Here is a 56,674-nt window from a genome sequence, read left to right as displayed (position 1 = left end):
GCCAGCGCGTTTGTGGAACCCACACTCTCATGCGCTTCAAGCCGGTAGTCGGCGACAGAGGCCGAGGGTGCAAGCGCAAACATTTCAGAAGAACGTCATCGCCGCGGCTTCCGCCAAACGGCCCAAAGGTCCGCCAAAAAACACGTAGAGGAGAACGAAGGCGCCCGAAAGGGTGAGCACAAAACGCAACTCGCCTGCCATGGACTGGAACGCGCCGACGGACTCGTCGAACCACATGATCTTGATGATGCGGAGGTAATAATAGGCCGCAACGACGGAGGAGAGGACGCCGATGATCGCGAGGGGAACCAGCCCGGCATTGATCGCCGCCAGGAACACGTACCACTTGGCCCAGAAACCCGCGAGCGGTGGGATGCCGGCCATCGAGAACATCAGGATGGTCATGACCGTCGCCATGACCGGATTGGTGGAGGCGATGCCCGCCAGATCCTCGATCTGTTCCACATTGGTATCGTTTCGCCGCATCGCCAGGATGAAGGCGAAGGTGCCGAGCGTCATCGCCAGATAGATCAGCATGTAAATGATGACGCCGCGGACGCCGGCCTGCGAATTGGCAGCAAGTCCCACCAGCGCAAAGCCCATATGGCCAATGGAAGAATAGGCCATCAGCCGCTTGATGTTGCGCTGGCCGATGGCGGCAAAGGAGCCGAGCAGCATCGAAGCGATCGAGATGAAGACCACGATCTGCTGCCAATCGATCGCGATCGGCTCGAATGCCTGCATCGTCACGCGGACGAGAAGAGCAATGGCAGCCATTTTGGGGGCAGCCGCGAAGAAGGCCGTTACCGGCGTTGGCGCGCCCTCATAGACGTCGGGCGTCCACATATGGAACGGCACCGCCGAGATTTTGAACGCAAGACCGGCGAGCACGAAGACCAGACCAAAGACGAGGCCAAGCTGCCGCTCACCGCCATTGGAAAGCGCCGTGGCGATCGCTTCAAAGCCCGTGTTGCCGGTGAAGCCGTAGACTAGGGAAACGCCGTAAAGCAGCATGCCTGAGGAAAGCGCGCCCAGGACGAAATATTTCAGGCCAGCTTCCGTTGCGCGCACGCTGTCGCGGTTGATCGCAGCGACCACATAAAGGGCGAGCGATTGCAGCTCGAGGCCAAGATAGAGCGAGATCATATCGTTGGCCGAGACCATGAGAAGCATGCCGAGCGTCGATAGCATGATCAGGACCGGATACTCGAACTTGTCGAACTTCTCGGCCTTGGCAAAGCCCACGGACATGATGAGCGTCACGACCGCGCCAACCAGAGTCAAGAGCTTCATGAAACGCGAGAAAGCGTCGCTGATGAAGGCGCCGCCGAATGCCTCGCCATCGGCGGGGAAGATGATGGTCCACGCGATGACGGCGAGGAAAAGCGCCACGGCAAGACCCGTGACGGTGTTGTTCGCCTTCTCATTCGAGAAGACGCCGATCATCAGCAGCACCATCGCGCCTACGGCAAGCGCCACCTCGGGAACCGCGAGGGCCAGGCTCGAAGCGAGATCAAAGGTCATTGCGAGGTCTTCCCGTTCAATTTAGCGCCGCTTGCGCGGATGAAAGCGATGCGCTGACATGGTCGAGCAGCGCGCTCACCGAAGCCGTGGTCGTATCGATCAGCGCGGAAGGATAGATGCCGAAGAAAATGACCAAGGCCATAAGCGGATAAAGGATCGTTTTCTCGCGCAGCGAAAGATCCGTAAGGCCTTTCAAGCTCTCCTTCGTCAGCGCACCGAAGATCACGCGCCGATAGAGCCACAGCGCATAGGCTGCCGAAAGGATCACGCCCGTAGTGGCGAAGAAAGCAACCCAGGTATTGACCCGGAAGGCCGCGAGCAAGGTCAGGAATTCGCCCACGAACCCGCTGGTGCCAGGCAGGCCCACATTCGCCATTGTGAAGAGCATGAACGCGACCGCATATTTCGGCATGTTGTTCACGAGGCCGCCATAGGCGGCGATCTCGCGGGTGTGCATGCGGTCATAGATCACGCCGACGCAGAGGAACAGCGCGCCCGAGACCAGACCGTGGGAGAGCATCTGGAAGATGGCTCCCTGCACGCCCTGCTCGTTCATGGTGAAGATGCCCATGGTCACGAAGCCCATATGGGCGACGGAGGAATAGGCAATAAGCTTCTTGATATCCTCCTGCATCATCGCCACCAGCGAAGTGTACACGATGGCGACGACCGAAAGCGTGAAGACGAAGGGCGCGAGATCCGCCGAGGCGACAGGGAACATGGGAAGCGAGAAACGCAGGAACCCGTAACCGCCCATCTTGAGGAGAATGCCGGCAAGGATGACCGAACCGGCCGTCGGCGCCTCCACGTGAGCGTCCGGCAGCCAGGTATGCACCGGCCACATGGGCATCTTCACCGCGAAGGAGGCGAAGAAGGCAGCCCATAGCCAATACTGCATCTGAACCGGGAAGGCGTGCGTCAACAGCGTCGGGATATCCGTCGTGCCGGCCTGCCAGAACATGGCCATCATGGCCAGCAGCATCAGCACGGAGCCCAAAAGCGTGTAGAGGAAGAACTTGAAGCTCGCATAGACGCGCCGCTTGCCGCCCCAGACGCCGATGATGATGAACATCGGGATGAGGCCCGCCTCGAAGAACACGTAGAAGAGCACGATGTCGAGCGCGCAGAAAACGCCGATCATCAGCGTTTCCAGGATCAAGAACGCGATCATGTATTCCTTGACGCGGTTCTCGATGGTTTCCCAGCTCGCCAGGATGCAGAAGGGCATCAGGAACGTCGTGAGGATGACGAACAGCATCGAGATGCCGTCAACGCCCATATGATAGGAGATGCCGGAGTCGAGCCACTCCCGCTTCTCCACCATCTGGAAGCCCGGATTCGAATAGTCGAACCCAATCCAGATGAAGAGGGACAGGATGAACGTGAAGACCGTCGTCAGCAGCGCAACATTGCGGATATTGCGGCGCGCGCTCTGCCCGTCATCCCTGATGAGCAGGATGAGGAAGGCACCGACCAGCGGCAGAAAGGTGACCGTGGAAAGAATGGGCCAATCGGTCATGGTTTAGAACGAGCTCCCAAGCATCATCCAGGTCACGAAGGCGGCGACGCCGATCAGCATCGCAAAGGCGTAGTGGTAGAGGTAGCCGGTCTGCAGCTTGACCACGCGATTGGCGACATCGACCACGCGGGCGGAAATGCCGTCCGGGCCCAGGCCATCGATGAACCAACCGTCGCCCTTCTTCCAGAGGAAGCGGCCGAGGCGCTTCGCCGGGCGCACGAACAGGAAATCGTAGGCCTCGTCGAAATACCACTTGTTGAGAAGGAAGGCATAAAGCCCGCGATGCCGCTCGGCGAGCCGCTTCGGGCTTTCCGGCGAGCGGATGTAGAACTGCCAGGCGATCAAGAGGCCGAGAAGCATGGCCACGAAGGGCGAGAACTTGACCCAAAGCGGCACGTGGTGGAACTCCTCGAGGATGTGGTTCTCCGGAAGCGTGAAAAGCGTGCCCTTCCAGAAATTCTCGTAGCCAGCGCCGATGAAGAAGCCTTGGAAGACGAGGCCGGCAAAGATCGCGCCGATGGCCAGCAGAAACAGAGGCACAAGCATCACATAGGGGGATTCGTGCACGTGGTGCATGACGTCGGCGGAAGCACGGGGCTTGCCGTGGAACGTCATGAAGATCAGCCGCCACGAATAGAAGCTCGTGAACACCGCCGCGACGACCAGGAGCACGAAGGCAATGGGCGCCACGGCATTGTGGCCCATGAACGAACCTTCGATGATAGCGTCCTTCGAGAAGAAGCCTGCGGTGCCGATGAGCGTGCCGGGGATGCCGACGCCGGTCAAAGCGAGGGTACCGATCACCATCATCCAATAGGTCTGCGGGATGAGCCTTCTCAGGCCGCCCATCTTGCGCATGTCCTGCTCGTCGGAAACGGCATGGATCACGGAGCCCGCGCCCAAGAAGAGCAGCGCCTTGAAGAAAGCGTGGGTGAAGAGGTGGAAGATCGCCGCGCTATAGAAGCCGGTCCCGAGCGCCACGAACATGTAGCCGAGCTGCGAGCAAGTCGAGTAGGCGATTACGCGCTTGATGTCGTTCTGCACGAGGCCGACGGTGGCTGCAAAGAACGCAGTGATGGCGCCGACCGCGGTCACTACCGTCAATGCGGTCGGCGACAGCTCGAAGATTGGCGAGAGACGCGCCACCATGAAGACGCCGGCGGTCACCATGGTCGCCGCATGGATGAGCGCTGAAACCGGCGTCGGGCCTTCCATGGCATCCGGGAGCCAGGTGTGGAGCGGCACCTGCGCCGACTTGCCCATCGCGCCCATGAAGAGGAGCAGGCAAACGATGGTCAAGGCTGCATGAGGATCGAGCGCGTAGCCGAGGAAGGTGAGCACCGGCTGCGCGGCTTCAGCGGCGCCCTCCGAGGGCATGAACGCGGCCGTGTTCGCGAAGATCGTGTCGAAATTGACCGAGCCGAAAAGAACGAAAATCCCGAAAATGCCGAGCAGGAAGCCGAAATCGCCCACACGGTTGACGATGAAGGCCTTCATGGCCGCCGCATTCGCGGAAGGTTTTTTGTACCAGAAGCCGATTAGAAGATAGGAGGCGAGGCCCACCCCTTCCCAGCCGAAGAACATCTGCACCAGATTGTCGGCGGTCACCAGCATCAGCATGGCAAAGGTGAAGAGCGACAGATAGGCGAAGAAGCGCGGTCTGTCCGGATCGTGGTGCATGTACCCGATCGAGTAGATATGAACCAGCGCCGAAACCGTGTTGACCACCACCAGCATCACGGCGGTGAGCGTATCTATCCTGAGCGCCCAGTCGACATCGAGCGCACCCGAGGAGATGAAGCGCAGGAGCGGGACGGTGAAAGCCTCGCCATCGCCCAACGCGACGGTGAAGAAGGCAATCCAAGAAAGCACGGCAGCGATCACCAGGAACCCGGAGGTGATCAGCTCCGACCCTCTTGCCCCGATGGAACGGCCGAACAGCCCAGCAATCAGGAATCCCGCAAGCGGAAGGAAAACAATCGCTTGATACATGATGTCCCTCTAGCCTCAGCCCTTCATCGTGTTGATGTCTTCCACCGCGATCGAGCCGCGGTTGCGGAAGAAGACCACCAGGATGGCAAGCCCGATTGCGGCCTCGGCCGCAGCGACGGTGAGCACGAACAGTGCAAAGACCTGCCCCACCAGATCGCCCAGCACCGCCGAGAAGGCGATGAAATTGAGGTTCACGGAAAGCAGGATGAGTTCGATCGACATCAGGATGATGATGACGTTCTTGCGATTGAGGAAAATGCCGAAGACGCCGAGCGTGAACAGGACGGCCGAAACGGTGAGATAGTGCGCAATACCGACTTCCATTGCTTCAAATTCCCTCGCCCGTTTCCACCTTGCGAATCTCGATTGCGGTCGCCGGTGTGCGTGCCACCTGGGCGGCAATGTTCTGCCGCTTCACATTGGGCTTGTGGCGGAGCGTCAAAACGATCGCCCCGATCATGGCGACGAGCAGGATCAGTCCCGCGACCTGGAAGAAGAAAAAGTAGTTCGTGTAAAGGATATCGCCCAAGGCGGCCGTGTTGTGCCGCTCGGCAAGTGCCGGTGCCGGCTGGGCGATGTCGGCGGCAATCTCCGGCGAAAAAGCATATCCGCCGAGCACCACGATCAACTCGACCGCAAGTATGATGCCGACTGTCGCGCCGATCGGCGCATATTGCAGCGCGCCCTGCTTCAGCTCGGCAAAATCGACGTCGAGCATCATGACGACGAAGAGGAAGAGCACGGCCACCGCGCCCACATAGACGATGAGGAGAATCATCGCCAGGAACTCGGCGCCTGCGAGCAGGAACAGTGCCGCCGCATTGAAAAAGGTCAGGATCAGATAAAGCACCGAGTGCACCGGATTGCGTGCGGAAATGACCATGAAGGCCGCCGCAACCCCGATGAAGGCGAAGAGATAAAAGAAGATCGCCTCGAGTCCTGTCAGCATCGATACCCTCGGTGTTTTTCCTGGCCACGGCTGCCCGCCGCGGCTTCATTCCGCCCCGATTGCCGGCCCTCTTAAAGGAGCGCCCCGCCCTCGTCTACTCCTGCAAGCCCCGCCTGCTCAGCGATATGGCGCATCAAGCGCGATGTTGCGCGCAAGCTCGCGCTCCCACCGGTCGCCATTCGCAAGCAGCTTTTCCTTGTCGTAATAGAGTTCCTCGCGCGTTTCCGTCGCGAACTCGAAATTCGGCCCTTCAACGATTGCATCCACCGGGCAAGCCTCCTGGCAGAAGCCGCAATAGATGCACTTCACCATATCGATGTCGTAGCGCACGGTGCGGCGCGTGCCATCGTTGCGGCGCGGGCCTGCCTCGATGGTGATGGCCTGCGCCGGGCAAATCGCCTCGCAAAGCTTGCATGCGATGCAGCGCTCTTCCCCGTTGGGGTAACGGCGTAGAGCGTGCTCGCCACGGAAGCGCGGCGAAAGAGGGCCCTTCTCATGCGGGTAGTTCAACGTCGCCTTCGGCGCGAAGAACTGCCGCATCGATAGGACCATCGCACCGAAAAATTCCTTCAGAAGAAGGGATTTCGCAGCTTGGGCAAGAGCCGACATCATAATTCTCCGGCAAATCGTGACAGGCGGCTACTCATGCCAGCCCCGTGAATTTCAGGAATGCGGCAGTCGCCACCACCATGAAGAGCGAGATCGGCAGGAACACCTTCCAACCGAGCCGCATCAGCTGGTCGTAACGGTAGCGCGGCACGAAAGCCTTCACCAAGGCGAACATGAAGAAGACGGCCACCACCTTGAGCACGAACCAGACAACGCCCGGCACCCACGTGAACGGCGCGAAGTCGAAGGGCGGCAGCCAGCCTCCGAGGAAGAGGATGGTGGTGAGCGCGCACATGAGCACGATGGCGACATACTCGCCAAGGAAGAAGAGCAGGAACGGCGTCGAGGAATACTCGATCATGTGGCCGGCGACGAGCTCCGACTCAGCTTCCACCAGGTCGAAGGGCGGGCGGTTCGTCTCGGCCAACGCCGAGATGAAGAAGATGATGAACATCGGGAACAGCGCCAGCCAGTGCCAATCGAGGAACGTATTGGGCAGGCCCACCATGGTTCCGATACCGTCACGCTGGGACAGAACGATATCCGTCAGGTTGAGCGAGCCGACGCACAGCAGCACGGTAACGATGACGAAGCCGATCGAGACTTCATAGGAGACCATCTGCGCGGCCGAGCGCAGCGCCCCCAGGAAGGGATATTTCGAGTTCGACGCCCAGCCGCCCATGATCACGCCATAGACTTCGAGCGAGGCGATGGCGAAGACGTAGAGAATGCCGACATTGATGTTGGCGATGGCCCAACCCTCGTTCACCGGGATGACGGCCCAGGCGGCGATCGCAAGTGCGGCAGCAACCAGCGGCGCCAGCAGGAACACGCCCTTATTGGCGCCGGAGGGGATGACCGGCTCCTTGAAGACGAATTTGAACAGATCCGCAAAGGCCTGGAACAGGCCCCAGGGACCGACCACGTTCGGACCGCGGCGAAGCTGCACGGCAGCCCAGATCTTGCGGTCGGCATAGAGGATATAAGCTACCCCAACGAGCAGGATGACGATAAGCGCCACCGACTTGAGGAGGATCAAGAGGCCGGGAAGAACGTAGAGCGTGACAAAGGATTCCATCGTTTCTCGTCCCTACTCGGCCGCCTGTTTGAGTTCGCCGCGTGCGAGCGCGGAGCATTCGGCCATAACGGCTGATGCCCGCGCGATCGGATTGGTGAGGTAGAAATCCGTGACCGTCGAAAGGAAGGGCATCGGATTGAGCTTGCCCGCCAGCGTCGCGAGCGCCAGAACCTGGTCCGCCGCCCCCGGCGCGATCGCATCGAGCGCCGCAAAATGCGGAAATTCGGCATAAAGTTTGGAGCGCAGCTGCTGAAGCGAATCGAAGGGCAGCTTGCGGCCGAGCACATCCGAAAGAGCGCGTAGTATCGCCCAGTCCTCGCGGGCATCGCCGGGGGCGAAGCCAGCCCGGTTGGTCATCTGCACACGGCCTTCGGTGTTCACATAGGTTGCCGATTTCTCTGTATAGGTCGCGCCGGGAAGGATCACATCGGCGCGGTGTGCGCCGGCATCGCCGTGGGTGCCGATATAGACCGTAAAGGCGTCACCGATCCTGCCCATGTCGATCTCGTCGGCTCCAAGCAGGAAGAGCACCTCCATCGTGCCCATCATCCCGGCTACGCTCTTGCCGCCCTTAGCGGGTACGAAACCGAGATCGAGCCCCCCCACGCGGGCAGCCGCCGTGTGGAGGACCGCAAAGCCGTTCCACTCCGGTGTGATTGCCTCGATATCGCGCGCAAGCTTGGCAGCGAGCCCCAAGACGGCAGCCCCATCCGGGCGTGCGAGAGCGCCTTGGCCGACAATGACCATCGGCCGCTTGGCGTTTTTCAGCACGGATAGGAAGCTTCCCCGCCCTTCGGCAAGCTCCGACAGCGTTTCCGGCCCGGTGCCGAGATGCGTGTAATCGTAGCGCAGCTCGCCGCCCTCGCCGATCACGCCAATGGGGAATTCGCCCATGCGCCAACGCTTGCGGATGCGTGCGTTGAGCACCGCCGCCTCGATGCGGGGATTGGAACCAATGATCAGCAGCGCGTCTGCCTGCTCTATGCCTTCGATCGTCGGGTTGAAGATATAGCTGGTCCGGCCCAGCTTGGGGTCGAGCGCCGTGCCGTCCTGGCGGCAGTCGATGTTGGGCGAGCCCAGCGACTGCATCAACAGCTTCAGCGCATACATCTCCTCGACGCTGGCGAGGTCACCAGCGATCGCACCGATCTTCTCAGGTGCTGCCTTTTTCACGGCCTTGGCAATAGCCTCGAAGGCCTCGCCCCAGGTGGCCGGCTGCAGGCGCTTGCCCTTACGTACATAAGGCCGGTCAAGGCGCTGCGTCCTCAAGCCATCCCACACGAAGCGGGTCTTGTCGGAAATCCACTCCTCGTTCACGGCATCGTTCACGACGGGCAGGATACGCATCACTTCGCGGCCCCGCGTATCGACGCGAATGGCCGAGCCCACCGCATCCATGACATCGACGGACTGCGTCTTGCCGAGCTCCCAAGGCCGCGCCTGGAATGCGTATGGCTTCGACGTCAGTGCCCCAACCGGGCAGAGATCGATCACGTTGCCCTGGAGCTCGGACGTCATCGCCCGCTCCAGATAAGTGGTGATCTCCATGTCCTCGCCGCGGCCGGTGGCGCCGAGCTCGGAGATGCCCGCCACTTCGGTCGTGAAGCGAACGCAGCGCGTGCAGTGGATGCAACGCGTCATGATCGTCTTCACCAAGGGGCCGATATACTTATCCTCCACGGCGCGCTTGTTCTCGTGAAAGCGGGAGGAGTCCACGCCATAGGCCATGGCCTGGTCCTGCAGATCGCACTCACCGCCCTGATCGCAGATCGGGCAGTCCAGCGGATGGTTGATGAGCAGGAACTCCATCACGCCTTCGCGCGCTTTCTTCACCATGGGGCTCTTGGTGAATACCTCCGGCAGCTCTCCATTCGGCCCAGGGCGCAGATCGCGCACGCCCATGGCACAGGAGGCCTGCGGCTTGGGCGGACCGCCCTTCACCTCGACGAGACACATGCGGCAATTGCCGGCGACGGAAAGCCGCTCGTGAAAGCAGAAGCGCGGGATCTCCGCCCCCGCCTCCTCGGCAGCCTGCAGCAGCGTGTAGTGATCGGGTACCTCGATCTCCGTGCCGTCGACTTTCAATCTTGCCATTATCGCCGTCCGCTAACTGCTTGCTTCTGAAAGCAAAACCCGTTTCCGCTCTTCCTACTCCGCAGCCACCAGCGCGGGCTCCGCGCGGTGCGCATTGCGGGTGAATTCGTCGATGCGCCGCTCTATCTCCGGCCGGAAATGCCGGATCAAGCCCTGGATCGGCCAGGCCGCGGCATCACCCAGCGCGCAGATCGTGTGGCCTTCCACCTGCTTCGTCACATCGAGCAGCATGTCGATCTCGTGCTTGCGGGCCTCGCCGCGCACCAGCCGCTCCATCACGCGCCACATCCAGCCCGTGCCCTCGCGACAGGGCGTGCACTGGCCGCAGCTCTCGTGCTTGTAGAAGTAGGAAAGCCGCGCGATGGCCTTAACGATATCCGTGGACTTGTCCATGACGATCACCGCCGCGGTGCCGAGGCCGGACTTCAGGTCGCGCAGCGAATCGAAATCCATCGGCGTGTCGATGATCTGCTCGGCCGGCACCAGCGGAACCGACGAGCCGCCTGGGATCACCGCCAGGAGATTGTCCCACCCGCCGCGTATCCCGCCGCAATGGCGCTCGATCAGCTCGCGGAAGGGGATCGACATCTCCTCTTCCACGGTGCAGGGATTGTTGACATGTCCGGAAATGCAGAAAAGCTTGGTGCCTGCGTTGTTCGGCCGGCCAAAGGAGGAGAACCATGCAGCGCCCCGGCGCAGGATCGTCGGCGCCACTGCGATGGATTCCACATTGTTCACCGTTGTCGGGCAGCCATAAAGGCCCATATTCGCCGGGAATGGAGGCTTTAGCCGCGGCTGGCCCTTCTTGCCCTCGAGACTTTCGAGCAGAGCCGTCTCCTCGCCGCAGATATAGGCGCCGGCTCCATGGTGAACGATGACGTCGAAGTCCCAACCATGGATATTGTTCTTGCCGAGAAGGCCGTGCGCGTAGCACTCGTCGATTGCCGCCTGCAGCGCTTCACGCTCGCGGATGAACTCGCCACGCACATAGATATAAGCCGCATGCGCGCCCATCGCGAAACCGGCAATGAGGCAGCCTTCCACGAGCGTATGAGGATCGTGCCGCAGGATGTCTCGATCCTTGCAGGTGCCCGGTTCCGACTCGTCCGCATTGACGACCAGATAGTGCGGCCTCTCGCCAGGTTCCTTCGGCATGAAGGACCATTTGAGGCCGGTCGGAAAGCCAGCACCGCCGCGCCCGCGCAGCCCGGAGGCCTTCATCTCGTTGATGATCCAGTCCCTGCCCTTCTCCAGGATGGCCTTCGTGCCGTCCCAATGGCCGCGCGCCATCGCGCCCTTAAGCGAGCGGTCGAACTGGCCGTATATGTTGGTGAAGATGCGGTCCTTGTCCTGAAGCATCTATCTCTCCTCAGCGCGGCTTCTTGCCGAACACGCGCTCGTACTCGGCCACGCCGCCCTTCGCGAGCGCCTTGGCCTGCTTTACCCAGTCCTCACGCTCGATACGGCCTCTGAATTTCAGATAGCTGTCCACCCATTCACGCTCGGCCTTCTTCCACGAGGCGATTTGCGCATAGGTGTAGATGCCGAGCTCGTGCAGGATGCCTTCGATCCGCGGACCGACGCCGGAAATCATCTTGAGATCGTCCGGCTGCGCCGGCCGCTCGATCCCCTGCGGGCGCGTCATCTTCAAAGGCTTGCCCGCCTGGAGCGCTGCGGCAGGCTCGGGCGATTCCGGCCCCACATCCATTCCGGGCGCGGCCTTCTGCTTCTTAAGTTCCGGGGCGCGCAGGGAGGGTTGCTCTTCGCTGGGCTTTTCGCTGTGACGGCGAGTACGGGAAGCAAACTCAGCTTCCTCTGCCACGCGGTCTGCCTGGACCGGGTTTTCCTTCGGTGCCCCGGCGCTCGCGCGCTCCTCGCCGTTGGAACGCGCCTTGACCGGCGAAGGCGACCTGATCGCGGCATCGGTCTCTACGGCATCCGTTTTGGGCTTGGCAGCGCGCGTGGGCGGCACATCAGCGCCCGTTGCAGCTGCCCTACTCCGCTTGGCGACCTTCTCCTCGCCCTGCGGAAATTTAAGAACGACGCTCTCATCCGTCAGCGACGTGAGACCCGACGCTGGCGCCGATGTGAGACGATCGATTTGCGTCCCCGGCTTGATGGTATCGCCCCTACCGGCCTCGAATGCATCGATGATCTCTTCCAGACGCTCCGGCGTCAGATCCTCGTAGGTGTCTTTGAAGATCATAATCATGGGCGCGTTCACGCAGGCGCCCTGACACTCGACCTCTTCCCAGGAAAGCGTGCCGCCCTCATTGATATGGAAGGGTTCGGGGTGAATCTTCTTCTTGCAGACCTCGATCAGATCGCCGGCCCCCCGCAACATGCAAGGCGTGGTGCCGCAGACCTGCACATGGGCGCGGGTGCCGACCGGTGCCAACTGGAACTGCGTGTAGAAGGTCGCGACCTCCAGCACGCGAATCAGCGGCATGTCGAGCATCCTGGCGACATATTCGATCGCCGGACGGGTCACCCAGCCTTCCTGCTCCTGCGCACGCATGAGAAGCGGGATCACCGCCGACTGCTGGCGGCCCGGAGGATATTTCCGGATGGTATGATGCGCCCAGACCTCGTTCTCCTTGGTGAAGGCAAAGCCCTGGGGCTGGACGGCTTCGTCTGCGAGACGGCGCACTGCCATTATCTGTCTACCTCACCAAACACGATATCGAGGGAGCCGAGCACGGCCGTGACGTCGGCCAGAAGATGGCCGCGGCACATATAGTCCATGGCCTGAAGATGGGCGAACCCCGGCGCCCGCAGCTTGCAGCGGTAAGGCTTGTTGGTGCCGTCGGCGACGAGATAGACGCCGAACTCGCCTTTGGGCGCCTCGACGGCCGCATAAACCTCGCCGGCCGGCACGTGATAGCCTTCCGTGTAGAGCTTGAAATGGTGGATGAGCGCTTCCATCGAACGCTTCATGGCGGCACGCTTTGGCGGAACGATCTTGCCGTCCTGGTTCGAAACGGGTCCGACGCGGTCCTTGCCGAGCAGACGCTCCACGCATTGCCGCATGATCTTGGCCGACTGGCGCATCTCCTCCATGCGGATCAGATAGCGGTCATAGCAGTCGCCGTTCTTGCCGACCGGAATATCGAAATCCATCTCCGGGTAGCACTCGTAGGGCTGGCTCTTGCGCAAGTCCCATGGCGCACCGGAACCGCGCACCATCACGCCCGAGAAACCCCAGGCCCATGCGTCCTCGAGCGAGATCACGCCGATATCGGCGTTGCGCTGCTTGAAGATGCGGTTTTCCGTCAGAAGCTCATCGAGATCATCGACCGTCTTCAGGAACGGGTCGATCCACTTGCCGATATCCTCCACCAGCTTCTCGGGCAAATCCTGGTGGACGCCGCCCGGGCGGAAATAGGCGGCGTGCATGCGCGCACCCGAGGCCCGCTCGTAGAAGACCATCAGCTTCTCGCGCTCTTCGAACCCCCACAATGGCGGGGTGAGCGCGCCGACGTCCATGGCCTGAGTCGTCACGTTCAGCAGGTGGTTCAGGATGCGGCCGATCTCTGAATAAAGCACGCGGATGAGCTGGCCGCGAATGGGCACGTCGATGCCTAAGAGCCGCTCCACCGCGAGCGCGAAGGCGTGCTCCTGGTTCATCGGCGCCACATAGTCGAGGCGGTCGAAATAGGGAATCGCCTGCAGGTAGGTCTTATGCTCGATCAGCTTCTCGGTGCCGCGATGCAAAAGCCCGATATGCGGATCGACACGCTCGACCACCTCGCCATCGAGTTCGAGCACCAGGCGCAAAACGCCGTGCGCAGCCGGATGCTGCGGGCCGAAATTGATATTGAAATTGCGGACCGATGTTTCAGGCACAGGCCACCTTCCCGATCACTGCTTGGCTTTCTCGTCCCCCGGCAGCACGTAATCCGTGCCTTCCCATGGGGAGAGAAAATCGAAATTGCGGAATTCCTGGCGCAGGTTCACCGGCTCGTAGATCACCCGCTTGGCCTCATCGTCGTAGCGGACCTCGACAAAGCCCGTCAGCGGGAAATCCTTGCGCAGGGGATGCCCTTCAAACCCATAGTCCGTGAGGATGCGGCGCAGGTCCGGATGATCCGAAAAGAGCACGCCGTAAAGATCATAGATCTCACGCTCGTACCAATTGGCGGCCGGGAACACCTCCACCGCGGAAGGGATCGGCGTATCCTCGTCTGTCGACACCTTGATCCGGATGCGCTGGTTTTGCCGCGGCGAGAGCAGGTGGTAGACCACTTCGAAGCGCTTCTCGCGCGCCGGATAATCCGCACCGGATATATCGATGAAGGCGAAGAATTGACACTGGACGTCGCTCTTAAGGAACGTCAGCACATCGAGGATGTCGCCCGGCTCGATGAAAAGGGTCAACTCGCCATAGGCCACGATCCAATCTTGAACGCGGCCGTCGAGCTTTTCCTTGATATAGCCAGCAAGGTCCTTCAGCGCTTCTTCACTCATGTCGTTTCCCTAGCGCTCGATGGTGCCGGTGCGGCGGATCTTCTTCTGCAGAAGAAGAATGCCGTAGAGCAGCGCTTCCGCGGTGGGCGGGCAGCCGGGAACATAGATGTCCACCGGAACGATGCGGTCGCAGCCCCGCACCACCGAATAGGAATAGTGGTAGTAGCCGCCGCCATTGGCGCAGGAGCCCATCGAGATGACGTAGCGCGGCTCGGGCATCTGGTCGTAAACCTTGCGCAGCGCCGGGGCCATCTTGTTGGTCAGCGTACCGGCCACGATCATCACGTCGGACTGACGGGGGCTCGCGCGCGGCGCGATACCGAAGCGCTCGGCGTCGTAGCGCGGCATGGAAGTGTGCATCATTTCCACGGCGCAGCAGGCAAGGCCGAAGGTCATCCACATGAGCGAGCCGGTGCGCGCCCAGGTGATCAGCGCCTCCGACGAGGTGACCAAAAAACCCTTGTCGGACAGCTCGTCATTGATGGCGCCGTAGAACGGATCATCCGCCCCGACCGGATTGCCCGTATTGGGGTCTATGATGCCGCGGGGCTTGGGCGCGACAAGGGTGTCGTTCAATCCCATTCCAGCGCTCCCTTCTTCCATTCATAGATGAAGCCGATGGTCAGCACGCCGAGGAAGATCATCATCGACCAGAAACCGAGCCAGCCGATTTCGCCGAAAGACACCGCCCAGGGGAACAGGAAGGCGACCTCGAGATCAAAGATGATGAAGAGGATCGCGACCAGGTAGAAGCGCACATCGAACTTCATGCGAGCGTCATCAAAGGCGTTGAAGCCGCATTCATAAGCCGACAGCTTTTCCGGATCCGGGTTCCTGTAGGCAATGATGAATGGGGTGACGATGAGCACGAGGCAGATTGCCAGCGCCACGCCCATGAAGATGATGACTGGTAGATATGAACTCAAAAGATCGTTCATTTTCCGACTTTCCGTTGCCCGACCAGCAGGCTCCGTACCGGGCACGTGCGACGCCGGCTTATAAGCAGCGCGGCAAGCCCTTGTTGCACCGCGGCGAGGGTTAGCGCAGCCGGTCCGGTGAAGCAAGTCAAACCTTGGCCCAAGTGAGGCCTTCGGTACCGCTGCAGGATTTTCTCAGGAATCCTCGCGCACCCCCGCATGCTGACCATGCCCGGCATTTAGGGAGGCTGAAAACACATTTGAAGTGCGGCGCCGCTGGCCCCGGCGAAAAATGTCAGGAGTCCAACCGCCATTCCACAAACCGGGTGGCGCGGGGGAAGCGGGGGCTCTACCTTCGCCCAAGCCAACAGGACATCCGAGCGAATGAAGCCACGTGAAAAGCTGACGATAAAAGAGGTGCGCCGGATCGCCCTTTGGGCGCAGGGTTTTGCCGACAGGCTGCCGACGGGCACCATAGAGCGGCGGCATCTCTCTCGCGTCCTCGGGCGCACCGGCATGTTCCAGATCGACTCCGTCAACGTGGCAGCGCGCGCGCATTATATGCCGCTCTTTTCCCGCCTCGGCCCCTACCCCGCCGACCTCATCGACCGCGCGGCTGCCCGGAAGCCGCGTGTGCTTTTCGAATACTGGGCGCATGAAGCCTCGCTCCTGCCTGTGGAAACCCAACCGCTCATGCGCTGGCGCATGGAACGTGCGCGGGAAGGCGTCGGCATTTACGGCGGGCTCGCACGCTTCGGCCGCGAGCAGCGGGAGTTCATCGAGCAGGTCTTTGCCGAGGTTGTGGAACGCGGGCCCTTGGCCGCCTCGGATATAGAAGGCCATAAGGGCACATCGGGCTGGTGGCAGTGGAGTGATGCGAAGCGCGCGCTCGAATGGCTTTTCTGGGCCGGTTTCATCACAACCCACTCGCGGCGCGCAAGCTTCGAGAGGCTTTATGACCTGCCCGAACGCGTCCTGCCAAGGTCAGTTCACGAGGCACCCACGCCTTCCCCCGAGAATGCCCAACGCAAGTTGATCGATATTTCCGCCCGGGCGCTGGGCGTTGCGACGGCGAGCGATCTACGTGACTATTTCCGCCTCTCGCCGCAAGATGCCTATCCGCGCATCGAGGAACTGGTCGAGGAAGGCACATTGCTGCCGGTCACCGTCAGCGGCTGGCCGCAGAAGGCCTATATGCATCGGGACGCTCGGTTGCCGCGCAAGATCGAGGCACGGGCGCTCCTCGCTCCCTTCGATCCACTCATCTGGGAGCGCTCGCGCACCGAACGGCTTTTCGACTTCCGCTACCGGATCGAGATCTACACGCCCGCGCACAAGCGGGTTTACGGCTATTACGTGTATCCTTTCCTCCTCGGCGAGAGCATCGTCGCCCGCGTCGATCTCAAGGCCGACCGCCAGAACGGCACGTTGCGCGTTCAAGCTGCCCACGCAGAAACTGGTGCGCCTTCCGAGACCGCGCCGGAGCTTTGGCGCTCGCTCAACGCGATGGCCGAATGGCTGGGACTGGAGAAGGTGGAGGTTTCCCGTAGCGGCAACTTCGCAGCGTCTTTGGCAAAAGCGGGAAATGTCGGCATGCGAGAGCCAGCGCCCGAAGAACAAGCGCTTCAGCCGGAAATGGACGAGGAAGCCTAGCTCGCCTGCGGCTGTTTGCCATCGCCGGAAGGCGCTTGGTCGAGCACCGCGGCCGTTTCCGGGTTACCGGCCCGGCCTGCCCGGCGGGGCTGGGTAAGCGGTGTCGGTACCGGCTGATTGCCGCGGAGAAGCTGCGAACCGGCATAAAGCCCGCCTGCGACTTGCAACTCCAGCCGCTCCGCGTCGCGCCGGCGCACATCCTCCATGATCTCGGCCGTGTCCATCTCCGGAACTCCGAGCTTTCTGAGCGTTGCCTGACCGAAGGCGAAGGCCGATTCGACCGTTTCGCGGATCTGGTAATCCACACCTGCCTTGATGAGACTTAAGGACGTTCCCCGATCGAACGCTCGGGCCAGCACTGGCACAAACGGAAATTCCGCCTTCACCAGTTCGGTGATGCGGATAGCCGTGTCCGGGTCGTTGACGCAGACGAGGACCGCCTGGGCATGTCCGACGCCCGCCGCATGCAAGATGTCGAGGCGCGTGCCGTCGCCATAATACACCTTGAAACCGAAGGTCGCCGCGGCCTGGATCATTTCGACATCCGTATCGATGGTCGAGACGTCAAAGCCGCGCGCTAGCAGCGGTTGGCTAACAATCTGGCCGAAGCGGCCGAAACCGATGATCAGCACATTGCCGGAAAGCCCATCGGGAGCCTCCACGCCTTCCATGGATGGGGCGGGTCGGGGCTGAAGACGACGCGCGACCATGCTGATGAAGGGCGTGAGCACCATCGAAATAATGACCGTCGAGGTGAAGATGGCGTTTGTCGGTGCATCGATGATCCCGACAGAGGCGGCTGCCGAATAGAGTACGAAGGCGAACTCGCCGCCTTGTGCCATCAGCGTGGCGCGTTCCACGGCCTCTTCATGTGTGGTTTTCAGAAGCCTCGCAACGGCATAAATACCCAATCCCTTCAGGATCATGAAGGCCGTGACCGCGAGCACGACCAGCCCGAGATTCCGAGCCACTACGCTCAGGTCGAGGGCCATGCCGACCCCCAGGAAGAAAAGACCGAGGAGGAGGCCTCGGAACGGCTCGATATCGGCCTCCAGCTGATGCCGGAACGAGCTTTCGGAAAGAAGCACGCCGGCAAGGAACGCACCCATCGCCATTGAGAGGCCGCCGAGTTGCATGGCGAGCGCGGCGCCAAGCACCACCAGCAATGCAGCGCCCGTCATCACCTCGCGGGCGCCGGCCTGGGCCAGGATGCCAAACATGGGATTGAGGAGAAAGCGCCCGGTCAGAACGAGGGCGCCAAGCACGCCGAGCGCAATTGCGATCTGCACAAGGCCCGAGCCGCCATCGGCGGATACCTGCCCGGGCGCGATGAAGGCGACAAAGGCAAGCAATGGCACGATCGCCATGTCCTCGAGCAGCAGGATCGCAACGATGCGCTGGCCCCTCGGCGTCGAAAGCTCTCCGCGCTCGTTGAGGATCTGGAACACGATTGCCGTCGAAGTTAGCACGAAGCCCATGCCGAACACGAAGGCGGCAGCGGCCGAATAGCCGAATGCGATGCCGGCACCGGTAAGCAGCACGCCGCAGGCGACGACCTGGAGCACCCCCAGGCCGAGGATCTCCCGCCTGAGGCTCCACAGGCGAGAAGGCTGCATCTCCAGCCCGATAATAAAAAGGAACATCACCACGCCGAGCTCGGCGACGCTGATGATGGAACCGGCGTCGGTGAACAGCCCGAGCCCGAACGGCCCGATCACGAGCCCGGCCGCCAGATAGCCGAGCACGGAATCGAGCCCGAAACGCTTGAAGAGCGGTACGGCCACCACGCCTGCCGTGAGCAGCACCACCACCGGAACGAGGTCAACCCCGTGTGCCGCTTCACCCGCCATGGATCGTTCCTCTTGCTTGAGGGATGCTGCCTTGTTTTAAGGCCTCACGGCCTTCCTGAAAACGGAGAAACGAGCGCGGCCTTCAGGCGAATTCCATGATGACGGCGTCGACGGCCAGGCTGTCGCCGGGTCCGGCGTTGATCGCCGCGATGGTGCAATCGCGTTCGGCGCGCAGCACATTTTCCATCTTCATGGCCTCGACCACGGCAAGCACCTCTCCCGCCTTCACCTCTTGCCCCTCCTTTACCGCAATGGAGACCACGAGGCCCGGCATGGGGCAAAGCAGCTTCTTGGATGTATCCGGCGTCGCGCGTTCCGGCATGAGCCGGTCAAGTTCGGCGACGCGCGGCGTCATCATTTTCGCCACGGAGGCCACACCCTGCCAGGAAAGCTCATAACCGTTCAGCACCGGACGAACCTGCACTGCGATTTCCCTTCGGCCGATGCGGCCTTCCCAGATCGGCTCACCCGGACGCCATGAAGAAGTGAGCGTGACAGGAGGGGCGCCCTCGATCGAGACGTCCAGTTCGGCCGGAATGGAGATCATTCCTTCCACCAGCGAGACCGGTACATAATCCTGATCGAGTTTTACCACCCAGTCACGCCGGAGATCGCCTGAATGCGGTCCCAGCCGTCCGGGCAAGCGGTCGAGCCGGTCGCGTCGGATCAGCTCGATGGCGAGCGCCACGGCGCAGAACACGGCGCGCTCGGTTTTCCCGGCCCGCGGGATCGAAAACCCCTCGGGATATTCCTCCGCGATGAAGGCCGTCGATAGCCGTCCTTCGCGCCAGCGAGGGTGGCGCATGAGCGCCGCGAGAAAAGGGATATTGTGTGCGATTCCATCGATAACGAACCGGTCGAGCGCCGCGGCCATCGCATCGATTGCGCCTGGGCGGTCCGGCGCGTGGGCGCAGAGCTTGGCGATCATCGGGTCATAAAACATCGAGATCTCCGACCCTTCGGCCACGCCGGTGTCGTTACGCACCACAATGCTGCCGTATCGGCCTTCCGCCGGCGGGCGGTAACGCGCAAGCCGGCCGATCGAGGGAAGGAAGTTGCGGGTCGGGTCCTCGGCATAAAGCCGGCTCTCGATCGCCCACCCTTCGAGCTTCACCTCTTCCTGGGTGATTTGCAGTCTTTCACCTGCCGCAATGCGAATCATCTGCTCGACGAGATCGATGCCGGTCACGAGCTCCGTCACCGGATGCTCCACCTGCAGCCTTGTGTTCATTTCCAGGAAATAGAAATTCCGATTGCGATCGACGATGAACTCCACCGTACCCGCGCTCTGGTAGTCCACAGCCTTGGCGAGCGCCACGGCCTGCGAACCCATGGCCTGACGCGTCGCCTCATCGAGGAAGGGTGACGGCGCCTCTTCAACGACCTTCTGGTTGCGTCGCTGGATCGAGCATTCGCGCTCGCCCAGATGGATGAAGTTGCCGAAGGCATCCGCCAGCACCTGGATTTCGATATGGCGCGGCTCCTCTATGAACTTCTCGATGAAGATGCGGTCGTCGCCGAAGGACGAGGCAGCCTCCGAGCGCGACCGCTCGAATCCCTCGCGGGCCTCCACGTCGTTTCCCGCGACGCGCATGCCTTTGCCGCCACCCCCGGCTGACGCCTTGATCATCACCGGATAGCCGATCTCGGCGGCGATCCTTGCCGCGTGCGCGGCATCTTTGATCAGGCCCATGAAACCGGGCACGGTGGACACGCCCGCCTGGGCCGCGATCTTCTTCGAGGTGATCTTATCGCCCATCGCGCGGATCGCCTTGGGCTTCGGACCAATGAAGACGATCCCCTCCGCCTCCAGTCTCTCACAGAAATCCGCGTTCTCCGAAAGAAAGCCATAACCCGGATGCACGGCCTCGGCGCCGGTCTCTTTGCAGGCGGCAATGATCCTGTCCGCCACGAGGTAGCTCTGGCTCGCAGGCGCCGGTCCGATCGCCACCGCCTCATCGGCCATCTCCACATGCACCGCGTCCGCATCAGCCTCCGAATAGATGGCGACCGTTGCGATCCCCATCCGGCGGGCGGTCTTGATCACCCGGCAGGCGATCTCGCCACGATTGGCAATGAGTATCTTCTTGAACATGCGGAGTTTCCCCTCCCGGACAATCCTTTCTATGGTTTCACAACACAGTCCTCAAGCGGGTGCGTTCGGTCGCACAATCGCCGTCGCTATTTCATTCGCGGCGCTCGCACCGTACATGGGGTCGATTCGATCCGTTCGGCTGCCCGGCAGGAGAACACGCGTGCCCACAATCTATGTCGATGCCGATGCCTGCCCCGTTAAAGAAGAGGTCACGCGCGTTGCCGCGCGCCACGGCTTGCCTGTCGTCTTTGTCTCGAATGGTGGACTGCGTCCCTCCCGAGATCCGATGATTCGCCATGTCGTGGTTCCCGGAAAGGCCGACGCGGCCGATGATTGGATCGTTGAAAATGCGTCTGCCGGCGATATCGCGGTCACCGCCGATGTTCCTCTCGCCGCAAGACTGGTCGAGAAGCACCTGCAGGTGCTTGGGCCGACAGGACGTTCCTTTACCCGAGAAAGCATTGGCATGGACGTCGCCATGCGGAACCTGAAGCAGGATCTGCGGGAGGCGGGTGAGATCAAGGGCTACAATCCCGGTTTCACCGCCAAGGATCGCAGCGCTTTTCTCCAGGCATTGGAAGCAGCGGCTCGCCGCGCCTTACGCCAAAGCTGAGGCATAAGGATCCCCCACAAAGAAGTGTTCCGACATTGCATGCAGGCAGGTGACAAAGCGATGCGGCTGCGCTAGGTATCGCCACGTCGCAGGAGAAATCCTGCCTGTCCGTGGGAGAGAGCAGCGACGCTGCCGCCGAAGGGGAAATCGCCCGAAATCTCTCAGGCAAAAGAACCGCGGACGGGTTAGACGCTCTGGAAAGTCGGGGATATTCCCCGCGCCGAAGGTGTAAGCGCTGCCGATAGGTCCGGTGCGCGAGTCTCTCAGGCTTCCGACAGAGGGGCACGGATGCGTTGCGCAAGCAGCGTCGGTGCAGCTTTGGAGGCCTGATGAGCGACCTGAAACATCTTCCACTCGAATCCCTGCATGAGGAAGCGGGCGCGCGCTTCGGCGCCTTCGCTGGCTGGCGCATGCCGCTTACCTATCCCGCAGGCGTGATGAAGGAGCATCTTCATACCCGGCAAGAGGCGGGCCTTTTCGATATCTCCCACATGCAGCTTTTTGCGATGGAAGGAAAAGATGCCGCCGCCTTCCTTTCCCGCGCTTGTCCGTTGGATGCGGCTGCGTTGCAGCCGGGCACGTCGAAATACACGATCCTCCTCAATGAGAATGCCGGCATCATCGACGATCTGATCGTCACCCGGCTCGGCCCGGACCGCTTCATGGTGGTGGCCAATGCCGGGAATGCCGCAAAGGATGAGGCTCATTTCCGCGCCATCGCAGGTGACTTCGATGTGGCGATCGAGGCTCTGGATCGCGTCCTTCTCGCCTTGCAAGGCCCGGAGGCAGAAAGCGTGCTGGTCGGCGCAGGCCTGGACCTTACCGACCTCACCTTCATGACCGCCGCGGAACCACGCGAAAACTGGTTCGCGGCGCGCTCCGGCTACACCGGCGAAGATGGATTCGAAATCGCGCTGCCTCCAGAGGAAGCGCGGAATTTTGCCGAGAAGCTTCTTGCGGACGACCGTGTCATGTGGATCGGCCTTGCTGCGCGCGACAGTCTTCGGCTGGAAGCTGGGCTTTGTTTGCACGGTCAGGACCTGGACGAGGACACCGACCCGGTAAGCGCAGCCATCCTTTGGGCCATTCCGAAGAAGCTGCGCGAAGCCGGAGACTTCGTCGGAGCGGACGCGTTGCGACGCATCATCGCCGAAGGTCCCCGCCACGTGCGCGTCGGCCTCAAGCCGGAAGGGCGCCAGCCTATCCGCGCCGGCGCCAAGCTCCTGAACGAAAAGGGCGAAATTGTAGGCCAGGTAACATCCGGCGGCTTCGGCCCGTCCGCCGGTTATCCCATCGCCATGGGCTATGTCGCCCCCGCCTACCGCGAGTCCGGCACGATGCTCGAGGCGCAGGTTCGCGAAAACCGGCTGCCGGTCGCCATTTACGCCCTTCCCTTCACGCCCCATCGCTACCGCAAAGGATAACAAGATGAGCAAGACCTATTTCACGTCCGACCACGAATGGCTCCGTGTTGAGGACGGCACGGCGACCGTGGGCATCACCGACTACGCCCAGGAACAGCTTGGTGACCTGGTGTTTGTCGAATTGCCGGAAGTGGGCAAGGCCCTCAAAAAAGGCGACACCGCCGTGGTCGTCGAATCCGTCAAGGCGGCCTCCGATGTCTACGCTCCTGTCGACGGTGAAGTGACGGAGGTGAACCAGGCGCTTTCCAGCGAGCCTGCCCTCGTCAACAGCTCAGCGATGGGTGACGGCTGGCTATGGAAGATGAAGCTTGCCGACGAAAGCGAGCTCGAAGGCCTGATGGACGAAGCCGCCTATAAGGCGAGCATCGCCTAGCCCCATATAGAAGAAATGGAGCAGATCGCCCTTATCTCCCGGTTCCCCATGAGGCGCATCTGCGAATAGGAAACATCTCATGACGTCTTCTACCGCCCCCTTTTCCGCCCGCCATATCGGCCCCCGTGCCGATGAAACCAAGGCGATGCTCGCATCGCTGGGGCTGCCCTCGCTGGAGACGCTGATCAGCCAGGCCGTGCCGAACTCGATTCGACTTGACCGCGCGCTCGACCTGCCGCCGCCGGCGAGCGAGGCCGAGGCGCTTGCCGAGCTGCAAGCGCATATGCGGGACAACAAGGTTCTGAAGAGCTTCATCGGCGCAGGCTATCATGGCTGCCACGTGCCGCCGGTCATCCAGCGCAATCTCTTTGAGAACCCGGCCTGGTACACGGCCTATACGCCGTACCAATCGGAGATCAGCCAGGGACGTCTGGAGATGCTCTTTCATTTCCAGACGCTGGTGACGGAATTGACGGGCCTTCCCGTCGCCTCCGCCTCCCTGTTGGACGAAGCCACTGCTGCGGCGGAGGCTGTCGGGATTGCCTGGCGCCACCATCGCAGCAGCCGCAACAGGCTGGTGATTGCGGGTGCCTTGAACCCGCAAACCCAGGATGTGGTGAAGACGCGTGCCGAGCCGCTCGGGATCGAGATCGCCGCCAATGGCCAGCTCGACAGCGATACGTTCGCTCTCGTCATTCCATGGGCGGACACCTATGGCGTCTATCATGATCATTCCGCCCTCATCCGCGAGGCGAAGACAAAGGACATCATCGTCATCTTCGTGGCCGATCCGCTGGGACTGCTCCTTAGCGAAACGCCGGCAAGCCTTGGCGCGGAGATCGCGGTGGGTTCGATGCAGCGTTTCGGTGTTCCCATGGGATTCGGCGGGCCACATGCTGCCTATTGCGCCGTCTCGGATCGGCTCACGCGCCTCATGCCGGGCCGTCTCGTCGGCCAATCCGTGGATGCCCATGGCCGTCCCGGTTACCGCCTCGCCCTGCAAACGCGCGAGCAGCATATCCGCCGCGATAAGGCGACTTCCAATATCTGCACCGCGCAGGCGCTGCTCGCCAATATGGCAGCAGCCTACGCCGTCTGGCACGGACCCGAGGGGCTGAAGGCCATCGCTACGCATGTTCACGGGCTTGCCGCCCGCCTCCATGCCGGGCTCAAAGCCGCCGGACTGAAGCTCGCAGGTGAGAAGATCTTCGACACGATCACGGTCAGTGTTCCGGGCAGGACCGAAGCCATCGCGGCGGAAGCCGAGAAGTCGGGTCGGCTGCTTCGCGTCATCGACGCGGATCGCATCGGCGTCGCCTTCGACGAGACCTCCACAGAAGCGGATCTTCAGGCGATCGCCTCCCTCTTCGGCATTTCCGTCCCATCCGAAGCTGCCACGCTCGCGGCGGCTGCGCCCCGCGGCCAACATTTCCTCACCCAGCCCGTGTTCCACGAACATCGTTCGGAAACGGAGATGATGCGCTTCCTGCGCAGGCTGGCCGACAAGGATCTGGCGCTCGACCGGGCCATGATCCCGCTCGGCTCCTGCACCATGAAGCTCAATGCGGCGGCGGAAATGATGCCGGTGAGCTGGCCCGAGGTGAACGGGCTACACCCCTTCGCGCCCGAGGAGCACACGGTGGGCTTCCGCCGCATGATCCACGAACTTGAGGGTTGGCTGGCGGAAATCACCGGCTTCCACGCCGTCTCGCTGCAGCCCAATGCGGGCAGTCAGGGCGAGTATGCCGGGCTGCTCGCCATCCGCCGCTATTTCCGCGAGCGTGGCGAAGGCCATCGCGATGTCTGCCTCATTCCTTCGTCAGCTCACGGCACCAATCCCGCCTCCGCCGCGATGGCGGGCATGAGGGTCGTGGTTGTCCGTTGCACGGATGATGGCGATATCGATGTGGAGGACCTCAAGGCGAAGGCCGCCGAGCATGCGACGCGGCTTGCCGCCCTGATGATCACCTATCCCTCTACCCATGGCGTGTTCGAGGAGGGTGTGCGCGACATGTGCGCGGTCATTCATGAGCATGGCGGGCAGGTCTATCTCGACGGAGCGAACCTGAACGCGCTGGTGGGCCTCGCGCGGCCCGGCGATCTGGGTGCCGACGTCTGCCACATGAACCTGCACAAGACGTTCTGCATTCCCCATGGCGGCGGAGGCCCCGGTATCGGCCCGATCGGCGTGAAGGAGCACCTGAAACCGTTCCTGCCCGGCCATGTGGAGCTCGGGTCCGGCGATGCGGTTGCGGCAGCCCCCTTCGGCAGCGCCTCGATCCTGCCCATCACCTGGATGTATATCCGCATGATGGGCGCCGCCGGCCTGAAACGTGCGACCGAGATGGCGATCCTCAACGCCAACTACATCGCCGAGCGGCTCAAGGCTCACTATCCGGTGCTCTACAAGGGCCGCAACGGGCGCGTCGCGCATGAATGCATCCTGGACACCCGCGTTCTCAAAGATCGCGCAGGGATCACGGTGGAAGACATTGCGAAGCGCCTCATCGACTACGGTTTCCATGCCCCCACCATGTCCTGGCCTGTGGCCGGGACACTCATGGTGGAACCAACGGAATCGGAGCCTAAGGGCGAGATAGACCGCTTCTGCGACGCGATGATCTCCATCGCCGAGGAAGCCCGGCGCGTGGAGAGGGGCGAGTGGCCGAAGGACGACAATCCGCTCGTCAACGCTCCCCATACGGCGGCTGAGTTAACGGCGGAAAATTGGACGCATCCCTATACCCGCACGGACGCAGCCTTCCCCTCGGGCAGCATGGACTGGGCAGCAAAATACTGGCCGCCGGTCTCCCGGGTCGACAATGTCGCCGGCGACCGTAACCTTGTCTGCGCCTGCCCACCCATCGAAGCGCTCGCCAGCTGATCGCCACCCGAAAGGTTAACAAATGCGGTGCACTCCGTTAAGGAATGCGCCGCATTATCGGGTTGGCTAACGGCGGTTCTTCCGATAAGAGCCGTTCACAACTACCGAACGGAACCGGAACGGGCCTTCGCTTTGCCATGAAATCCATGGCAAACTCGATGTGATTCGTGGGCGCGCATGGGGAAGAAGACTTTCGATGGACGATAGCAACGACCTCTTTGGAACGCTTGGCTCCTCCAGCGCTGAGCGGATCAAGCAGCCGGATCCCATCGCGGCGAGCAAGCCGCAGCGCGCCCCTTCCCAGGCGCGTGACGGGAGCGACAGCTACAGCGCGGCGGACATTGAGGTTCTGGAGGGCCTGGAGCCGGTGCGACGGCGCCCCGGCATGTATATTGGCGGCACGGACGACAAGGCCCTGCATCATCTCTTCGCCGAGGTGATCGACAACTCCATGGACGAAGCCGTGGCCGGCCACGCGACCTTCATCGAGGTCGATCTTTCCGAGGACGGCTTCCTCACGGTCACTGACAATGGCCGCGGCATTCCGATCGATCCGCACCCCAAGTTCAAGAACAAGTCCGCCCTTGAAGTGATCATGACGACGCTCCATTCGGGCGGCAAATTCGATTCCAAGGTCTACGAAACCTCGGGCGGCCTGCACGGCGTCGGCGTTTCGGTCGTCAACGCCTTGTCGGAATCGCTCGAAGTGGAGGTGGCGCGCGGGCGCCAGCTGTACCGCCAGCGTTTTTCGCGCGGGCACCCGCTGGGGCCGCTTGAAAATGTGGGGGAGGTTCACAACCGCCGCGGCACGCGCACGCGCTTTAAGCCCGACCCGCAGATTTTCGGCGCCGACGCCAAATTTGAGCCCGCCCGCCTCTACCGGATGACGCGCTCCAAGGCCTATCTCTTCGGCGGCGTCGAGATTCGCTGGAATTGTGCCCCCTCGCTCATCAAGGAAAAGGACGAGACCCCCGAAAAAGCTGTCTTCCATTTCCCGGGTGGCCTCAAAGATTACCTCGCCGCGAGCATCGACGGCGAGTTCCAGGTCACGAAGGAAGTTTTCGCCGGCAAGAGCGAGAAACAAGGCGGCCATGGTGCCGTGGAATGGGCGGTCACCTGGTATGGCGGCGACGCCTTCCTCAACTCCTACTGCAATACGATTCCAACGCCTGAGGGCGGCACTCATGAACAGGGCTTCCGTAACGCGCTTCTGAGGGGCCTGCGCGGCTATGCCGATCTTACCGGCAACAAGCGCGCCTCCATCGTCACAGCCGAGGATGTGATGATCTCGGCCGCCGGCATGCTCTCGGTCTTCGTGCGCGAACCGGAATTCGTCGGCCAGACGAAGGACAAGCTCGCCACCGCCGCTGCCATGCGGATCGTCGAGAACGCGGTCCGCGACCCGTTCGACCATTGGCTCGCCGACAATCCGGCCGAGGCCTCGAAGCTGCTGGACTGGGTGATCGCGCGCGCAGACGAGCGCTTAAAGCGCCGGCAGGAAAAAGAGGTGAGCCGCAAGTCCGCGGTGCGCAAGCTGCGCCTGCCCGGCAAACTCGCAGACTGCACGGTGGGCGCTGCAGCCGGTGCCGAGATCTTCATCGTCGAGGGAGATTCCGCCGGTGGCTCGGCCAAGCAGGCACGCGATCGCGCCACCCAGGCCGTCCTTCCCTTGCGCGGCAAGATCCTTAACGTCGCCAGCGCCGGATCGGGCAAGCTTGCCGCCAATCAGACGATCACCGACCTCATCCAGGCGCTCGGTTGCGGCACGCGTTCCAAATACCGGGAAGACGACCTACGCTACGAGCGCGTGATCATCATGACGGACGCCGACGTCGACGGCGCGCATATCGCTTCGCTGCTCATCACCTTCTTTTATCAGGAGATGCCGCAGCTCATCACGAACGGCCATCTCTTTCTGGCCGTGCCGCCCCTTTACCGCATCAGCCAGGGCGGCAAGACCATGTATGCCCGTGATGACGCGCATAAGGACGAACTCCTGCGAACGGAATTCACCGGCAGGGGCAAGGTCGAGATCGGCCGCTTCAAGGGCCTTGGCGAAATGATGCCGGCTCAGCTTAAGGAAACGACCATGGACCCGAAACATCGCACGCTTCTTCGCGTGGAGGTCCTTGATAGTCCTGAGGCCACCAACAGCGCAGTCGATGCCCTGATGGGAACGAAACCCGAGGCCCGTTTCCGCTTCATCCAGGAAAATGCGGAGTTCGTCGAAGATCTGGATATCTAGGGGGGGCGGTCGGGGTCAAAAACCGATAGCCAAGCGCCTGCACTGCTCTCCGAGGCCATCCCGTTCTTTATTGGCCCAGCGTCACGCCGCCACCAGCGTCAGAGCCTGCTGACGCGCGTTCTGCCGCATCGCATCGAGGTGGATACGGCGCAGCAGAGTGGTGAGCGCGGTACCGGTCGGGTCTTCCAGGGTTTTCGGATTGCCCTCCAGGGCTTTCAGCATGTGCCAGGAAGCCTCTTGAGGCCCTGCCGCGCGTTTTCCGTTTGCGACTTGGCGCCAGATCTTCAGCGCTGCAAGAATCGGCGCATGGGTAACCGGCTTGAGGCCGGCTTTGACGAGCAGTCCTGTCACGGCCCCGTCCCTTCCGCGCGAGAGGACCGAGCGCACGCGTGACTCGCTCAGGCCTGTAAGGGCTACGAGCGCCACCCCGAAAAAGTCGATCTTGCCGTAAGTCACAGCCCGTACGAGGAACCCGGATGTAAGATCTCCGCGCAGCCGCAGATGCTCCACCAGGGCTGCATGCTCCCGGGGCTCGGTGGCATCGATCAGGGTCAGCGATGCTTTCACGCAGGCCTCTCGCGTCAGTTTTTCCGCGCGTTCGGAACCCATGAGCGCCTGTACAAAACGGGCTGAGGAAAGAGCCTCTCCCACCTGAACGAGCAGAAGATGACGGCAGTCGGAAGGCAAGCGGCGGTCCGATGCAAGCGCGGCGCGAACGGCGGCGTGCGTGCCGTGCCGTTCGATCATGCGACGGAAGCTCAGCGCCGCGATCTGCGCGCCGCCGTTGCGCAGAAGCGCAAGGCAGGCCTTGGCCTCTCCCACTTCGGCTACCGCCGCCGAGAGCGCCATCGAGACCCAGGGTCGGGAGGCGATCAAAACCTGGATCCGCACCTCGCCCGTTGCCACCCAGTCGATAAGATCGATATCGGTAAGGAGAGGCGAGCGGACAAGCACGGGTGCGGCGACTTCAGGCTGATCGTTCGCAAGCGCGGCGATTACCTGTGGCGGGGCTACGTGACTGAGCGATAGAGCCTCTGCCAGGGCCAGCCGGACCTGGGGCGAAGGATCTTCCGCCAGAAGCGTCAATGCGGCTTCCGCAGCCGCGCGTTCCTCGAAGGGAAATTTTCTATGAAGATAGGCCCGCGCCAAGGCCGCCGCCGCAGGCGCGCGCTGTGACACCTTTGCCGTTGCGATCCAACGGAGGAAATATTGGATGACAGACACTACCGGTCTCCCCCTGAAGGCGCCAGATTAGACTCTGTTCGTTTAGAAATCGTTTACTATGATTACGGGTCAGAAATTGTTTACTGCGAGAACTTGCGGGCGGGAGACGCCCCGCTAAAATGCCCTGAACAAGGGGAGTGGATATGCCGGGCCTTTACCTTGAGGACTTTGAACCGGGACAAATCTTCCGCCATACGCTGCGAAAGACGATAACCGAGAGCGACAATGTCCTCTTCTCGGTGATGACATTGAACCCGCAGCCGCTTCACATCGATTTCGACTTCGCCGAAAAGACCGAATGGGGCAAGCCGCTCGTGAACTCACTCTTCACGCTGGGACTCATGATCGGCATTTCCGTTCATGATACTACACTTGGCACGCTGATTGCCAATCTCGGCATGACGGAAACTGTGTTTCCGAACCCCCTTTTCCACGGAGATACTTTTCGTGTGGAAACAGAAGTGAAGAGTGTGCGTGTATCCCGCTCCAAGCCCGACCGCGGAATCGTTGAGTTCGAGCATCGCGGTTTCAATCAGCACGACATCTTGGTGGCCCGCTGCTTGCGGCAAGCGATGGTCGTGAAAAGGCCCTCCTGATGCGCTCGCTCCTTTTCGTGCCGGCGGATTCCGAACGCAAGCTGGAAAAGGCGCTCCGGTCAGGAGCCGACATTTTGATCCTGGATTTGGAAGATTCGGTCGCGCTGTCCCAAAAGGAGGAGGCGCGCCGTATCGCGGTCCATTTCCTTCGGAAGGAAGCGATTCCGGCGCGGGTCTATGTGCGGGTGAACGCGCTTGCCACCGGGCTTACGGATGAGGATCTCGCAGCAGTGATGCCGGCACGGCCTGCCGGAATCATGCTGCCCAAGGCAGAAGGCGGCCAGGATGTCGCCCTTCTCTCGGCCAAGCTTCGGGTGCATGAGGCGGAACACGGCATTAAGGATGGGGCAACATCCATCCTCCCTATCGTCACCGAGACGGCGAAAGCTGTTTTCGCGGCTCACACGATTGCCGGTGCGAGCAACCGGCTATGCGGCCTTACCTGGGGCGCCGAGGACCTCTCCGCTGAGATCGGAGCACGGGTCACCCGGGATGACGCAGGCGGCTACACAGGTGTTTTCGCGCTTGCGCGCTCCATCACCCTGCTTGCAGCTGCCTCTGCGGGTGTGCCGGCAATCGATACCGTTTTCCCGGCATTCCGGGACATGGAAGGCTTTGCGCGCGACTGCCGGGACGCAGAGCGCGACGGCTTCACAGGCAAAATGGCGATTCATCCTTCCCAGGTGCCCATCATCAATGCCGCCTTCACACCTTCGGAGGAGGCGATCGACCACTCCCGCCGGGTGGTCGCCGCCTTCGCCGATGCAGGAGCCCGAGGGGTGGCCAGCGTCGACGGAGAGATGGTCGACCGGCCTCACCTCATCCGCGCCGAACGCATCCTGGAACGCGCGCGCCTTGCAGGATTGGATCAGGGGAATGGGCGGTGAGACGGTAGGGCAACATGTGCGCTATCGTTCCCCTACCCATTATCTTCAAGATCTTTCCCCTGCTGCCTTCATGCCTTCCTGCGGCCACGGCCCTTCGTAATCACTGACGAGGCTCGCCACTTCGGGTCTGCGGCGATCCGGGGTTCCCCCGGGATGGGTCCCGATATGCACGAAGCCAACCGCCCGCTCATATGGAGCCAGCCCGAGAATGCGCCGGCCCTCCTCCACGTCCGAGTACCAGTTGGTTATGATGTTGGTGTGATAGCCAAGCGCATTGGCGGCGATCATGAGGTTCATGGCCACCATGCCTCCCGAAAGGAACATCTCCCATTGCGGGATCTTGATGCTCTCCTTGGGGCTCGACACAACGCCGATGACGAGCGGCGCACGCGAGAAACGCGTCAGTTCCTGCTGCCGGCGCGCTTCGTTCAATGACCCTTCGCGCTCTTCCGCAAGCTCGGCCAGCATCTGCCCCACCCGCTCACGCGCCTCGCCGCGATAGAGGATGAAGCGCCATGGCGCGAGTTGTCCGTGATCGGGCACGCGGGTGGCGGCCCGCAGGATGATCTCGAGTTCACCTTCCGACGGCGCAGGTTGAGCGAGCTCGTGGATGGGCGCGGAACGGCGGGCGAGCAAAAGATCGATTACTGCATTGCTCAAGAATATTCTCCTGTCGTGGAAAGATCGGCCGAATGGCCCTTGTTGGCTGGGCGAGGCGGAGCTCGCATGGCTATAGCCTTGAAATTGCCACTGGCTTGGGCTTCATGGCAAGAATGCGGTTGGTGGCGATACGAATCATCCTGATGTCTTTGCTTACGGCCGGGGTTTCTGTAAACCCCGCCTTGGCCCGGGATGACGACGATCAGCTATCGCCCGGCCTTACCGAATATGCCGCTCCTCAGACGCAGTCTCCCCTTGATCAGGCCAAAGCTTCGCAACTGGTGCTGGCAGCTCAACTGAAGGAGGATACGCCGGAGATCCCCGAGGGGTTGATATGGCGGATCTTCGCGCCGGAACCAGGACCGGATGGAAAATTGCCGCTTGTGGCAACGGCCAAGGGCGGCACCCGCGCCTTTACACTGGCCCCCGGAAGCTATCTCGTCCACGCTGCCTATGGCCGGGCGGGGGCAACGAAGAGAATTACCGTCGCGGGTGCATCGAAGCGCGAGAGCTTGGTACTCGATGCCGGCGGCCTCAAGCTCGATGCAGTGCTCCCCGGAGATATCCGCATACCGGAGAAGCAGCTCCGCTTTTCCATCTATGAAGCCGACGCCGACGCCACTGGCGAACGCCCCCTGATCGTACCCAATGTACGGCCGAACGCGATCATAAGGCTCAATGCCGGCACCTATCACGTCGTCTCCAACTACGGCCCGATCGCCGTCATCCGCTCCGACATCCGTGTCGAGGCCGGTCAGTTGACCGAAGCAACGGTGGAACACAGGGCGGCCGAGGTGACCCTGAAGCTGGTACGTGAGTCCGGAGGCGAGGCTATAGCAGACACGGCATGGTCGATCCTGACCGAGTCCGGAGAGATCGTGCTCGATACGGTCGGCGCCTATGCCACGATCGTTCTGCCCGAAGGCGAATACACGATCGTGGCGAAGAACCGGGACCGCATCTATCAGCGCGACTTCACGGTGGCGGCCGGTCAGAAACAGGATGTCGAGCTTCTGCCGGGCGACCTGGTTCCTCCCGATGCGGCATTTCCAGACTAGGTGAAGAGGCAGCGCCGGCCGAAGCCAGCGCCGCCAAAGTTATGCCTTTGCACGCCGGATATCCGGCGGCGTGGCCTCTTCGGCAAGTTGTGCGATTGCTTGCGCCAAGGGAAGCGAGCTTTGGTCGCGGCTGCCAAGGCGGCGGATATTCACACTGCCCTCCTCCGCCTCGCGCTTGCCGCAGACGAGAATGACGGGCACTTTCGCAAGACTGTGCTCGCGCACCTTGTAATTGATCTTCTCGTTGCGCAGGTCCGTCTCCGCCGAAAGCCCTGCGGCTTTCAGTTGCTCGGCCACCTGCCTGGCATAATCGTCCGCGTCGGAGGTGATCGTCGCTACCACCACCTGCAGCGGCGCGAACCAGAGCGGGAAATGCCCCGCATAGTTCTCGATCAGGATGCCGAGGAAGCGCTCCATCGAGCCGCAGATGGCGCGATGGATCATCACCGGCTGCTTCTTCTCCGAATCCTTGTCGATATAAAATGCGTTGAACCGCTCAGGAAGGTTGAAGTCCACCTGCGTGGTGCCGCATTGCCACTGGCGGCCGATCGCGTCCTTCAGCACATAATCGAATTTCGGTCCGTAGAATGCACCGTCACCGGGATTGATCGCTGTCTTGATGCGATTGTCCGACTGCTGGATGCGCTTGAGCACGCCGCTCATGATCTCCTCGGCATGATCCCAAAGCGCATCGGAGCCGACGCGCTTCTCCGGCCTGGTGGAGAAGTAGACCGTGATCTCCTCGAAGCCGAAATCGGCATAGGTAGAGAGGATCAGGTCATTGATCTTGAGGCATTCCTCGGCGAGCTGCTCCTCCGTGCAGAAGATATGCGCGTCGTCCTGGGTGAATCCCCGAACGCGCATCAGCCCGTGCAGAGCGCCCGACGGCTCGTAGCGATGCACCACGCCGAATTCGGCCAGGCGGATCGGCAGGTCCCGATAGGATTTAAGCCCATGCTTGAAGATCTGGACATGGCCGGGGCAATTCATCGGCTTCAAGGCGAAGACGCGTTTGTCCTCCGCCTCCTCGTCGGCACACTCGACCTTGAACATGTTCTCCTTATACCAGTCCCAGTGACCCGAGGTCTGCCACAGGGAATGGTCCAGCACCTGCGGTGCATTCACCTCCTGGTACACGCCGTCGAGCCGGCGACGCATGTAGGAGACAAGGTTCTGGAACATGCGCCAGCCTTTGGCGTGCCAGAAGACGACGCCCGGCCCTTCCTCCTGGAAGTGGAACAGATCCATCTCGCGGCCGAGCCGGCGGTGGTCGCGCTTTTCGGCCTCTTCCAGCATGTTGAGATAGTCATCGAGCTGCTGCTGGTCCGTCCATGCCGTACCGTAGATGCGGGTGAGCATGGCGTTGTTGGCGTCGCCGCGCCAATACGCACCGGCTACCTTCATCAGCTTGAAGGCCTTGCCGATTTGCCCGGTGGAGACCATGTGCGGCCCGCGGCAGAGGTCGAACCAATCGCCCTGGAAATAGATCTTGACGTCCTGGTCCTCAGAAATCGCATCGATCAGCTCGACCTTGTAGGTCTCGCCCTTCTCGGCGAACACCTTCTTCGCCTTGTCGCGTGACCAGACCTCTTTCCTGAAACGCTCGTTGCGGTCGATGATCTCCCGCATCTTCTTCTCGATAACGGGCAGATCCTCGGGCGTGAAAGGCTCGTTCCGCGCAAAGTCGTAGTAGAAGCCGTTTTCGATCACCGGGCCGATGGTCACCTGAGTACCCGGCCAAAGCTCCTGGACGGCCTCAGCCAGAACATGCGCTGCGTCGTGGCGGATGAGTTCCAGCGCGCGTGGGTCTTCACGCGTGATGATCTCGATCTTGCCGCCGCGTTCCACAGGATCGGAAAGATCGCGTATGGAACCATCCAGAGCATAGGCCACGGCCTTTTTGGCCAGTGACTTCGAGATGGATTCTGCAATATCGGCACCGGTCGTCGCCGCATCGAAATTGCGGACGGAGCCATCGGGAAATGTCAGGGAAACGGCCTCAGCCATGGAAAAATCTCCTTATCCAGTCCCGCCAACGAACGCGGGTGGTGACAGACGATCAAGGCTGCGCATCTAGCGGGTACGAAGCGCTGCGGCAAGTCCCCGGAGCAACTAAGGCGTCAATCGCCAGAAGCGCCAGGGCGCCCACCATTGGTGGCGCGGGCTCAAGGTCTCCGGCACGAGGTCAATGCCGTGGGTTCCGCCCGGTCCGCATCGGACCACGCGGAACAGCCCCATCCAACCGCCTTTCCAGAGACCATGCCGGGCGATCGCCTCATAGGCATATTCCGAGCAGGTCGGAAAATGCCGGCAGGAATTGCCGATGAATCCGGACAGTGTAAGCTGGTAGAAGCGAACGAAGGCGGTGCCGAAAACCCGCCCGGGCGTTTTCGGCCATTGTCCCTGCCAGTTGCGCGAGCCCGTCACTTTTCGCCCAAGAGCCTGCGAATGCGCTCCGCCAATGCTGGAATATCGCCACGAGCTCTGCGCCAAACAACCAGCCAATTGACCGATCCGTACCCATGGGACAGGCGATTGCGCATTCGAAGGCTTCCCCGAGTTAGAGATCCGGATGAGCATCGGCGAGTTCCGGATGCTAGCTGAGAATCCGTCCTGCGGCTTCGCCGTTCGCCTCTATGCAAATTCCCGGGCGTCCGGACGTCGACTCACTCCCAACAGCGCCTCAAGCTCCATTTGCAAGGGCTTCCGTCGGGCGCAATGTCTTCTCTCCTAGGCAGCCTCGCCTGCCTCCTTGCGCTCGATCTGGTCGATGCAGTCGACCACCGCATCGAAGGTGAGCATGGTGGAGGCATGGCGCGCTTTGTAATCGCGCACCGGCTCCAGATATTTAAGGTCGGCAAAGCGCCCTTCCGGGGGCGGACCGTTCTCCTTAAGCATACGCCGCATTTCCTCGCGCACGACCCGCAGCTCCTCGGCACTGGCGCCGATAACATGGCGGGCCATAACCGAAGAAGACGCCTGGCCCAGGGCGCAGGCACGAACCTCATGGGCGAAATCCGTCACCACGCCGTCTGTCATTTTCAGATCGACCGTGACCGTCGACCCGCAAAGCTTGGAATGGGCCGTGGCAGTAGCATCGGGGTCGGCCAGCCTGCCAACCCGGCTGATATTGCCGGCAAAGCCAAGAATTTTCGCGTTATAGACGTCGTCGATCATGGAATTTCAGCCTGCGGCGCGAACCAAGAACAGGATGTCGCGCATATGACTTTCATTTACGCCGTTACAAAACTATATAGTGAGGGTACACGGCGAAGGGCAAGATATTGTAACGCCTCGCCGGTGCCGCATGCCGCTTTCGGGCGGGACTGAGTTCCCAACAACCCGCGAAGGCAGTGTCCGTTCAACTCGCTCCTGCCAGAGACAGGGGCTACGGGAGACGCCTTAAACATGGACGCGATCATCCGGAGCTTCCCGCCCCGTTCCGACCAGACCGCCCTGCCGGCGGAACAATCGTCTTTTCTCGACAAGCCGGTCACCGATCGCCCGAACCGCGAGGAGGCCGAGGCTGCCGTGCGCACGCTGTTGCGTTGGGCGGGCGACGATCCGGACCGGGAGGGGCTTAAGGAGACCCCCGCGCGCGTGGTGAAGGCCTATCAGGAGCTCTTCGGCGGCTACGATCTTTGCCCTGCCGAAGAACTCGGGCGCACCTTCGAGGAAGTCGCCGGTTATGACGATATGGTGTTGATCCGGGACATCCCGTTCCATTCCCATTGCGAGCACCACATGGTGCCGATCGTCGGCAAGGCGCATGTGGCCTATCTGCCGGATGGGAGAGTGGTGGGCCTTTCCAAGATCGCCCGGGTGGTCGACATATTCGCCCGCCGGCTGCAAACGCAGGAAACGATGACGGCCCAGATCGCCGGCACAATCCAGGATGTGCTCCAGCCGCTCGGCGTTGCCGTTATGATTGAGGCGGAGCATATGTGCATGGCTATGCGGGGCATCCGCAAGCAGGGCTCCACCACACTCACCACGACCTTTACTGGGACCTTCAAGACGCGGCCTGAAGAGCAGATGCGCTTCATCACCATGGTCCGAGATCCCCGCAACGGCTGACCCGATGCAAGAATTCCGTTTTGCGCCACCTTCCGCCGATAAAACCGAGCTGGAGGAAGGGAAACTCTTCACACCACGTTTCGATGCGAATGGGCTCATAACGGCGGTCGTTACCGATGCGGATGACGGCACGCTTCTCATGGTAGCCCATATGAATGCCGAGGCGCTGTCCAAGACTCTCCAGACCGGCATAGCCCATTACTGGTCTCGCTCCCGTTCAACCCTCTGGAAAAAGGGCGAAACCTCTGGAAACGAACAGCATGTGGTGGCCATCAGCACCGACTGCGACCAGGATGCGGTCCTGCTCAAGGTGCATGTCGCCGGCCAAGGTGCAACCTGCCATACCGGCCGACGTTCCTGCTTCTATCGGGATGTGAAGGTTGAAGGCGGCCGCCCAATTCTGACCGAAAACGGGTGAAATCCTCGCTTTCGGGTGAGCGGAGCCTCCTATTTCGGGCCTTTGCCTTCCCACATTCATGAATTTATTACGGAACCTGGGCATTATTGTCCGGGGGCTCAGGAGATTGTGATGCTCGATTGGGGACCGCTCCGCGGAAAATCCGACGGCAATGACAATAATGCCGTAAAGCCTCCGGCCCAGCCATTGGCCAATGGCGGTCAGGGCCCGGGTATTGCGCTGGCCCTTGGCGGAGGAGCTGCCCGCGGCTGGGCTCATATCGGCGTGCTGCGCGCGCTGGATGAAGCCGGCGTACACATTTCGATGATCGCCGGAACGTCCATCGGAGCGCTTGTCGGCGGCTGCTATCTTGCCGGCAAGCTGGATCAGCTGGAAGATTTCGCGCGGTCTCTGACCCGTCGCCGCATCCTTGGACTTCTGGATCTCAATTTCGGTGGCAGCGGCCTTTTTGGCGGCATGAAGCTCAACCAGAGAATGCAGGAGCATCTCAACGGGCTCACTTTCGAGGACTTGCCGAAGCCTTTCGTATGCGTCGCAGCGGAAATCCGCACTGGGCACGAGATCTGGCTTTACAGCGGCTCCTTGATCCTTGCCATGCGCGCCTCCTATGCGCTTCCCGGTGTCTTTGAGCCGGTGGTGTGCAACGGCCGGGTCCTGATCGACGGCGCGCTGGTCAATCCCGTGCCGGTCACGGTGTGCCGGTCTTATGAGCAGCCGCTCGTCGTCGCGGTGAACCTTCATTATGACGTGTTCGGCCGGGCTGCCGTCATCCGCCACAGCGCCGACCTGCCTGAAAAGGAAGGTAAACCGCTGGACGGCGAGAAAGCACCTTTGGTGGTCGAAAAGGGGCCCGAACGGCACGATGTCCGGCTCGGCATTACCGGCGTCATGGTCGAGGCGTTCAACATTATCCAGGACCGCATTTCCCGCGCCCGCATGGCCGGCGACCCGCCAGATCTGTCGCTCCAGCCAAAGCTCGGTCATATCGGGCTGACGGAATTTTATCGTGCGGACGAGGCGATCAAGGTCGGGTACGAGACCACCAAGGCCCAATTGCCTGAACTGCAGCGCATGCTGACCGTATTGAGCTAATCCTTCGCCGCATCCGTGATGCGGAACTGCACCGAGCGGCTGCCATTCCAATGGTTCACGGCGAGCGAGCCCGCCACGTGGACGGACGCTCCCCGGTTTGCAAAGAGGAAATTCCCCACATCCGTCTCGGCGGCACGGAAAGCGATGGCCTGCAGCCTCGCGCCTGACAGCGACCTCAGATCCGCGCGGATATGACCGTTGCCGACCGGCTTGGCATCCACCAGGCGGTGACGCGGCAAAGCCAGAACCGGAGCCGGATGGCCGGAGCCGTAGGGTCCGGCCGCTTCCAAGGTCTCCAAGAGGTCCAGGGTTGCGCCATCCGCCGACAGGGCGGCATCAATCTTGAGGCTTTCGCTCTGGCGTAAAAGCGAGACGGCGCTCGCCGCCTTTTCCTCGAAAAAGGCGCGCAAGGCCCCGAGCTTCTTCCGCTCGATGGTTATTCCGGCCGCCATGGCATGTCCGCCACCCTTGACGAGCAGGCCCTCGGATACGGCATCCCTAACGAGGCGGCCAAGGTCGAAACCCGCAATAGAACGTCCGGAACCTGTGCCCAGGCCATTCGTGTCGAAGGCAATAGCGAAGGTTGGTCGGCGCGCATGGTCCTTGAGCCGCGACGCGATCAGCCCCACAATTCCCGGGTGCCATTTGTCGCTCGCCGTGACCAACACCGCCGGGCCGTCTCCGCTCATCAGTTCCGCGTCGGCCTCCGCCCGCGCTTCGGCCAGCATGGCCGTCTCCATCGCCTGGCGCTCCTGGTTGAGACGGTCGAGGGTCGCAGCAATGGACTCCGCCTCGCCCGGCTCGACGGTTGCCAGAAGAAGGCTGCCGAGCGCGGCATTGCCGATCCGCCCGCCGGCATTGATGCGCGGCCCAAGAAGGAAGCCGAGGTGATGGCAGTTGAGGGGTTCGCCTATGCGCGCCACCCTGGCGAGAGCGGAAAGGCCCGGCGTCCTCATCTGTCGCGCGGCAAGCAAGCCCTTTGCCACGAAAGCACGGTTCACGCCCACCAGCGGCACCACATCGCAGACGGTTGCGAGCGCCACCAGATCGAGCATGGAGAGAAGATCCGGAGGGGGCGTATTGCGCAGTTCGGTCCGCAGAATGCGCGTGGTCTGCACCAGCGCCAAAAAGACGACTCCGGCTGCGCAGAGATGCCCCTGCCCCGAAAGATCATCCTCCCGGTTCGGGTTCACGATGGCGACAGCAACCGGCAACTCGCCACCCACCTGATGGTGGTCGAGCACCACGACATCGCCTCCCATCTCGTTGGCGGCCGCAATGGAGGGGGCGCTGTTTGTGCCGCAGTCCACCGTCACGATAAGCTTGGCGCCTCGGCGCACGAGCTCACGCATGGCTTCTGGATTGGGGCCGTACCCTTCGAACAGCCGGTCGGGAATATAAATTTCCGCGGCCACGCCATAATGGGCGAGAAAGCGCTTCAGGATGGCGGACGATACCGCGCCATCGACGTCATAATCGCCGAAGATAGCCACGGGCTCGCGGGCAATCACCGCATCGGCGATCCGGCGGGCCGCCTTCTCCATATCCGTGAGCCTGGCAGGATCAGGCAGCAGGTCGCGAATCGAGGGTGTGAGGAACCGAGCGGCCTCTTCCAGCCCGACGCCACGCCCGGCAAGCACGCGCGCCACTATCTCAGGGACGCCATGGCTCTGGGCAATCCCGAGCGCAATGTTCTCACCGCGCGGGTCGAGCCGGTGTTCCCAGCTCACCCCGCGCGCCGACTGCTTTACGCCCAGAAAATACCGCCTCTCGCTGCTCAACCCGGTCTCCGTCTTTCGTCGGACGATAGACCTTTGAGCGGCGGAATTGGGAAAAATTCAGAACTTTTCCAAATCTTGATGCCGCGCCTTGATCTCGCGCACGGTGCGAGAGGAGGAGCGCATGACAATCGTGTGGGTCTGGATGGAATCGCGGGCGAACTTCACGCCGGAAAGGAGATTGCCATCCGTGACGCCGGTCGCAGCAAAGAGCACGTCGCCGCTTGCCATTTCCTCCATGCGGTAGACTTTGTTGGGATCGGAGATTCCCATCTTGGCGGCGCGCGCCACCTTCTCCTCCGTATTGAGCTGTAGGCGGCCTTGCATCTGGCCACCGATACAGCGCAGCGCAGCTGCCGCCAGAACGCCCTCCGGCGCACCACCAATGCCGAGATAGATGTCGATGCCGGTATTGTCCGGGTCGGTGGTGTGGATGACGCCCGCCACGTCGCCGTCGCCGATGAGCCGGATGGCGGCACCTGTGGCGCGAACTTCTTCGATCAGGCGCGCGTGCCGCGGCCGATCGAGAATGCAGGCGGTGATCTCGGAAACCGGCACGCCCTTGGCTTTGGCAAGATTCTCCACATTCTCGGCCGCAGACGCATCCAGGTTCACGATCCCTTCCGGGTAGCCCGGACCGACCGCGATCTTCTCCATATAGACGTCCGGCGCGTAGAGCAGGCTGCCGCGTTCGGCGATCGCGATCACGGCGAGCGAGTTTGGAAGGTTCTTGGCACAAATCGTCGTGCCTTCCAGCGGATCGAGCGCGATGTCCACCTCCGGCCCCTCGCCGACCCCGACTTCCTCACCGATATAAAGCATCGGGGCTTCGTCGCGCTCTCCTTCGCCAATCACCACCGTGCCTTGAATGGGCAGGCGATTCAGTTCGGAGCGCATCGCGTCCACGGCCGCCTGGTCGGCAGCCTTCTCGTCGCCCCGGCCCCGCAGCCTGGCTGCCGCCACCGCCGCCCTCTCAGTCACGCGGACCAGCTCGAGGGTCAAGATTCGGTCTAGGCCGGCATGGGGGCTTTTCGGCATGAAGGTCATCCCTGTTCTCCCGGAAATGAGCGCGGAAGCCGCCCGCGCGAGACAATTATCGGCTGTTGTGACAAAGACACGGAAGGACGGCAAGGCCCTCTCCGCCCCACCTAGCAACATGAATCGATTGAATAATTGTGACAGGCCGATTTGGTTGCAGAAGGCCAGTGTCACCCTGGCCATTTATGCGGGGTTGCGCTGAGCCAATGTTTAAGAAGGTTTGAACCAACGCGCCGCCATTTGACCATAAGCAGCTCTCCATGCGGAGATTTCATTTAGTTTCCTATACTTACAAATGGAGACAATGGTGGTGCCACGGAGTTGCCCCGAAAAAGCCCAACTCTTTTCATCCGCAGGCGATCTGATACATAATTGTGGCTTCCCAAGACGGAGGCCGCAATGAATCCTCTGCTCCAGAAATTCGTTTCACGCTTGATCCAGACCGGATCGCTCACAATCACCGATGCAGACGGACGCATGCACCGGTTTGGTGACGGCTCCGGCGAGCCCGTTCACATCGTCATCCGCTCACATGGTGCGGAACGAGCCATCGCGCTCGATCCCATGCTTGCCGTTCCTGAAGCATACATGGACGGCGAGGTGGATTTTATTGAAGGCGACATTCTAGCGCTGTTGAAGGTCGCCTACGAAAATTTTGATCGCGGCGGCCCACAGGCGCTTGCGATGAAAGTCGGCGAAGGCGTCCGCTATCTTTTCCGCCGTCTGCATCAGTACAATCCGGCGGGCCGGTCGAAGCGCAACGTCCAGCGCCATTACGACCTCTCGGGCGAGATGTACAAACTCTTCCTCGATGAGGACATGCAGTATTCCTGCGCCTACTATCCGGACCCCAGCATTCCGCTGGAGGAGGCGCAGCGTCTGAAGAAGCGCCACATCATGGCGAAGCTGGCGCTGAAGCCCGGTCAGAAGGTGCTCGATATCGGCTCGGGTTGGGGCGGCCTCGGTCTCGACATTGCGCGCAGTTTCGACGCCAATGTGCTCGGCATCACGCTATCGGAAGAGCAGCATGCGGTCGCGCAACGGCGCGCACGCGAATCCGGTCTTGCCGAGAAGGCGCGCTTCGAAATCGTGGACTACCGCGCGCTCACCGGACCCTTCGACCGGATCGTGTCCGTCGGCATGTTCGAGCATGTGGGGGTCAATCACTACCGCACTTTCTTCAATAAATGCGCTCAGCTTCTGGCCGATGACGGCGTGATGCTGCTGCATACGATCGGCCGCACTTCCGGCCCTTCGGTGACGAACGCCTTCATCCGCAAATACATTTTCCCGGGCGGCTATATCCCCGCCCTGTCGGAGGTCGTTCCGGCGATCGAGAAGGCTGGGCTCATCATCACGGATATAGAGATCCTGAGACTCCACTATGCGGAGACGCTGAAGGCATGGCGCGAGCGCTTCATGGCCAATCGCGCAAGGGCGGTTGAGATCTATGACGAGCGCTTTGCGCGCATGTGGGAGTTCTATCTCGCTGGCTCCGAAGCATCCTTCCGCTGGCAGGATATGGTCAACTTCCAGATCCAGATCACGAAGCGGCGCGACGCTTTGCCGGTGACCCGCGACTACATGCTCGAGGTAGAGCGGCGCTTGAACGCTCTCGACAACGGGACCGCGATTCCCGACGCCGCCGAATAGGAATATCATCCAGAAACGAATCAAGTCACAGTCAAGCTGTAAGAGGGCTTTACGGCCCTCGACAGCGATTCGTTTTGTGGGTGGTGTGGATATCGTGCTCTACGATCCGATTGTCGCCTTGTCTGACCAAATCAGGGAGCACCCTTACTTACATCACCGCTCCCGAGAGGTTATGACCATGCTCAAGGGGGGCGCCGGACCATTCGCAGTTTCCGGCCGCCATTCATAAGATGGAAGTCAGATGGCCGACGCAGTCCGCAAATTGAATCCGGCGGAGACGCCGCTTTACAGGGAACCACCGAACAATATCGAGGCTGAACAGGCTCTCCTCGGTGCGATCCTGGTCAACAACGACGCCTTCTATCGGGTGTCGGATTTTCTCAAGCCAAACCACTTCTACGAACCGCTGCACAGGCGAATATACGAGGTGGCGGCCGAGTTCATCCGGATGGGCAAGATCGCCAGTCCGATCACGATCAAGACCTTCCTGCCAGCCGAGGAAAAGGTCGGCGAGCTGACGGTAGCGCAATATCTGGCACGGCTGGCTGCCGAGGCCGTCACCATCATCAATGCCGCCGATTACGGGCGCGCCATCTACGATCTCGCCGTCCGCCGAGCGCTGATCACGGTCGGCGAGGACATGGTCAACATCGCCTATGACGCCCCTGTCGACATGGCTCCGCAGTCCCAAATCGAGGATGCGGAACGGCGCCTCTTCGAGCTTGCCGAGACGGGACGCTATGACGGCGGGTTCGAGAGTTTCGGCGACGCCACGAAGACGGCCATCGACATGGCCAATGCCGCCTTCATGCGCGATGGCGGCCTTTCCGGAATTTCCACTGGCCTGCGCGATCTCGACAAGCGCATGGGTGGCCTGCAACCCTCGGACCTGATCATCCTTGCCGGGCGTCCAGGTATGGGCAAGACCTCGCTTGCCACGAATATTGCCTTCAACATCGCAGCCGCCTACGAGCCGGCCCAGCAGGCGGATGGCAGCTTCAAGGCCGCCAATGGCGGGGTGGTGGGTTTCTTCTCGCTCGAAATGTCTTCCGAGCAGCTCGCCACGCGTATCATTTCCGAGCAGACCGAGATCCCCTCCTCCAAGATCCGCCGGGGCGAGATCACCGAGGCGGAGTTCGAGAAACTTGTCGGTTGCGCCCAGATGATGCAGAAGATACCGCTCTTCATCGACGCGACCGGCGGCATCTCGATCGCCCAGCTCGCCGCACGGTCGAGGCGGCTCAAGCGCCAGCGCGGGCTCGACGTCCTCGTTATCGACTATGTGCAGCTCATGCAGGGCTCTTCAGCCAAGGCACAGCAGAACCGCGTGCAGGAGATCACCGAGATCACCACCGGTCTCAAGGCGCTTGCCAAGGAACTCGGGGTTCCGATCATCGCGCTGTCCCAGCTCTCGCGCCAGGTGGAAAGCCGCGACGACAAACGCCCGCAGCTCTCGGACCTGCGCGAATCGGGCTCCATCGAGCAGGATGCCGACGTGGTCCTGTTCGTTTATCGCGAGGAATATTATCTCAAGAACAAGGAGCCCAAGCCGGGCACCGAAGAGTATTTGAGATGGGAAGCCGACATGAACGAGGTCCGCGGCAAAGCTGAGGTCATCATCGCCAAGCAGCGTCACGGCCCGACGGGAACGGTACCGCTCGGCTTCCAGGGCGAATTCACGCGTTTCTTCGATCTGGCCGAGGAATCACACTTGCCGGAACGGTTCGAGTAGCAGTGCCCGTTCCATCAAATACGACCGACAACGGCCCCCCATCGCATCTGGCAGGCGGACGGTTGACGGTCGATCTTTCTGCACTGGCGGCAAACTACCGGCTTTTGTCCCAACGGTCTGCCCCGGCTCAGGCCGCAGCCGTCCTCAAGGCGGATGCTTATGGGTTGGGGATAAAGCCTGTGGCCTCGGCGCTCTGGGCAGCGGGGTGCCGGCGCTTCTTCGTTGCACTTCCGCTTGAAGGGCTCCAATTGCGGTCGGTTCTTCCGCAGGCCGAGATCTTCGTGCTTACCGGGCTCTTTTCCGTGGAATCGGCCGCCGCCTACCGCGAAGCGCGGTTGATCCCCGTCCTGAATTCCCAGAGCGATCTTTCCATATGGGAAGCCCATGGCTGGGACGACGAGCGCTCACGGCCCTGCGCCATCCACGTGGACACCGGCATGAACCGGCTCGGGCTCACGCCGGAACGCGCGCGCTCGCTTGCGGAGGAGAATGCGCTGACAGGCGCGCTTACGCCGATCCTTCTGATGAGCCACCTGGCCTGTGCGGACGCGCCAGACCATTCGCTGAATCGCCAGCAGCTTGAATCATTTCAGGCGGTTCGCGCGCTTTTTCCACAAAGTGAATCAAGTCTCTGCAATTCGGCAGGCATCTTTCTGGGCGGTGATTTCCTCGGCGACCTCACGCGGCCCGGAATCGCCCTTTATGGCGGGGCGCCGGTGAGCGGGATCGGCAATCCGATGCAGGTCGTCGTGACAGCGGAAACGCGGATCGTGCAGGTTCGTCACGTGCGCGCCGGTCAGACCGTGAGCTATGGGGCGGCTCCGGTCGTACGGGACAGCGTCGTTGCGGTCTGCGCAACGGGATATGCGGATGGATATCACCGTTCTGGCTCGGGCGGTGGCGTGCCGCTCAGAAGCGCCGTCCCAAACGGCGCGCAGGGTTTCGTTCATGGCCACCGAGTGCCGGTGCTCGGCCGCGTCACGATGGATCTTACCCTGTTTGACATCACCTCGCTCGGCCCCAACGCCGTTGCCATAGGCGATTACATCGAGCTCATCGGGCCCAACATGCCGATCGACGAAGTGGCCGAGGCCGCCGGGACCATCGCCTACGAACTCCTGACTTCGCTAGGGCGAAGATATTGCCGGGAATATGTAGGAGGCACTGTATGAACCCGATGCCTCCAGCCTCCGGCGGAGTTGAGATTTAATGGCCAAGCCCCGCTTTCAGTTCGTCTGTCAGAATTGCGGCACCGTCCATGCCCGCTGGGCGGGAAAATGTGATGGCTGCGGCGAGTGGAACACGCTTGTCGAGGAAGGCACCGTAAGCGGCATCGGGGCGGGCCCGCAGGCTCTCAGGAAGGCGCGACCTGGAAGACCCGTCGCGCTCACCACGCTTTCCGGCGACATAGAGGATGCGCCGCGGATCGTTACCGGCATCGGCGAACTCGACCGCGCGACCGGGGGAGGTTTCGTGCGCGGGTCCGCCCTCCTTGTGGGCGGAGATCCGGGAATCGGCAAATCCACTCTCCTGACCCAAGCGGCCGCGGCGCTTGCCGGCGGAGGGCACCGGATCGTCTATGTCTCCGGCGAGGAGGCGGTGGCGCAGATCCGGTTGCGGGCGCAGCGGCTCGGCGTGGCCGGATCCGCGGTGGAACTCGCGGCTGAAACCAATGTGGAGAACATCCTCGCCACGATCGAGGATGGAAAGCGGCCTGACCTCGTCATCCTCGATTCCATCCAGACGCTCTGGACCGATATGGTGGAATCCGCCCCCGGCACCGTCACTCAGGTACGCGCTTCCGCCCAGGCCATGATTCGCTATGCCAAATCCACCGGCGCGGCCATCGTTCTGGTCGGTCACGTCACCAAGGAAGGGCAGATCGCCGGCCCCCGCGTGGTCGAGCACATGGTAGATGGCGTGCTCTATTTCGAAGGCGAAGGCGGCCATCACTACCGCATCCTGCGCACCGTCAAGAACCGCTTCGGCCCAACCGATGAAATCGGTGTCTTCGAGATGGGCGATAAAGGCCTCCGGGAGGTGCCGAATCCGTCGGAGCTCTTCCTCGGGGAGCGCAGCGCCGCAGCACCGGGCGCGGCCGTTTTCGCCGGCATCGAAGGGACGCGGCCCGTTCTTGTGGAAATCCAGGCGCTCGTCGCCCCGTCCCCGCTCGGTACACCGCGCCGGGCGATCGTCGGTTGGGACGGGCCGCGGCTTTCCATGGTGCTTGCCGTGCTCGAAGCCCATTGCGGGGTGCGCTTCTCTACCCACGACGTCTATCTGAATGTGGCCGGCGGATATCGAATATCAGAGCCTGCGGCCGATCTGGCTGTGGCAGCTGCCCTCGTATCCTCCCTCACCGGGCTTGCTCTGCCCCCCGATTGCGTCTATTTCGGCGAAATCAGTCTCTCGGGCGCGGTCCGGCCCGTCGCGCACGCGGCGAGCCGGCTCAAAGAGGCCGAAAAGTTGGGATTCACGCAAGCCGTCATGCCACCTGCGAATGAGGAGCTGGCCGGCGGAATTGCAGCCAACGCGTTCAAGCCCGAGGGACTGGCGGATCTCGTTGCCCGTATAGCGGGGTCGCGGGTACGGGAGTGAAGAATGGCCTTGTGCCGTGGCAGGATGAAAGGAAAGATCCTGCCGTGAAGAAAAACTGGGGTGCAGATGCCAATCACGCTGCTTGACGGCATTCTCGTGGGCTTCACGCTGGTCTCGGCGATGCTGGCCATGGTGCGCGGCTTCTCGCGCGAAGTCCTTTCGATCGCGTCCTGGGTGCTTGCGGCGATTGCCGCCTATTTCCTTTACCCGGTCGTGCTGCCCTATGTGACGCCTTATATAAACAACGCGACACTGGCACTCGCTGCCTCGGCGGCCGCGGTTTTCTTCGTGGCGCTTATCATCGTCACGATCATTACGATGAAAATCGCGGATTTTATCGTCGATTCTCGTATCGGAGCTCTCGATCGGACACTCGGTTTCCTCTATGGTGCCGCGCGCGGCATCCTGGTGGTGGCCGTGGCTCTCCTGTTCCTCAATTGGCTGCTGGGATCGAACCCGCCCGCATGGATAACGGAAGCCAAATCCCGGCCTCTCCTGGAGGGAGTAGGAAACTGGTTGCAAAGCCTATTGCCCGAGGACCCGGAGACCACGATATTCGATCGTCTGTCGCCGAATGCGGCCGAGCCGAATGCAGCGCCTGAGGCGGGCTCGCCTGAACCGGGTGCGGCAGACGGAGCTGAAACAAGCAATTGACGGCTGCCGATGGCCGCCGGACGAACCAACTGAAACAGGGCGGCCAGTGATGGCGGAAAGCAAGAATTTGCCTCTCATGGGCGAAGCGGACGATCATTTTCACGACGAATGCGGCGTGTTCGGCATTTTCGGCCGCCAGGATGCGGCGGCTATCGTCACGCTCGGCCTCCATGCCCTGCAGCATCGAGGCCAAGAGGCTGCCGGTATCGTGTCTTTCGACGGCACCCAGTTCCACGTCGAGCGTCATATCGGCCTCATCGGCGATACCTTCACAAAGCCCGCAGTCCTCGAGCGGCTCAAAGGTTCGCGGGCGATCGGACACACGCGTTATTCGACCACCGGCGGCTCGGGACTGCGCAATGTGCAGCCCTTTTTCGCAGAACTCGCCGATGGCGGACTTGCGCTTGCCCACAATGGCAACATTACCAATGCGATGACGGTGCAGCGCCGCCTGCAGACACAAGGCGCCATCTTCTCATCCACTTCGGACACCGAGACAATCCTCCACCTGGTGGCCACCAGCAAGGAAACCAACCTCAACGCCCGATTCATCGATACCGTCCGTCAGCTTGAAGGCGCCTTTTCCCTGGTGGCGCTCACATCGAAGAAGATGATCGGCTGCCGCGACCCGCTCGGCATCCGCCCGCTGGTATTGGGCGATCTCGACGGCGCCTATATCCTGGCTTCAGAGACCTGCGCTCTCGATATCATCGGTGCACGCTTCGTGCGCGACCTGCAGGCAGGCGAAATGGTCGTGGTAACGGAACAGGGGATCGAAAGCTTTTTCCCCTTCGAGCCGGTGCGCCAGCGCTTCTGCATCTTCGAATATGTCTATTTCGCCCGCCCCGATTCCTCCGTGGAGGGGCAGAATGTCTATGAAGTGCGCAAGCGTATCGGCGCGGAACTCGCTCGGGAAAACCCGGTCGAGGCGGATCTCGTGGTGCCGGTGCCGGATTCCGGTACGCCAGCTGCAATCGGCTTTTCCCAGGAAGCCGGCATCCCGTTCGAGCTCGGCATTATCCGCAACCATTATGTGGGCCGCACCTTCATCCAGCCTACGGATGCCATCCGGCACATGGGCGTAAAGCTCAAGCACAACGCCAACCGGCGCTCTATCGAAGGCAAGCGCGTCGTGTTGGTCGACGATTCGATCGTGCGCGGCACGACAAGCCAGAAGATCGTCCAGATGGTCCGCGACGCCGGCGCCAAGGAAGTGCACATGCGCATCGCCTCGCCGCCCACCCGTGCCTCCTGCTTCTATGGCGTCGACACGCCTCAAACAGCCAAGCTGCTTGCCTCCCGCATGTCCATCGAGGAGATGGCCGATTTCATTCGGGTCGATTCGTTGGGCTTTCTCTCGATCGATGGCCTCTACAGAGCCGTCGGCGAGGCGGCACGGAACAATGAGGCCCCGCAATTCTGCGACGCCTGCTTCACGACCGAATATCCGACGCAGCTTACCGATCAGCACGGAACGGACAATGTCCGCCAGCTCTCGCTGCTTGCCTCGGGCGGGCAATAGTCTCGTCAGTCGGTGACGAGCTTAAGCCCGACAATGCCGGCCACGATCAGGCCGATGCAGGCGAGCCGGATCATGTCGGCGGATTCGCCGAAAAGGAAGATCCCGAGGATGACTGTTCCGGTGGTGCCCACGCCCGTCCAGATCGCATAGGCGGTGCCGAGCGGCAGGGTGCGCAATGCGACGCCAAGCAGGCCGAGGCTGACGATCATGGAAATGATCGTGAGGACCGTTGGCCAGAGCCGCGTGAAACCTTCGGTATATTTCAGTCCGACCGCCCATCCCACCTCGAAAAGGCCGGCGGTGAACAACGCAAACCAGGCCATGCTGATCTCCACAAAAAGGCGATGAGGTCGTCCTCATCCGGATAGGGAAAAGCGCAAGGCCGTCCTTGCGCGAGCCGATATACGTCCGCTTGCGACCAATCGCAACGGGGATGGGAAGCGGGTTTCACCCCGGCGCGATTCGTACTAATACCGGCGCGGCACCCACGAGAAGGAACATCCAATGCCCAGTTCGACCGATCTCTCAGGCCGTATAGCCCTTGTGACCGGCGCTTCGCGTGGGATCGGCTATTTCCTTGCGAAGGGACTTGCAGCTGCAGGAGCGCATGTGATTGCGGTCGCACGAACCGTGGGTGGTCTCGAGGAGCTTGACGACGAGATAAAGGCGCTTGGCGGACAAGCGACGCTGGTACCCCTCGATCTTACCGACATGGCGGGCATCGACCGGCTGGGCGGCGCAATCCACGAACGCTGGGGCAAGCTAGACGTGCTGGTCGCAAATGCCGGCATACTGGGCGTGATCTCCCCGATCGGGCATGTGGAAGCGAAAACCTTCGAAAAGGTGATGGCTATCAACGTAACTGCCACCTGGCGCCTCATCCGCTCGGTGGACCCGCTGCTCCGGGCTTCCGACGCCGGTCGCGCGATTGTGATGTCCTCGGGTGCGGCGCATTCCGCACGCGCTTTCTGGAGCCCCTACGCGGCTTCAAAGGCCGCCGTGGAGGCGCTGGCCCGCTCTTGGGCGGACGAGACGCGGAATATGCCGCTGCGCGTCAATGCCGTAAATCCGGGGGCCACGCGCACCGCAATGCGAGCCCAGGCCATGCCGGGCGAGGATCCGAACACACTGCCGCATCCGCAGGAAGTCGCCGAGAAGATCCTGCCGCTTGCAAGCCCGTCGCTTACGGAAACCGGGCTCATCTATGATGTGCGGCTTGGCCGTTTCACGCATTACCGGATGCCTGATTAGCGCCGGAGACGGATTGACCTTGTCACTCCTTCCGCTACCCTGCAGCGCAAACGGCTATAAGAAGCCGTCTGGGGACCCTATTGCATTGGCGACGTTATATACCGCCTCATAGTTTATGTTGATGCTTCAATCCTTTTGGAGGACGCCGGTGAAGAGAACTGAGCAATGCTGACGGCCGTCGCAGTTCTGTGCGTGATTCTCGCCGTGTGGCTGGCTATCGCTGCCTTTCTCATGGTGCGGCTCGGGCTCAATCTGCATCAGGCCATGCTCTACGTGCCTCTGAAGGTCTTCTTTCGCATCAGGGATGTGCCGATCCGCCAAGCGCGAGAGGCTGAGCCGCCGGTCATTTATGCCATATGGCATAGGTCGCGGCTGGAGCCGGCCTTGATGCTGTCGCTTCTTCCCAGTGATACGCTGCACATTCTCGATGAGGAATCGGCACGTAGCTTATGGCTCGATCCCTGGCGGGCGCTCGCTCGCACGATTGCCTTCAACGCACATCATGTTTTTGTCAGCCGCAGGCTGGTGCGCCGGCTCAAAGGGCGGGGACGCCTCGCGGTTTACCTGCCGGACGACGAAGCTCCCGACCCGAAGGCCTTCCGCCTGTTTCGCGCAATCGCCCGTATCGCGACCAATGCGGAAGCCCGGATCGTGCCGATCCACGTGGAAGGCGCCGAACGCTCTCCCTTTTCCCTGACCCGGGCGATGAGGCGCCGGCTGGCGCCCAGATTCAACATCACGGCTCTTGAGCCGCTTACGATTGCACAGATGGTGGCATTGGCAGGCGCGGAGAAGCCGCTTGGGGCAAATGCCTTCTTCGACCGGATGCTTGCCGTGCGGCGCCAGGATACGCCGCGGGAACAAGCGCACGAGCCGGCCTGATCCCTGCGTTCGATTGCAAAGGGAGCTCAGACCGGGCTCAGGCGAAAATTCTCAATCAACCTCGTAGCCGGCGGTTTCCTTGCTCATCTTCTCCTCAAGTGTCGCGCGGCGCGAATAGGCGCGCACGCTCCAGATCAGAGACAGGAGATAGATCATGGCTGAAACGGCCATGGTGAGCCAAGTGTAACTGGCAAGCAGGAGCGCGTAGGAGACGACGCCCAGCATGATCGGGATGGCGTGCTCCCGGCGAACGCGGCTCCCGGATCCCTTTCCGGAATAAACGGGCAGGCGGCTCACCATCAGGAAGGCGATGAGAAGCGTATAGGCGCAGGCGGCCAGGGCCACAGGTCGGCTCGCTTCCAGGCCCAGAAAGCCGAGGTAAATGGGCAGCATCACCAGAACCGCGCCGGCCGGAGCGGGAACCCCCACGAAATAATCCGTTTGCCATGCAGGGCGGTTCGGATCATCGAGCATCACATTGAAACGCGCCAGCCTCAGGCCGCAGGCAATCGCGAAAAGAAGGGCGGCGATCCATCCGATGGCCCCTGCCCTGTCGAGCAGGTAGGCATAGAGCACCAATCCGGGGGCAACGCCGAAATTGACGATGTCCGCGAGCGAATCCATCTGTTCGCCGAATTTCGATGAGGCCTTCAGCACGCGCGCCACGCGCCCGTCGACCGCATCGAGGAAGGCGGCAAACAGGACCATCGCGACCGCCAGCTCCATCCGGTGCTCAAACGCAAGGCGAATGCCCGACAGGCCAGCGCAAATAGCAAGCACTGTGATCAGGTTGGGAACCATCATGCGCAGCGGGATCTCGCGGATGCGCGGACCACCCCCGCCATGAGGCTCGAAAGGAGCGAAGGGACCAGGCATCTAGGAGACCCGCACAAGAGGCGGGGGCGCCTCGCTGCCGAACTCCGCGATTACCGTCTCCCCACCGACGGAGACCTGCCCTACCGCCACGCGGGGACGCGCTTCCCTGGGCAGATAGACATCAACGCGCGATCCGAAGCGGATCAGTCCGAAGCGCTCGCCGACGGAAATCTCGCTTGGCGCCTCCGCCCAGCAGACGATGCGGCGCGCCACGAGACCCGCGATCTGCACCGCCACCACCGGACCATGAGAGGTCTCGATCACAAGGCTGTTTCGCTCATTGTCCATGCTTGCCTTGTCGAGGTCGGCGTTGAGGAACTTGCCCGGCCGGTGCTCGATCAACGAGATGCGGCCGCGCACCGGCGCGCGATTGATATGACAGGAAAAGACGTTCATGAAAACGGAGATACGCGTGAATTCTCCGGATAATCCGAGTTCAGGCGGCGGGATCGCAGGGCCCACCGAGGAGACGACCCCGTCGGCTGGCGCGATCACCAACCTGTCGTCAACCGGGGTAATGCGCGGCGGGTCGCGAAAAAAATAGGCGCACCAGGCGGTCAGCAGCAAGCCGATCCAAAACAGCGGCTCCCATACCAGCCCCAGGACAATCGAGCCGATGGCGAAACCGGCGATGAAGCGGTAGCCCTCGCGATGAATGGGCACGAGTGTGCTTCGGATGGTGTCGGCCAGGCTCATATTCAACCATTTCCAATAAGACGGGACCGGGTTTCCTAACGAAAAGAAGGCTCCGCTGCAACGCAAGGGGAAGAAAATCGCACAATGTTTCAAATTAAAATAAATTGTGATGACCCCTGCCCGAACTCACGCCCTGTCGGCTTCCGGCGCGCGCTCTACCTGCCTTTATGGAAGCCAGTGATAGGGAGGAGTCCATGAAACACCAAAGCCCACAAGAATTGGCTGCAGCTGCAACCACCTTCTCGGTGCCGCCACAACCCAGGCTGTCACGCCGCGAGCGCATCGAGCGCTGGGCAGAGCTCTTGGAGCGACACGACGGGGGTCTTAATGCTCTAAGGCGGGTCGAGTACCTTTCGCCCGAAGAACGCAGAGCCTACAGGGGTGCCAATACGCCGCTTACAGTCGCGTTCGAGGACCCCGTTCTGCGCGAAGAGGGCCTCAAAAGCGACCGGCTCGGTGACACGATGGAATTCTTCGAGCTGAGTGACCACGACGCGCACCTGCTATTGTGCGACTGCCGTTATCAGGGAAGCATGACCGGGCCGCTCGTGGCTCGTCGCCTGCGTCAGCATGCAGACAGAAAGGAACGTCGATCCAAGTTCCTGAATGCCGTCGGTCGCCTGTTCGGGCTTCGCTGAACAACCTTCGAGGGCAAAATTTTAGTGGGCCGCTGAAAAGCGGCCCTCTTCTATTCTCTGGTCGAGAGGCGTTCCAGCAATTTGGCGTAATGATTGCGCGCCCTAATCAGGACGCTGCGGTATTGAAACGTGCCGTGGTCCCGGAAGCCTTCCGGGAAAATGGCTAAGCACCTGCCTCCTTGAGGAGCTTCAGATCATCCTCTGACAGGGTAAGCCTCGCACCGCGAACCAAGGTTTCGAGTTGGCTCACCGAGGTCGCGGAGGCGATCGGAGCAGCAACACCGCGCTGCGCATTGATCCAAGCGAGCGCGATCTCGGCATGAGCCGCGCCCGTGCTTTCGGCCACCTTGTCCATCGCGGCCAAAATGCGCGTTCCCTTGGCGTCGAGATATTTCGCTACGCCTTTGCCGCGCGGGCTTTTGCCGAAATCCGCCTCCGAGCGGTATTTGCCGGTCAAGAAACCAGCGGCGAGCGAATAATAGGGAATGAGGCTTAAGCCTTCCCGCAGCACGAGCTCCTGTATCGCGCCTTCAAACTTGTCGCGCGTATAGAGATTGTATTCGTTCTGAAGGGTCTCGTAGCGCGGCAGCGCCTTTTCCCTCGAGACCGTAAGCGCCTCGGAAAGCAGGTCGGCATCGTAATTGGAAGCGCCGGTATAGCGGACCTTTCCGGCCTTGATCAGGCGGTCATAGGCCGACAGCGTCTCCTCGTGCGTCACGGTGGGATCCGGCCAGTGGCTTTGATAAAGATCGATATAATCCGTCTGCAGGCGCTTGAGAGAAGCTTCCACTTCCTGCTCGATCCACTTCGCCGAAAGGTCCTTCTTGCCCTGGCCCATATCCGAGCCGACCTTGGTGAAGATATGAACCTTGTCGCGGTTACCGCGCTCCTTCAGCCAACGACCGATGATCTTCTCGCTTTCGCTGTCATTCCCGGGAACCCAGCGTGAATAGGAATCGGCCGTATCGATCGCCGAGAAGCCTTCCGCCACGAAAGCGTCGAAAATGGCGAAGGATGTCTTCTCGTCCGCAGTCCAGCCAACCACGTTGGTTCCGAGCACCAAAGGCGCGATCTCAATCTCGCTCTGTCCAAGTCGGCGAAGTGTCATCTCGTTTCCTTCATCAGCGGATGGTCATTAGTATTCTCATCAATAAGCTGGGGCCTTGCGCACAATCACGCCCATGTCATCGGTTTCGCGGGCACGGCGCAGCCGCTCCTCGGCTTCGTTGGCCTCGCGTTGGCGCGCCCACATGTCTGCGTAAAGTCCGCCTTCATCCAAAAGCGCCCGATGCGTACCGCGCTCGGCGATTCGGCCGTCCTTCAGCACGATGATTTCGTCGGCGCCGATGACGGTCGAAAGGCGGTGAGCGATAACGAGCGTCGTGCGCCCTCGGCTCACCAGGTCGAGCGCGGCCTGGATTTCCTGTTCCGTATGGGTATCCAGCGCCGAAGTCGCCTCATCCAGGATCAGGATCGGCGGCGCCTTCAGGATCGTGCGGGCGATTGCGACGCGCTGCTTCTCCCCGCCCGAGAGTTTCAAGCCGCGCTCGCCCACCATGCTCTCGTAGCCATCCGGCAGGCTTTCCACGAAGCCGCTGATCTGGGCCAGTTCGGCAGCACGGCGAACTTCCTCTTCCGTGGCGTCGGTACGGCCGTAGCGGATGTTGTAGGCAATGGTGTCATTGAAGAGAACCGTGTCCTGCGGCACCATGCCGATCGCGGCGCGCAGGCTCTTCTGGGTCACCTCGCGTATGTCCTGTCCATCGATCAGGATCGTTCCCTGCTGGACATCGTAGAACCGGAAAAGCAGGCGAGAGATCGTCGACTTGCCCGCCCCGGAGGGCCCAACGACCGCTACGGTCTTTCCCGCAGGGATATCGAAGCTGATGCCCTTCAGGATCGGCCGGTTCGCATCATAGGCGAAGACGACATTGTCGAACTGCACACGGCCTTCCGTGACGCGGAGAGGCACGGCACCCGGTTTGTCCTTCACCTCCGGCGGCACGTCGAGCAGGTCGAACATCTGCTCGATATCGGTCAATCCCTGCCGGATCTCGCGATACATGAACCCGATGAAGTTAAGCGGCACGGAAAGCTGCATCAACATCGCATTGATGAAGACGAAATCGCCCACCGTTTGGGTTCCTTGCATCACCTCCCAGGCGGAAAGGCCCATCGACGCCATCATGCCCAGACCAAAGATCACACCCTGGCCGAAATTGAGCCAGCCGAGAGAGGTCCAGGTCTTGGTAGCCGCCTCCTCGTAGCGCGCCATCGACGCATCGAAGCGACGAGCCTCCATGGCTTCGTTATTGAAGTATTTCACGGTCTCGAAATTGAGAAGCGAATCGATGGCCTTGGTGTTCGCTTCCGTATCCGACTCGTTCATTTGCCGGCGGATGTGAATACGCCAGTCGCTGGCCTTGATCGTGAACCACACATAAAGCCAAACGGTGACGGCCATTATGGCCACGTAGCTCCAACCGTAGTTCACTGCAAAGATAACGGCGACGAGCGTGAACTCGATCACCGTGGGCACGGCGCTCAGGAGCGCCAGCCGGACGATAGCCTCTATGCCCTTCACGCCGCGCTCGATGATGCGCGACAGACCGCCTGTCTTGCGCTCCAGATGGAAGCGCAGAGACAAGGAATGCATGTGGACGAAGGTCCTGTGGGCGAGTTGGCGCACCGCATTCTGGCCGACACGGGCAAACAATGCGCTGTTGAACTGATCCAAGCCAAGTTGGATCATGCGCATGAGGTTATACGCCACGACCAGCATCAAGGGCGCGGCAAGGAACGCTGGCAGATAGGCCGGCAGCGTACCGGCGCCGGAAAGCGTATTGGTCGCCCATTTGTAGAAGAAGGGCACGAGCACCAGCACCACCTCGGCAAGCACGAGGAAAATGCCCGCAATCACCACCCTAGCCTTCAGATCCGGTCTGCTGGCCGGCCACATATACGGCCAAAGATTGGCAAGCGTGCCCAACATCGAGCCGGTATCGGCGGAAACAGTCTTGGAAGCCATTGGCTCAAATCTTCTCTTTTTGAGGTGCAG

General features: G+C 61.6%; 52 protein-coding genes and 1 riboswitch (2 of these 53 only partly in view). Of the genes, 21 read left to right on the top strand and 31 right to left on the bottom strand.

Annotation, left to right across the window (positions count from 1 at the left end; all coding sequences use genetic code 11):
• The 15 genes from CHEJ32_RS0108385 to CHEJ32_RS0108315 form a co-directional block, all read right to left on the bottom strand.
• Positions 1-83, bottom strand: partial view of a biotin--[acetyl-CoA-carboxylase] ligase gene (locus tag CHEJ32_RS0108385; RefSeq protein ID WP_028033473.1) — the 5' end (the start) only. It extends 742 nt beyond the left edge of the window; the window shows 83 of its 825 coding nt (coding positions 1-83); its start codon is at positions 81-83; its stop codon lies beyond the left edge, outside the window.
• A gap of 1 nt (position 84) precedes the next feature.
• A complete protein-coding gene (gene nuoN / locus CHEJ32_RS0108380; RefSeq protein ID WP_028033472.1) occupies positions 85-1,524 on the bottom strand; it encodes an NADH-quinone oxidoreductase subunit NuoN in 1,440 nt (479 codons plus the stop codon).
• Between the two features lie 16 nt (positions 1,525-1,540).
• Entirely contained in the window at positions 1,541-3,043 is a 1,503-nt protein-coding gene (locus tag CHEJ32_RS0108375; protein WP_028033471.1) for an NADH-quinone oxidoreductase subunit M, read from the bottom strand.
• Between the two features lie 3 nt (positions 3,044-3,046).
• Entirely contained in the window at positions 3,047-5,035 is a 1,989-nt protein-coding gene (gene nuoL, locus CHEJ32_RS0108370) for an NADH-quinone oxidoreductase subunit L (RefSeq protein WP_028033470.1), read from the bottom strand.
• Between the two features lie 15 nt (positions 5,036-5,050).
• On the bottom strand, positions 5,051-5,359 hold the full coding sequence (nuoK, locus tag CHEJ32_RS0108365) for an NADH-quinone oxidoreductase subunit NuoK (RefSeq protein ID WP_028033469.1): 309 nt from the start codon (positions 5,357-5,359) through the stop codon (positions 5,051-5,053).
• 4 nt (positions 5,360-5,363) lie between these two features.
• A complete protein-coding gene (locus CHEJ32_RS0108360; RefSeq protein WP_028033468.1) occupies positions 5,364-5,984 on the bottom strand; it encodes an NADH-quinone oxidoreductase subunit J in 621 nt (206 codons plus the stop codon).
• Positions 5,985-6,101: 117 nt separating this feature from the next.
• Positions 6,102-6,593: an NADH-quinone oxidoreductase subunit NuoI gene (nuoI, locus tag CHEJ32_RS0108355; protein ID WP_028033467.1), complete on the bottom strand. Its 492-nt coding sequence runs from the start codon at positions 6,591-6,593 to the stop codon at positions 6,102-6,104.
• 34 nt (positions 6,594-6,627) lie between these two features.
• Positions 6,628-7,671 (bottom strand): NADH-quinone oxidoreductase subunit NuoH, encoded by a 1,044-nt coding sequence (gene nuoH, locus CHEJ32_RS0108350; RefSeq protein WP_028033466.1) that lies wholly within the window; start codon positions 7,669-7,671, stop codon positions 6,628-6,630.
• Positions 7,672-7,683: 12 nt separating this feature from the next.
• Positions 7,684-9,765 (bottom strand): NADH-quinone oxidoreductase subunit NuoG, encoded by a 2,082-nt coding sequence (gene nuoG, locus CHEJ32_RS0108345; RefSeq protein WP_028033465.1) that lies wholly within the window; start codon positions 9,763-9,765, stop codon positions 7,684-7,686.
• 54 nt (positions 9,766-9,819) lie between these two features.
• Positions 9,820-11,124 (bottom strand): NADH-quinone oxidoreductase subunit NuoF, encoded by a 1,305-nt coding sequence (gene nuoF, locus CHEJ32_RS0108340; RefSeq protein ID WP_028033464.1) that lies wholly within the window; start codon positions 11,122-11,124, stop codon positions 9,820-9,822.
• A gap of 10 nt (positions 11,125-11,134) precedes the next feature.
• On the bottom strand, positions 11,135-12,421 hold the full coding sequence (locus tag CHEJ32_RS0108335) for an NADH-quinone oxidoreductase subunit E (RefSeq protein WP_028033463.1): 1,287 nt from the start codon (positions 12,419-12,421) through the stop codon (positions 11,135-11,137).
• Positions 12,421-13,611, bottom strand: a complete 1,191-nt coding sequence (locus tag CHEJ32_RS0108330; RefSeq protein WP_028033462.1) for an NADH-quinone oxidoreductase subunit D — start codon at positions 13,609-13,611, stop codon at positions 12,421-12,423. The genes CHEJ32_RS0108335 and CHEJ32_RS0108330 overlap by 1 nt, the downstream gene beginning before the upstream one ends.
• A 15-nt stretch (positions 13,612-13,626) precedes the next feature.
• Positions 13,627-14,232: an NADH-quinone oxidoreductase subunit C gene (locus tag CHEJ32_RS0108325; protein WP_028033461.1), complete on the bottom strand. Its 606-nt coding sequence runs from the start codon at positions 14,230-14,232 to the stop codon at positions 13,627-13,629.
• A 9-nt stretch (positions 14,233-14,241) separates the two neighbouring features.
• Positions 14,242-14,814: an NADH-quinone oxidoreductase subunit B family protein gene (locus CHEJ32_RS0108320; protein WP_028033460.1), complete on the bottom strand. Its 573-nt coding sequence runs from the start codon at positions 14,812-14,814 to the stop codon at positions 14,242-14,244.
• On the bottom strand, positions 14,805-15,170 hold the full coding sequence (locus CHEJ32_RS0108315; protein ID WP_028033459.1) for an NADH-quinone oxidoreductase subunit A: 366 nt from the start codon (positions 15,168-15,170) through the stop codon (positions 14,805-14,807). The genes CHEJ32_RS0108320 and CHEJ32_RS0108315 overlap by 10 nt, the downstream gene beginning before the upstream one ends.
• Before the next feature lie 363 nt (positions 15,171-15,533).
• On the opposite strand from CHEJ32_RS0108315, the gene CHEJ32_RS24225 reads away from it, so the two are divergent.
• A complete protein-coding gene (locus tag CHEJ32_RS24225) occupies positions 15,534-16,802 on the top strand; it encodes a winged helix-turn-helix domain-containing protein (protein WP_051469549.1) in 1,269 nt (422 codons plus the stop codon).
• Here CHEJ32_RS24225 and CHEJ32_RS0108305 read toward each other — a convergent pair.
• Both CHEJ32_RS0108305 and CHEJ32_RS0108300 read right to left on the bottom strand, forming a co-directional pair.
• Positions 16,799-18,652, bottom strand: coding sequence for a monovalent cation:proton antiporter-2 (CPA2) family protein (locus CHEJ32_RS0108305; protein WP_028033458.1), 1,854 nt, complete (start codon positions 18,650-18,652; stop codon positions 16,799-16,801). The genes CHEJ32_RS24225 and CHEJ32_RS0108305 overlap by 4 nt on opposite strands.
• Positions 18,653-18,734: 82 nt before the next feature.
• Positions 18,735-20,747, bottom strand: a complete 2,013-nt coding sequence (locus tag CHEJ32_RS0108300) for an acetyl/propionyl/methylcrotonyl-CoA carboxylase subunit alpha (RefSeq protein ID WP_028033457.1) — start codon at positions 20,745-20,747, stop codon at positions 18,735-18,737.
• Positions 20,748-20,862: 115 nt separating this feature from the next.
• Between CHEJ32_RS0108300 and CHEJ32_RS0108295 the strand changes: the two genes are divergently transcribed.
• From CHEJ32_RS0108295 to parE, 5 genes are all read left to right on the top strand, one after another.
• Complete coding sequence (locus tag CHEJ32_RS0108295; RefSeq protein ID WP_051469548.1) at positions 20,863-21,360, top strand: YaiI/YqxD family protein; 498 nt, start codon at positions 20,863-20,865, stop codon at positions 21,358-21,360.
• Between the two features lie 101 nt (positions 21,361-21,461).
• Positions 21,462-21,547: riboswitch (glycine riboswitch) on the top strand.
• A 142-nt stretch (positions 21,548-21,689) separates the two neighbouring features.
• Positions 21,690-22,784: a glycine cleavage system aminomethyltransferase GcvT gene (gene gcvT / locus CHEJ32_RS0108290; protein ID WP_028033455.1), complete on the top strand. Its 1,095-nt coding sequence runs from the start codon at positions 21,690-21,692 to the stop codon at positions 22,782-22,784.
• A gap of 4 nt (positions 22,785-22,788) precedes the next feature.
• Positions 22,789-23,157: a glycine cleavage system protein GcvH gene (gene gcvH / locus CHEJ32_RS0108285; RefSeq protein WP_028033454.1), complete on the top strand. Its 369-nt coding sequence runs from the start codon at positions 22,789-22,791 to the stop codon at positions 23,155-23,157.
• 79 nt (positions 23,158-23,236) lie between these two features.
• On the top strand, positions 23,237-26,041 hold the full coding sequence (gene gcvP / locus CHEJ32_RS0108280; protein ID WP_028033453.1) for an aminomethyl-transferring glycine dehydrogenase: 2,805 nt from the start codon (positions 23,237-23,239) through the stop codon (positions 26,039-26,041).
• Positions 26,042-26,237: 196 nt separating this feature from the next.
• Positions 26,238-28,286 carry a DNA topoisomerase IV subunit B gene (gene parE / locus CHEJ32_RS0108275; RefSeq protein ID WP_028033452.1) on the top strand — a complete coding sequence of 683 codons (2,049 nt, stop codon included), beginning with the start codon at positions 26,238-26,240 and terminating at the stop codon, positions 28,284-28,286.
• A gap of 81 nt (positions 28,287-28,367) precedes the next feature.
• On the opposite strand, the gene CHEJ32_RS0108270 is transcribed toward parE, so the two are convergent.
• The gene (locus tag CHEJ32_RS0108270; RefSeq protein WP_028033451.1) at positions 28,368-29,510 is read right to left on the bottom strand and encodes a DUF2336 domain-containing protein; all 1,143 of its coding nucleotides are present in this window, start codon (positions 29,508-29,510) and stop codon (positions 28,368-28,370) included.
• A 143-nt stretch (positions 29,511-29,653) separates the two neighbouring features.
• Between CHEJ32_RS0108270 and CHEJ32_RS0108265 the strand changes: the two genes are divergently transcribed.
• Positions 29,654-30,106, top strand: a complete 453-nt coding sequence (locus tag CHEJ32_RS0108265; protein WP_028033450.1) for a MaoC family dehydratase — start codon at positions 29,654-29,656, stop codon at positions 30,104-30,106.
• Complete coding sequence (locus tag CHEJ32_RS0108260; protein WP_028033449.1) at positions 30,106-30,993, top strand: CoA ester lyase; 888 nt, start codon at positions 30,106-30,108, stop codon at positions 30,991-30,993. The genes CHEJ32_RS0108265 and CHEJ32_RS0108260 overlap by 1 nt, the downstream gene beginning before the upstream one ends.
• Before the next feature lie 45 nt (positions 30,994-31,038).
• Here the strand turns inward: CHEJ32_RS0108260 and CHEJ32_RS0108255 are convergent, their stop codons facing one another.
• Positions 31,039-31,653: a nitroreductase gene (locus CHEJ32_RS0108255; RefSeq protein WP_028033448.1), complete on the bottom strand. Its 615-nt coding sequence runs from the start codon at positions 31,651-31,653 to the stop codon at positions 31,039-31,041.
• A gap of 104 nt (positions 31,654-31,757) precedes the next feature.
• Here CHEJ32_RS0108255 and CHEJ32_RS0108250 point away from each other — a divergent pair, with 104 nt between their 5' ends.
• Positions 31,758-32,711 (top strand): hypothetical protein, encoded by a 954-nt coding sequence (locus CHEJ32_RS0108250; protein ID WP_034658108.1) that lies wholly within the window; start codon positions 31,758-31,760, stop codon positions 32,709-32,711.
• Between the two features lie 39 nt (positions 32,712-32,750).
• On the opposite strand, the gene thrS is transcribed toward CHEJ32_RS0108250, so the two are convergent.
• From thrS to CHEJ32_RS0108235, 4 genes are all read right to left on the bottom strand, one after another.
• Positions 32,751-34,718, bottom strand: coding sequence for a threonine--tRNA ligase (gene thrS / locus CHEJ32_RS0108245; RefSeq protein ID WP_028033446.1), 1,968 nt, complete (start codon positions 34,716-34,718; stop codon positions 32,751-32,753).
• A gap of 105 nt (positions 34,719-34,823) precedes the next feature.
• The gene (gene yidD / locus CHEJ32_RS0108240) at positions 34,824-35,138 is read right to left on the bottom strand and encodes a membrane protein insertion efficiency factor YidD (protein ID WP_028033445.1); all 315 of its coding nucleotides are present in this window, start codon (positions 35,136-35,138) and stop codon (positions 34,824-34,826) included.
• On the bottom strand, positions 35,135-35,254 hold the full coding sequence (locus CHEJ32_RS28035; protein WP_084032725.1) for a HepT-like ribonuclease domain-containing protein: 120 nt from the start codon (positions 35,252-35,254) through the stop codon (positions 35,135-35,137). Before CHEJ32_RS28035 ends, yidD begins: the two co-directional genes overlap by 4 nt.
• Before the next feature lie 187 nt (positions 35,255-35,441).
• A complete protein-coding gene (locus tag CHEJ32_RS0108235; RefSeq protein ID WP_028033444.1) occupies positions 35,442-35,888 on the bottom strand; it encodes an iron-sulfur cluster assembly scaffold protein in 447 nt (148 codons plus the stop codon).
• 231 nt (positions 35,889-36,119) lie between these two features.
• Between CHEJ32_RS0108235 and folE the strand changes: the two genes are divergently transcribed.
• The 3 genes from folE (at position 36,120) to CHEJ32_RS0108220 (ending at position 38,298) form a co-directional block, all read left to right on the top strand.
• A complete protein-coding gene (folE, locus tag CHEJ32_RS0108230) occupies positions 36,120-36,788 on the top strand; it encodes a GTP cyclohydrolase I FolE (protein ID WP_028033443.1) in 669 nt (222 codons plus the stop codon).
• A gap of 4 nt (positions 36,789-36,792) precedes the next feature.
• Positions 36,793-37,206: a phosphoribosyl-AMP cyclohydrolase gene (gene hisI / locus CHEJ32_RS0108225; protein WP_028033442.1), complete on the top strand. Its 414-nt coding sequence runs from the start codon at positions 36,793-36,795 to the stop codon at positions 37,204-37,206.
• 111 nt (positions 37,207-37,317) lie between these two features.
• On the top strand, positions 37,318-38,298 hold the full coding sequence (locus tag CHEJ32_RS0108220) for a patatin family protein (RefSeq protein ID WP_028033441.1): 981 nt from the start codon (positions 37,318-37,320) through the stop codon (positions 38,296-38,298).
• Here the strand turns inward: CHEJ32_RS0108220 and recJ are convergent.
• Positions 38,295-40,079 (bottom strand): single-stranded-DNA-specific exonuclease RecJ, encoded by a 1,785-nt coding sequence (recJ, locus tag CHEJ32_RS0108215; protein WP_028033440.1) that lies wholly within the window; start codon positions 40,077-40,079, stop codon positions 38,295-38,297. The two genes, CHEJ32_RS0108220 and recJ, sit on opposite strands and share 4 nt — an antisense overlap.
• 57 nt (positions 40,080-40,136) lie before the next feature.
• Positions 40,137-41,114: a class II fructose-bisphosphatase gene (gene glpX, locus CHEJ32_RS0108210; protein WP_028033439.1), complete on the bottom strand. Its 978-nt coding sequence runs from the start codon at positions 41,112-41,114 to the stop codon at positions 40,137-40,139.
• A gap of 399 nt (positions 41,115-41,513) precedes the next feature.
• Here glpX and CHEJ32_RS0108205 point away from each other — a divergent pair, with 399 nt between their 5' ends.
• From CHEJ32_RS0108205 to purF, 6 genes are all read left to right on the top strand, one after another.
• Positions 41,514-42,767: a cyclopropane-fatty-acyl-phospholipid synthase family protein gene (locus tag CHEJ32_RS0108205; protein ID WP_028033438.1), complete on the top strand. Its 1,254-nt coding sequence runs from the start codon at positions 41,514-41,516 to the stop codon at positions 42,765-42,767.
• A 241-nt stretch (positions 42,768-43,008) separates the two neighbouring features.
• Positions 43,009-44,499, top strand: a complete 1,491-nt coding sequence (locus CHEJ32_RS0108200) for a replicative DNA helicase (RefSeq protein ID WP_028033437.1) — start codon at positions 43,009-43,011, stop codon at positions 44,497-44,499.
• 2 nt (positions 44,500-44,501) lie between these two features.
• Complete coding sequence (gene alr / locus CHEJ32_RS0108195; protein ID WP_051469547.1) at positions 44,502-45,671, top strand: alanine racemase; 1,170 nt, start codon at positions 44,502-44,504, stop codon at positions 45,669-45,671.
• 37 nt (positions 45,672-45,708) lie between these two features.
• A complete protein-coding gene (gene radA / locus CHEJ32_RS0108190; RefSeq protein ID WP_028033435.1) occupies positions 45,709-47,097 on the top strand; it encodes a DNA repair protein RadA in 1,389 nt (462 codons plus the stop codon).
• A gap of 66 nt (positions 47,098-47,163) precedes the next feature.
• Positions 47,164-47,751, top strand: a complete 588-nt coding sequence (locus CHEJ32_RS0108185; protein ID WP_028033434.1) for a CvpA family protein — start codon at positions 47,164-47,166, stop codon at positions 47,749-47,751.
• A gap of 49 nt (positions 47,752-47,800) precedes the next feature.
• A complete protein-coding gene (gene purF, locus CHEJ32_RS0108180; protein WP_028033433.1) occupies positions 47,801-49,273 on the top strand; it encodes an amidophosphoribosyltransferase in 1,473 nt (490 codons plus the stop codon).
• A 5-nt stretch (positions 49,274-49,278) separates the two neighbouring features.
• Here the strand turns inward: purF and sugE are convergent, their stop codons facing one another.
• On the bottom strand, positions 49,279-49,596 hold the full coding sequence (sugE, locus tag CHEJ32_RS0108175) for a quaternary ammonium compound efflux SMR transporter SugE (protein ID WP_028033432.1): 318 nt from the start codon (positions 49,594-49,596) through the stop codon (positions 49,279-49,281).
• Positions 49,597-49,777: 181 nt separating this feature from the next.
• On the opposite strand from sugE, the gene CHEJ32_RS0108170 reads away from it, so the two are divergent.
• Together CHEJ32_RS0108170 and CHEJ32_RS0108165 are read left to right on the top strand one after the other, a co-directional pair.
• Entirely contained in the window at positions 49,778-50,524 is a 747-nt protein-coding gene (locus CHEJ32_RS0108170) for an SDR family NAD(P)-dependent oxidoreductase (RefSeq protein ID WP_028033431.1), read from the top strand.
• 165 nt (positions 50,525-50,689) lie between these two features.
• Complete coding sequence (locus CHEJ32_RS0108165) at positions 50,690-51,406, top strand: 2-acyl-glycerophospho-ethanolamine acyltransferase (RefSeq protein WP_028033430.1); 717 nt, start codon at positions 50,690-50,692, stop codon at positions 51,404-51,406.
• Positions 51,407-51,457: 51 nt separating this feature from the next.
• Here the strand turns inward: CHEJ32_RS0108165 and pssA are convergent, their stop codons facing one another.
• Positions 51,458-52,282 (bottom strand): CDP-diacylglycerol--serine O-phosphatidyltransferase, encoded by an 825-nt coding sequence (gene pssA, locus CHEJ32_RS0108160; protein WP_028033429.1) that lies wholly within the window; start codon positions 52,280-52,282, stop codon positions 51,458-51,460.
• Positions 52,283-52,978, bottom strand: a complete 696-nt coding sequence (locus CHEJ32_RS0108155; RefSeq protein WP_028033428.1) for a phosphatidylserine decarboxylase — start codon at positions 52,976-52,978, stop codon at positions 52,283-52,285.
• A 194-nt stretch (positions 52,979-53,172) separates the two neighbouring features.
• Here CHEJ32_RS0108155 and CHEJ32_RS24220 point away from each other — a divergent pair, with 194 nt between their 5' ends.
• Positions 53,173-53,616 (top strand): hypothetical protein, encoded by a 444-nt coding sequence (locus CHEJ32_RS24220; RefSeq protein WP_051469546.1) that lies wholly within the window; start codon positions 53,173-53,175, stop codon positions 53,614-53,616.
• A 163-nt stretch (positions 53,617-53,779) separates the two neighbouring features.
• Here the strand turns inward: CHEJ32_RS24220 and CHEJ32_RS0108145 are convergent, their stop codons facing one another.
• The 3 genes in view from CHEJ32_RS0108145 to CHEJ32_RS24215 are tightly spaced (at most 39 nt apart) and all read right to left on the bottom strand, a layout consistent with a single transcriptional unit that may run on beyond the window.
• Positions 53,780-54,724, bottom strand: a complete 945-nt coding sequence (locus CHEJ32_RS0108145; RefSeq protein ID WP_028033427.1) for an aldo/keto reductase — start codon at positions 54,722-54,724, stop codon at positions 53,780-53,782.
• A 39-nt stretch (positions 54,725-54,763) separates the two neighbouring features.
• Positions 54,764-56,644: an ABC transporter ATP-binding protein/permease gene (locus CHEJ32_RS0108140; protein ID WP_028033426.1), complete on the bottom strand. Its 1,881-nt coding sequence runs from the start codon at positions 56,642-56,644 to the stop codon at positions 54,764-54,766.
• A gap of 4 nt (positions 56,645-56,648) precedes the next feature.
• Positions 56,649-56,674: the 3' portion of a helix-turn-helix transcriptional regulator gene (locus tag CHEJ32_RS24215; RefSeq protein ID WP_034658088.1), read on the bottom strand. 328 nt of this gene lie beyond the right edge of the window; only the last 26 of its 354 coding nucleotides appear in the window; the start codon falls outside the window, past its right edge — the gene reads right to left on this strand; the stop codon is at positions 56,649-56,651.

The organism is Chelativorans sp. J32 (assembly GCF_000518985.1).
Taxonomy (GTDB): domain Bacteria; phylum Pseudomonadota; class Alphaproteobacteria; order Rhizobiales; family Rhizobiaceae; genus Chelativorans.
The sequence above is the reverse complement of the archived record's forward strand: the minus strand, read 5'-3'. Positions and strand labels throughout refer to the sequence as shown.

Bases quoted from the DNA above. Each gene is read 5' to 3' on its own strand.
- CHEJ32_RS0108320 (WP_028033460.1), bottom strand. From the start codon at position 14,814: ATGGGATTGAACGACACCCTTGTCGCGCCCAAGCCCCGCGGCATCATA.
- CHEJ32_RS24225 (WP_051469549.1), top strand. From the start codon at position 15,534: ATGAAGCCACGTGAAAAGCTGACGATAAAAGAGGTGCGCCGGATCGCC.
- CHEJ32_RS0108185 (WP_028033434.1), top strand. From the start codon at position 47,164: ATGCCAATCACGCTGCTTGACGGCATTCTCGTGGGCTTCACGCTGGTC.
- CHEJ32_RS0108335 (WP_028033463.1), bottom strand. From the start codon at position 12,421: ATGGCAGTGCGCCGTCTCGCAGACGAAGCCGTCCAGCCCCAGGGCTTT.
- CHEJ32_RS24220 (WP_051469546.1), top strand. From the start codon at position 53,173: ATGAAACACCAAAGCCCACAAGAATTGGCTGCAGCTGCAACCACCTTC.
- CHEJ32_RS0108205 (WP_028033438.1), top strand. From the start codon at position 41,514: ATGAATCCTCTGCTCCAGAAATTCGTTTCACGCTTGATCCAGACCGGA.
- CHEJ32_RS0108250 (WP_034658108.1), top strand. From the start codon at position 31,758: ATGGCAAGAATGCGGTTGGTGGCGATACGAATCATCCTGATGTCTTTG.
- CHEJ32_RS0108360 (WP_028033468.1), bottom strand. From the start codon at position 5,984: ATGCTGACAGGACTCGAGGCGATCTTCTTTTATCTCTTCGCCTTCATC.
- CHEJ32_RS0108300 (WP_028033457.1), bottom strand. From the start codon at position 20,747: ATGTTCAAGAAGATACTCATTGCCAATCGTGGCGAGATCGCCTGCCGG.
- CHEJ32_RS0108305 (WP_028033458.1), bottom strand. From the start codon at position 18,652: ATGGCGGGTGAAGCGGCACACGGGGTTGACCTCGTTCCGGTGGTGGTG.
- CHEJ32_RS28035 (WP_084032725.1), bottom strand. From the start codon at position 35,254: ATGCGCAATCGCCTGTCCCATGGGTACGGATCGGTCAATTGGCTGGTT.
- CHEJ32_RS0108170 (WP_028033431.1), top strand. From the start codon at position 49,778: ATGCCCAGTTCGACCGATCTCTCAGGCCGTATAGCCCTTGTGACCGGC.
- glpX (WP_028033439.1), bottom strand. From the start codon at position 41,114: ATGCCGAAAAGCCCCCATGCCGGCCTAGACCGAATCTTGACCCTCGAG.
- CHEJ32_RS0108200 (WP_028033437.1), top strand. From the start codon at position 43,009: ATGGCCGACGCAGTCCGCAAATTGAATCCGGCGGAGACGCCGCTTTAC.
- parE (WP_028033452.1), top strand. From the start codon at position 26,238: ATGGACGATAGCAACGACCTCTTTGGAACGCTTGGCTCCTCCAGCGCT.
- gcvH (WP_028033454.1), top strand. From the start codon at position 22,789: ATGAGCAAGACCTATTTCACGTCCGACCACGAATGGCTCCGTGTTGAG.
- thrS (WP_028033446.1), bottom strand. From the start codon at position 34,718: ATGGCTGAGGCCGTTTCCCTGACATTTCCCGATGGCTCCGTCCGCAAT.
- gcvP (WP_028033453.1), top strand. From the start codon at position 23,237: ATGACGTCTTCTACCGCCCCCTTTTCCGCCCGCCATATCGGCCCCCGT.
- folE (WP_028033443.1), top strand. From the start codon at position 36,120: ATGGACGCGATCATCCGGAGCTTCCCGCCCCGTTCCGACCAGACCGCC.
- CHEJ32_RS0108315 (WP_028033459.1), bottom strand. From the start codon at position 15,170: ATGAACGATCTTTTGAGTTCATATCTACCAGTCATCATCTTCATGGGC.
- CHEJ32_RS0108295 (WP_051469548.1), top strand. From the start codon at position 20,863: ATGGGGTCGATTCGATCCGTTCGGCTGCCCGGCAGGAGAACACGCGTG.
- nuoN (WP_028033472.1), bottom strand. From the start codon at position 1,524: ATGACCTTTGATCTCGCTTCGAGCCTGGCCCTCGCGGTTCCCGAGGTG.
- sugE (WP_028033432.1), bottom strand. From the start codon at position 49,596: ATGGCCTGGTTTGCGTTGTTCACCGCCGGCCTTTTCGAGGTGGGATGG.
- nuoI (WP_028033467.1), bottom strand. From the start codon at position 6,593: ATGTCGGCTCTTGCCCAAGCTGCGAAATCCCTTCTTCTGAAGGAATTT.
- nuoL (WP_028033470.1), bottom strand. From the start codon at position 5,035: ATGTATCAAGCGATTGTTTTCCTTCCGCTTGCGGGATTCCTGATTGCT.
- nuoK (WP_028033469.1), bottom strand. From the start codon at position 5,359: ATGGAAGTCGGTATTGCGCACTATCTCACCGTTTCGGCCGTCCTGTTC.
- nuoG (WP_028033465.1), bottom strand. From the start codon at position 9,765: ATGGCAAGATTGAAAGTCGACGGCACGGAGATCGAGGTACCCGATCAC.
- radA (WP_028033435.1), top strand. From the start codon at position 45,709: ATGGCCAAGCCCCGCTTTCAGTTCGTCTGTCAGAATTGCGGCACCGTC.
- CHEJ32_RS0108265 (WP_028033450.1), top strand. From the start codon at position 29,654: ATGCCGGGCCTTTACCTTGAGGACTTTGAACCGGGACAAATCTTCCGC.
- CHEJ32_RS0108165 (WP_028033430.1), top strand. From the start codon at position 50,690: ATGCTGACGGCCGTCGCAGTTCTGTGCGTGATTCTCGCCGTGTGGCTG.
- CHEJ32_RS0108140 (WP_028033426.1), bottom strand. From the start codon at position 56,644: ATGGCTTCCAAGACTGTTTCCGCCGATACCGGCTCGATGTTGGGCACG.
- CHEJ32_RS0108260 (WP_028033449.1), top strand. From the start codon at position 30,106: ATGCGCTCGCTCCTTTTCGTGCCGGCGGATTCCGAACGCAAGCTGGAA.
- nuoF (WP_028033464.1), bottom strand. From the start codon at position 11,124: ATGCTTCAGGACAAGGACCGCATCTTCACCAACATATACGGCCAGTTC.
- CHEJ32_RS0108235 (WP_028033444.1), bottom strand. From the start codon at position 35,888: ATGATCGACGACGTCTATAACGCGAAAATTCTTGGCTTTGCCGGCAAT.
- CHEJ32_RS0108375 (WP_028033471.1), bottom strand. From the start codon at position 3,043: ATGACCGATTGGCCCATTCTTTCCACGGTCACCTTTCTGCCGCTGGTC.
- nuoH (WP_028033466.1), bottom strand. From the start codon at position 7,671: ATGGAATCCTTTGTCACGCTCTACGTTCTTCCCGGCCTCTTGATCCTC.
- CHEJ32_RS0108220 (WP_028033441.1), top strand. From the start codon at position 37,318: ATGCTCGATTGGGGACCGCTCCGCGGAAAATCCGACGGCAATGACAAT.
- pssA (WP_028033429.1), bottom strand. From the start codon at position 52,282: ATGCCTGGTCCCTTCGCTCCTTTCGAGCCTCATGGCGGGGGTGGTCCG.
- CHEJ32_RS0108155 (WP_028033428.1), bottom strand. From the start codon at position 52,978: ATGAGCCTGGCCGACACCATCCGAAGCACACTCGTGCCCATTCATCGC.
- CHEJ32_RS0108325 (WP_028033461.1), bottom strand. From the start codon at position 14,232: ATGAGTGAAGAAGCGCTGAAGGACCTTGCTGGCTATATCAAGGAAAAG.
- purF (WP_028033433.1), top strand. From the start codon at position 47,801: ATGGCGGAAAGCAAGAATTTGCCTCTCATGGGCGAAGCGGACGATCAT.
- gcvT (WP_028033455.1), top strand. From the start codon at position 21,690: ATGAGCGACCTGAAACATCTTCCACTCGAATCCCTGCATGAGGAAGCG.
- hisI (WP_028033442.1), top strand. From the start codon at position 36,793: ATGCAAGAATTCCGTTTTGCGCCACCTTCCGCCGATAAAACCGAGCTG.
- CHEJ32_RS0108145 (WP_028033427.1), bottom strand. From the start codon at position 54,724: ATGACACTTCGCCGACTTGGACAGAGCGAGATTGAGATCGCGCCTTTG.